Annotated in this window: 63 protein-coding genes and 1 pseudogene (2 of these 64 cut by a window edge); 22 read left to right on the plus strand and 42 right to left on the minus strand. The window is 61.4% G+C overall.

From position 1 onward, the window contains the following. On the plus strand, positions 1 to 282 hold the 3' end of the coding sequence (locus GTF44_RS14950; RefSeq protein WP_171560382.1) for a tetratricopeptide repeat protein. 1413 nt of this gene lie to the left of the window's left edge; the window shows 282 of its 1695 coding nt (coding positions 1414-1695); the start codon falls outside the window, past its left edge; its stop codon occupies positions 280 to 282. Then, positions 279 to 1112, plus strand: a complete 834-nt coding sequence (locus GTF44_RS14955) for a 4-(cytidine 5'-diphospho)-2-C-methyl-D-erythritol kinase (RefSeq protein WP_171560379.1) — start codon at positions 279 to 281, stop codon at positions 1110 to 1112. The genes GTF44_RS14950 and GTF44_RS14955 overlap by 4 nt, the downstream gene beginning before the upstream one ends. A gap of 38 nt (positions 1113 to 1150) precedes the next feature. On the opposite strand, the gene GTF44_RS22565 is transcribed toward GTF44_RS14955, so the two are convergent. The 3 genes and pseudogenes from GTF44_RS22565 to GTF44_RS14965 all read right to left on the minus strand — a co-directional run bounded on the left by GTF44_RS22565 (position 1151) and on the right by GTF44_RS14965 (position 3172). Continuing rightward, on the minus strand, positions 1151 to 1381 hold the full coding sequence (locus GTF44_RS22565) for a DUF6544 family protein (RefSeq protein ID WP_367383379.1): 231 nt from the start codon (positions 1379 to 1381) through the stop codon (positions 1151 to 1153). A 35-nt stretch (positions 1382 to 1416) separates the two neighbouring features. Further along, a pseudogene (locus GTF44_RS14960) lies at positions 1417 to 2010 on the minus strand (DUF6544 family protein); the annotation flags it as partial. Positions 2011 to 2170: 160 nt separating this feature from the next. Further along, the gene (locus tag GTF44_RS14965; protein ID WP_171560373.1) at positions 2171 to 3172 is read right to left on the minus strand and encodes a polyprenyl synthetase family protein; all 1002 of its coding nucleotides are present in this window, start codon (positions 3170 to 3172) and stop codon (positions 2171 to 2173) included. 53 nt (positions 3173 to 3225) lie between these two features. On the opposite strand from GTF44_RS14965, the gene GTF44_RS14970 reads away from it, so the two are divergent. The 3 genes from GTF44_RS14970 (at position 3226) to GTF44_RS14980 (ending at position 4477) form a co-directional block, all read left to right on the plus strand. Beyond that, the gene (locus GTF44_RS14970) at positions 3226 to 3441 is read left to right on the plus strand and encodes a DUF2007 domain-containing protein (RefSeq protein WP_145214737.1); all 216 of its coding nucleotides are present in this window, start codon (positions 3226 to 3228) and stop codon (positions 3439 to 3441) included. A gap of 1 nt (position 3442) precedes the next feature. Continuing rightward, complete coding sequence (locus tag GTF44_RS14975; RefSeq protein ID WP_171560369.1) at positions 3443 to 4225, plus strand: tRNA1(Val) (adenine(37)-N6)-methyltransferase; 783 nt, start codon at positions 3443 to 3445, stop codon at positions 4223 to 4225. An 87-nt stretch (positions 4226 to 4312) separates the two neighbouring features. Then, positions 4313 to 4477, plus strand: coding sequence for a YdcH family protein (locus GTF44_RS14980; RefSeq protein ID WP_145214733.1), 165 nt, complete (start codon positions 4313 to 4315; stop codon positions 4475 to 4477). A 40-nt stretch (positions 4478 to 4517) separates the two neighbouring features. Here the strand turns inward: GTF44_RS14980 and gcvA are convergent, their stop codons facing one another. Then, positions 4518 to 5468 (minus strand): transcriptional regulator GcvA, encoded by a 951-nt coding sequence (gene gcvA / locus GTF44_RS14985; protein WP_171560366.1) that lies wholly within the window; start codon positions 5466 to 5468, stop codon positions 4518 to 4520. Positions 5469 to 5578: 110 nt separating this feature from the next. On the opposite strand from gcvA, the gene GTF44_RS14990 reads away from it, so the two are divergent. Next, positions 5579 to 5728, plus strand: coding sequence for a hypothetical protein (locus tag GTF44_RS14990; RefSeq protein WP_171560363.1), 150 nt, complete (start codon positions 5579 to 5581; stop codon positions 5726 to 5728). Between the two features lie 17 nt (positions 5729 to 5745). Here GTF44_RS14990 and phbB read toward each other — a convergent pair whose 3' ends face one another. Both phbB and GTF44_RS15000 read right to left on the minus strand, forming a co-directional pair. Further along, positions 5746 to 6471, minus strand: a complete 726-nt coding sequence (gene phbB, locus GTF44_RS14995; RefSeq protein ID WP_145214729.1) for an acetoacetyl-CoA reductase — start codon at positions 6469 to 6471, stop codon at positions 5746 to 5748. Between the two features lie 88 nt (positions 6472 to 6559). Continuing rightward, positions 6560 to 7735: an acetyl-CoA C-acetyltransferase gene (locus tag GTF44_RS15000; protein ID WP_171560360.1), complete on the minus strand. Its 1176-nt coding sequence runs from the start codon at positions 7733 to 7735 to the stop codon at positions 6560 to 6562. 362 nt (positions 7736 to 8097) lie between these two features. On the opposite strand from GTF44_RS15000, the gene GTF44_RS15005 reads away from it, so the two are divergent. Then, entirely contained in the window at positions 8098 to 8679 is a 582-nt protein-coding gene (locus GTF44_RS15005; RefSeq protein WP_171560357.1) for a DNA-3-methyladenine glycosylase I, read from the plus strand. A 50-nt stretch (positions 8680 to 8729) separates the two neighbouring features. On the opposite strand, the gene GTF44_RS15010 is transcribed toward GTF44_RS15005, so the two are convergent. Next, positions 8730 to 9278: a TlpA disulfide reductase family protein gene (locus tag GTF44_RS15010; protein ID WP_171560355.1), complete on the minus strand. Its 549-nt coding sequence runs from the start codon at positions 9276 to 9278 to the stop codon at positions 8730 to 8732. Positions 9279 to 9309: 31 nt separating this feature from the next. Between GTF44_RS15010 and argH the strand changes: the two genes are divergently transcribed. The 4 genes from argH to GTF44_RS15030 all read left to right on the plus strand — a co-directional run bounded on the left by argH (position 9310) and on the right by GTF44_RS15030 (position 12471). After that, entirely contained in the window at positions 9310 to 10701 is a 1392-nt protein-coding gene (gene argH / locus GTF44_RS15015) for an argininosuccinate lyase (protein ID WP_171560352.1), read from the plus strand. Next, complete coding sequence (locus GTF44_RS15020) at positions 10698 to 10844, plus strand: argininosuccinate lyase (RefSeq protein ID WP_145214718.1); 147 nt, start codon at positions 10698 to 10700, stop codon at positions 10842 to 10844. The genes argH and GTF44_RS15020 overlap by 4 nt, the downstream gene beginning before the upstream one ends. A gap of 103 nt (positions 10845 to 10947) precedes the next feature. Continuing rightward, positions 10948 to 11418: a transcription elongation factor GreA gene (greA, locus tag GTF44_RS15025; RefSeq protein ID WP_171560350.1), complete on the plus strand. Its 471-nt coding sequence runs from the start codon at positions 10948 to 10950 to the stop codon at positions 11416 to 11418. A gap of 39 nt (positions 11419 to 11457) precedes the next feature. Next, the gene (locus tag GTF44_RS15030; protein WP_171560347.1) at positions 11458 to 12471 is read left to right on the plus strand and encodes a hypothetical protein; all 1014 of its coding nucleotides are present in this window, start codon (positions 11458 to 11460) and stop codon (positions 12469 to 12471) included. A gap of 2 nt (positions 12472 to 12473) precedes the next feature. Here the strand turns inward: GTF44_RS15030 and glp are convergent, their stop codons facing one another. From glp to GTF44_RS15055, 5 genes are read right to left on the minus strand one after another with little or no spacing between them, the layout of a single operon-like run. After that, positions 12474 to 13736, minus strand: coding sequence for a gephyrin-like molybdotransferase Glp (gene glp, locus GTF44_RS15035; RefSeq protein ID WP_171560344.1), 1263 nt, complete (start codon positions 13734 to 13736; stop codon positions 12474 to 12476). Next, positions 13724 to 14590 carry a molybdopterin guanine dinucleotide synthesis gene (locus GTF44_RS15040; RefSeq protein ID WP_171560342.1) on the minus strand — a complete coding sequence of 289 codons (867 nt, stop codon included), beginning with the start codon at positions 14588 to 14590 and terminating at the stop codon, positions 13724 to 13726. Before GTF44_RS15040 ends, glp begins: the two co-directional genes overlap by 13 nt. Beyond that, a complete protein-coding gene (gene mobB, locus GTF44_RS15045) occupies positions 14587 to 15078 on the minus strand; it encodes a molybdopterin-guanine dinucleotide biosynthesis protein B (protein WP_171560339.1) in 492 nt (163 codons plus the stop codon). The genes GTF44_RS15040 and mobB overlap by 4 nt, the downstream gene beginning before the upstream one ends. After that, positions 15075 to 15680: a molybdenum cofactor guanylyltransferase MobA gene (gene mobA / locus GTF44_RS15050; protein ID WP_171560336.1), complete on the minus strand. Its 606-nt coding sequence runs from the start codon at positions 15678 to 15680 to the stop codon at positions 15075 to 15077. The genes mobB and mobA overlap by 4 nt, the downstream gene beginning before the upstream one ends. Then, positions 15677 to 16570: a formate dehydrogenase accessory sulfurtransferase FdhD gene (locus GTF44_RS15055; protein ID WP_171560334.1), complete on the minus strand. Its 894-nt coding sequence runs from the start codon at positions 16568 to 16570 to the stop codon at positions 15677 to 15679. Before GTF44_RS15055 ends, mobA begins: the two co-directional genes overlap by 4 nt. Positions 16571 to 16621: 51 nt before the next feature. Between GTF44_RS15055 and GTF44_RS15060 the strand changes: the two genes are divergently transcribed. Further along, on the plus strand, positions 16622 to 17329 hold the full coding sequence (locus tag GTF44_RS15060; RefSeq protein WP_171560331.1) for an AzlC family ABC transporter permease: 708 nt from the start codon (positions 16622 to 16624) through the stop codon (positions 17327 to 17329). Next, on the plus strand, positions 17326 to 17655 hold the full coding sequence (locus tag GTF44_RS15065) for an AzlD domain-containing protein (protein WP_171560328.1): 330 nt from the start codon (positions 17326 to 17328) through the stop codon (positions 17653 to 17655). Before GTF44_RS15060 ends, GTF44_RS15065 begins: the two co-directional genes overlap by 4 nt. Here GTF44_RS15065 and GTF44_RS15070 read toward each other — a convergent pair. Next, complete coding sequence (locus GTF44_RS15070; RefSeq protein WP_171560324.1) at positions 17652 to 18113, minus strand: Lrp/AsnC family transcriptional regulator; 462 nt, start codon at positions 18111 to 18113, stop codon at positions 17652 to 17654. The two genes, GTF44_RS15065 and GTF44_RS15070, sit on opposite strands and share 4 nt — an antisense overlap. A 133-nt stretch (positions 18114 to 18246) precedes the next feature. On the opposite strand from GTF44_RS15070, the gene ald reads away from it, so the two are divergent. Together ald and GTF44_RS15080 are read left to right on the plus strand one after the other, a co-directional pair. Further along, positions 18247 to 19365, plus strand: coding sequence for an alanine dehydrogenase (ald, locus tag GTF44_RS15075; protein ID WP_171560323.1), 1119 nt, complete (start codon positions 18247 to 18249; stop codon positions 19363 to 19365). 71 nt (positions 19366 to 19436) lie between these two features. After that, positions 19437 to 20042 carry a sulfite oxidase heme-binding subunit YedZ gene (locus GTF44_RS15080; RefSeq protein ID WP_171560321.1) on the plus strand — a complete coding sequence of 202 codons (606 nt, stop codon included), beginning with the start codon at positions 19437 to 19439 and terminating at the stop codon, positions 20040 to 20042. Between the two features lie 4 nt (positions 20043 to 20046). On the opposite strand, the gene GTF44_RS15085 is transcribed toward GTF44_RS15080, so the two are convergent. Next, entirely contained in the window at positions 20047 to 20598 is a 552-nt protein-coding gene (locus tag GTF44_RS15085; protein WP_171560319.1) for a thioredoxin family protein, read from the minus strand. A gap of 107 nt (positions 20599 to 20705) precedes the next feature. Next, positions 20706 to 21143 (minus strand): large conductance mechanosensitive channel protein MscL, encoded by a 438-nt coding sequence (gene mscL / locus GTF44_RS15090; protein WP_171560317.1) that lies wholly within the window; start codon positions 21141 to 21143, stop codon positions 20706 to 20708. A gap of 167 nt (positions 21144 to 21310) precedes the next feature. On the opposite strand from mscL, the gene GTF44_RS15095 reads away from it, so the two are divergent. Together GTF44_RS15095 and GTF44_RS15100 are read left to right on the plus strand one after the other, a co-directional pair. Next, entirely contained in the window at positions 21311 to 22009 is a 699-nt protein-coding gene (locus GTF44_RS15095; RefSeq protein ID WP_171560314.1) for a glutathione S-transferase family protein, read from the plus strand. Between the two features lie 226 nt (positions 22010 to 22235). Next, entirely contained in the window at positions 22236 to 23006 is a 771-nt protein-coding gene (locus tag GTF44_RS15100) for an SDR family NAD(P)-dependent oxidoreductase (protein ID WP_171560312.1), read from the plus strand. A gap of 6 nt (positions 23007 to 23012) precedes the next feature. On the opposite strand, the gene GTF44_RS15105 is transcribed toward GTF44_RS15100, so the two are convergent. From GTF44_RS15105 to pyk, 11 genes are all read right to left on the minus strand, one after another. After that, positions 23013 to 24632: a GMC family oxidoreductase gene (locus GTF44_RS15105; RefSeq protein WP_171560309.1), complete on the minus strand. Its 1620-nt coding sequence runs from the start codon at positions 24630 to 24632 to the stop codon at positions 23013 to 23015. 48 nt (positions 24633 to 24680) lie between these two features. Continuing rightward, positions 24681 to 25130 carry a YtoQ family protein gene (locus tag GTF44_RS15110; protein WP_145214663.1) on the minus strand — a complete coding sequence of 150 codons (450 nt, stop codon included), beginning with the start codon at positions 25128 to 25130 and terminating at the stop codon, positions 24681 to 24683. A gap of 15 nt (positions 25131 to 25145) precedes the next feature. Continuing rightward, positions 25146 to 25583 carry a GNAT family N-acetyltransferase gene (locus GTF44_RS15115; protein WP_171560306.1) on the minus strand — a complete coding sequence of 146 codons (438 nt, stop codon included), beginning with the start codon at positions 25581 to 25583 and terminating at the stop codon, positions 25146 to 25148. 3 nt (positions 25584 to 25586) lie between these two features. Next, positions 25587 to 27995 carry a phenylalanine--tRNA ligase subunit beta gene (gene pheT, locus GTF44_RS15120; RefSeq protein ID WP_171560304.1) on the minus strand — a complete coding sequence of 803 codons (2409 nt, stop codon included), beginning with the start codon at positions 27993 to 27995 and terminating at the stop codon, positions 25587 to 25589. A gap of 84 nt (positions 27996 to 28079) precedes the next feature. Next, complete coding sequence (locus GTF44_RS15125; protein ID WP_145214654.1) at positions 28080 to 28586, minus strand: hypothetical protein; 507 nt, start codon at positions 28584 to 28586, stop codon at positions 28080 to 28082. 811 nt (positions 28587 to 29397) lie between these two features. Further along, positions 29398 to 29916, minus strand: coding sequence for a hypothetical protein (locus tag GTF44_RS15130; RefSeq protein WP_171560301.1), 519 nt, complete (start codon positions 29914 to 29916; stop codon positions 29398 to 29400). After that, positions 29916 to 30980 (minus strand): phenylalanine--tRNA ligase subunit alpha, encoded by a 1065-nt coding sequence (pheS, locus tag GTF44_RS15135; protein ID WP_171560578.1) that lies wholly within the window; start codon positions 30978 to 30980, stop codon positions 29916 to 29918. Before pheS ends, GTF44_RS15130 begins: the two co-directional genes overlap by 1 nt. Before the next feature lie 153 nt (positions 30981 to 31133). Continuing rightward, the gene (gene rplT, locus GTF44_RS15140; protein ID WP_145214648.1) at positions 31134 to 31493 is read right to left on the minus strand and encodes a 50S ribosomal protein L20; all 360 of its coding nucleotides are present in this window, start codon (positions 31491 to 31493) and stop codon (positions 31134 to 31136) included. Positions 31494 to 31506: 13 nt separating this feature from the next. Further along, complete coding sequence (gene rpmI / locus GTF44_RS15145) at positions 31507 to 31707, minus strand: 50S ribosomal protein L35 (protein ID WP_171560298.1); 201 nt, start codon at positions 31705 to 31707, stop codon at positions 31507 to 31509. 107 nt (positions 31708 to 31814) lie between these two features. Next, positions 31815 to 32045: a hypothetical protein gene (locus GTF44_RS15150; RefSeq protein WP_171560295.1), complete on the minus strand. Its 231-nt coding sequence runs from the start codon at positions 32043 to 32045 to the stop codon at positions 31815 to 31817. A gap of 7 nt (positions 32046 to 32052) precedes the next feature. After that, positions 32053 to 33504 (minus strand): pyruvate kinase, encoded by a 1452-nt coding sequence (pyk, locus tag GTF44_RS15155; protein WP_171560293.1) that lies wholly within the window; start codon positions 33502 to 33504, stop codon positions 32053 to 32055. A 304-nt stretch (positions 33505 to 33808) separates the two neighbouring features. Between pyk and pncB the strand changes: the two genes are divergently transcribed. Further along, entirely contained in the window at positions 33809 to 35101 is a 1293-nt protein-coding gene (gene pncB / locus GTF44_RS15160) for a nicotinate phosphoribosyltransferase (RefSeq protein WP_171560290.1), read from the plus strand. Between the two features lie 7 nt (positions 35102 to 35108). Here the strand turns inward: pncB and GTF44_RS15165 are convergent, their stop codons facing one another. From GTF44_RS15165 to dapA, 10 genes are all read right to left on the minus strand, one after another. Continuing rightward, positions 35109 to 36269 (minus strand): Fic family protein, encoded by a 1161-nt coding sequence (locus tag GTF44_RS15165; RefSeq protein ID WP_171560288.1) that lies wholly within the window; start codon positions 36267 to 36269, stop codon positions 35109 to 35111. Between the two features lie 293 nt (positions 36270 to 36562). After that, positions 36563 to 37489 carry an L-lactate dehydrogenase gene (locus GTF44_RS15170; RefSeq protein ID WP_171560287.1) on the minus strand — a complete coding sequence of 309 codons (927 nt, stop codon included), beginning with the start codon at positions 37487 to 37489 and terminating at the stop codon, positions 36563 to 36565. 91 nt (positions 37490 to 37580) lie between these two features. Further along, entirely contained in the window at positions 37581 to 38000 is a 420-nt protein-coding gene (gene arfB, locus GTF44_RS15175; RefSeq protein ID WP_171560285.1) for an alternative ribosome rescue aminoacyl-tRNA hydrolase ArfB, read from the minus strand. Positions 38001 to 38303: 303 nt separating this feature from the next. Further along, on the minus strand, positions 38304 to 38927 hold the full coding sequence (locus tag GTF44_RS15180) for a queuosine precursor transporter (protein WP_171560283.1): 624 nt from the start codon (positions 38925 to 38927) through the stop codon (positions 38304 to 38306). A 93-nt stretch (positions 38928 to 39020) separates the two neighbouring features. Beyond that, positions 39021 to 40205 (minus strand): amino acid aminotransferase, encoded by a 1185-nt coding sequence (locus GTF44_RS15185; protein WP_171560282.1) that lies wholly within the window; start codon positions 40203 to 40205, stop codon positions 39021 to 39023. A 10-nt stretch (positions 40206 to 40215) separates the two neighbouring features. Continuing rightward, on the minus strand, positions 40216 to 40776 hold the full coding sequence (locus GTF44_RS15190) for a GNAT family N-acetyltransferase (RefSeq protein WP_171560280.1): 561 nt from the start codon (positions 40774 to 40776) through the stop codon (positions 40216 to 40218). Continuing rightward, entirely contained in the window at positions 40773 to 41624 is an 852-nt protein-coding gene (gene sseA / locus GTF44_RS15195; protein ID WP_171560278.1) for a 3-mercaptopyruvate sulfurtransferase, read from the minus strand. The genes GTF44_RS15190 and sseA overlap by 4 nt, the downstream gene beginning before the upstream one ends. Positions 41625 to 41710: 86 nt before the next feature. Beyond that, positions 41711 to 42184, minus strand: coding sequence for an SsrA-binding protein SmpB (gene smpB / locus GTF44_RS15200; RefSeq protein ID WP_171560277.1), 474 nt, complete (start codon positions 42182 to 42184; stop codon positions 41711 to 41713). 19 nt (positions 42185 to 42203) lie between these two features. Beyond that, positions 42204 to 42686: a tRNA (N6-threonylcarbamoyladenosine(37)-N6)-methyltransferase TrmO gene (gene tsaA, locus GTF44_RS15205; protein WP_171560274.1), complete on the minus strand. Its 483-nt coding sequence runs from the start codon at positions 42684 to 42686 to the stop codon at positions 42204 to 42206. A gap of 1 nt (position 42687) precedes the next feature. Continuing rightward, entirely contained in the window at positions 42688 to 43560 is an 873-nt protein-coding gene (gene dapA / locus GTF44_RS15210) for a 4-hydroxy-tetrahydrodipicolinate synthase (RefSeq protein WP_171560273.1), read from the minus strand. 129 nt (positions 43561 to 43689) lie between these two features. Between dapA and GTF44_RS15215 the strand changes: the two genes are divergently transcribed. Further along, positions 43690 to 45639 (plus strand): lytic transglycosylase domain-containing protein, encoded by a 1950-nt coding sequence (locus GTF44_RS15215; RefSeq protein ID WP_171560271.1) that lies wholly within the window; start codon positions 43690 to 43692, stop codon positions 45637 to 45639. Here GTF44_RS15215 and GTF44_RS15220 read toward each other — a convergent pair. Together GTF44_RS15220 and mnmD are read right to left on the minus strand one after the other, a co-directional pair. Then, a complete protein-coding gene (locus tag GTF44_RS15220) occupies positions 45626 to 46495 on the minus strand; it encodes a DMT family transporter (protein ID WP_171560270.1) in 870 nt (289 codons plus the stop codon). The genes GTF44_RS15215 and GTF44_RS15220 overlap by 14 nt on opposite strands. Further along, complete coding sequence (mnmD, locus tag GTF44_RS15225; protein WP_171560268.1) at positions 46492 to 47163, minus strand: tRNA (5-methylaminomethyl-2-thiouridine)(34)-methyltransferase MnmD; 672 nt, start codon at positions 47161 to 47163, stop codon at positions 46492 to 46494. Before mnmD ends, GTF44_RS15220 begins: the two co-directional genes overlap by 4 nt. A gap of 60 nt (positions 47164 to 47223) precedes the next feature. Here mnmD and GTF44_RS15230 point away from each other — a divergent pair, with 60 nt between their 5' ends. Next, a complete protein-coding gene (locus GTF44_RS15230; RefSeq protein ID WP_171560266.1) occupies positions 47224 to 48264 on the plus strand; it encodes an FAD-binding oxidoreductase in 1041 nt (346 codons plus the stop codon). A gap of 69 nt (positions 48265 to 48333) precedes the next feature. Here the strand turns inward: GTF44_RS15230 and GTF44_RS15235 are convergent, their stop codons facing one another. Next, entirely contained in the window at positions 48334 to 48885 is a 552-nt protein-coding gene (locus GTF44_RS15235) for an NADPH-dependent FMN reductase (RefSeq protein WP_171560265.1), read from the minus strand. Positions 48886 to 48948: 63 nt separating this feature from the next. Continuing rightward, positions 48949 to 50331 carry a mechanosensitive ion channel family protein gene (locus GTF44_RS15240; protein WP_171560262.1) on the minus strand — a complete coding sequence of 461 codons (1383 nt, stop codon included), beginning with the start codon at positions 50329 to 50331 and terminating at the stop codon, positions 48949 to 48951. Between the two features lie 248 nt (positions 50332 to 50579). Here GTF44_RS15240 and leuC point away from each other — a divergent pair, with 248 nt between their 5' ends. Beyond that, entirely contained in the window at positions 50580 to 51989 is a 1410-nt protein-coding gene (gene leuC / locus GTF44_RS15245; RefSeq protein WP_171560259.1) for a 3-isopropylmalate dehydratase large subunit, read from the plus strand. Between the two features lie 48 nt (positions 51990 to 52037). On the opposite strand, the gene GTF44_RS15250 is transcribed toward leuC, so the two are convergent. Beyond that, a complete protein-coding gene (locus tag GTF44_RS15250; protein ID WP_171560257.1) occupies positions 52038 to 53246 on the minus strand; it encodes an MFS transporter in 1209 nt (402 codons plus the stop codon). Positions 53247 to 53355: 109 nt separating this feature from the next. Between GTF44_RS15250 and GTF44_RS15255 the strand changes: the two genes are divergently transcribed. After that, the gene (locus GTF44_RS15255) at positions 53356 to 53877 is read left to right on the plus strand and encodes an HdeD family acid-resistance protein (protein ID WP_171560255.1); all 522 of its coding nucleotides are present in this window, start codon (positions 53356 to 53358) and stop codon (positions 53875 to 53877) included. On the opposite strand, the gene GTF44_RS15260 is transcribed toward GTF44_RS15255, so the two are convergent. Continuing rightward, positions 53874 to 54531, minus strand: partial view of a HupE/UreJ family protein gene (locus GTF44_RS15260; protein ID WP_171560253.1) — the 3' portion only. Its footprint extends 491 nt past the window's final position; the window shows 658 of its 1149 coding nt (coding positions 492-1149); its start codon lies beyond the right edge, outside the window; its stop codon occupies positions 53874 to 53876. The genes GTF44_RS15255 and GTF44_RS15260 overlap by 4 nt on opposite strands.

The raw sequence follows: 54531 nt of genomic DNA on the forward strand, positions 1-54531 counted from the left end.
GTCGACAGCTTGGGATGGGTCCTCTACCGCCTTGAACGCTTCGATGAAGCAGTGGCGCCGATGGAGCGCGCGGTGGAGCTTCTGCCAAACGATCCGATCATCAATGACCATCTCGGCGATGTCTATTACATGGTCGGCCGGTTCCGCGAAGCCGAATTCCAATGGCATCGGGCGCTTTCCTTTGAACCCGAAGAGGAAGACGCCGTGCGCATACGCCTCAAGCTTGAGATCGGCTTGACCCGGGTTTTGGAGCAAGAGGCCGCCCAAGGCGAAACCCAGTGACATCGACCAGCGCGTTTGCGCCTGCGAAAATCAACCTTGCGCTGCATGTCACCGGGCGACGCGATGACGGCTATCACCTGCTCGACTCGCTGGTGGTCTTTGCGGATATCGGAGATCGGCTGCATTTCGATCTCGCCGATAGCGTGACCCTGAAAGTCATGGGCCCCCGCGCGGCTGGTGTGCCCGAAGGGCCGGACAACCTTGTGCTGCAAGCCGCTCGACTGTTTGGGCCGGACCTTGGGGCTGACATCGTGTTGGAGAAACATCTCCCAAATGCTGCGGGGATCGGCGGCGGGTCGGCAGATGCCGCCGCAACGCTTCTGGGTCTGGCCGCCCTCTGGGATCGCCCCTTGCCGAAAATGTCCGACATCGTCTCGCTTGGTGCGGATCTGCCGGTGTGTCTTGCCGGATGCCCGACTCGCATGGGTGGCATCGGTGACGAGTTGGAGGGCGTCCCACCGCTCCCCAGGCTCTGGCTTGTCCTGGTGAACCCTGGCGTCGCTGTGCCCACAGGGTCAGTTTTCCGCAGGTTGAAGACGGTTAACAACCCTGGCTTGTCCGATCCGAACTGGCATGATTTTCCAAGCTTTATCAGATGGCTCTGCGGCCAGCGCAACGATCTCGAAAGCCCGGCCCTAGCGTTGGCACCCGAGATCGGGACCGTTTTGGACAGGCTCAATGCCCGCCCCGGCTGCGCCCTCGCCCGGATGAGCGGATCAGGCGCCACGTGTTTCGGTCTTTTCGAAACGGAACCCGCCGCGCGTGAGGCCACCCATGCTATCGGCGCGGCCTATCCCGGCTGGTGGGTGCGCGCGGCCCCCGTCCTTTAGAACGCGCTGGTCGCGTCTGGAGAAAATCCACACGCCCGCTATCTCAACATCTCAAAAGACGTGATGCGCCCCCGAAAATACGGCGCATAGATTCCGTCATCGACATAACCGACTTCCCCGGCGCGCGGCACACTGCGCCCGCCGATCTCGCCATATTCCGAGAACACACCGCGCCACGCCCGAAGGACCGTTTGACCACTCGATACATCCGGGCGGCCCTCGGCGAAGACCTCCACAATGTCGCCCGCATCATCGAAACGAAACTGCACAACAGCCGGGGGGGGGACAGCGGCAAAGCGGCCTCAACCGTATTGGCGTCAATCGCCCGCCAGATGATGGATCGGTTCGACAAGATCGCATCCGGCGCCCAGGGGAGCTCGACCAGATACCGCATCGCCTCGCCGATATCGGCCTCCGGCCCATCGAACCGCGCCACCCTGATCGCCCCAAGCAGCCGCACTTCCAATAGACCTGCGCCATCGGTAAATCGGTCGATCACCCGCACCAAAGGAAGGGGCCAGCCCGCGCCGTCTGCCACCCAGACGAAGCCTGGTTCGGCGATGGCGATATGCTGTCGGGCGGTCATGGTTGACCAGTTTTCGCCCTGCAGCATCCGGGCCTCCTGCGTCAGGCGAACGGCGCGCGGCATACCACCCTGCCCGGCCAAACTCCGTTCCGCAAAACGCCGCATGAGCTCGGGGATTTCTTCCGGATCACGCGCCTCGGGCGTTAGGGCCGCACGGATCATCGCCTCCTGCCGCGCCACCTCTGCCGTGAAGCCCCGCGCCAAGATCAGCACAGCAAAGATGACGGTCGCCAAGAGGACAAAACAGATGATGATCGAGATCTTCATTGGAACCCTTCCGCCAAATGCAATGACACCCTGCCCTCCGCGCATCTGAGTGTCCTTAATCTATCGCAACGCCGCGATAGGCCGCCTAACCCGCCTGCAGAATCGTCGCAGATGACACTGAAATGGCACCTTCATCGCGGACACTCGAACAAACAGCGGAAAGGCATGTTAACTAATTGATAAAAATGAAAAAGCGGCGCAGGCCCTAGCTCACTCGCGCAACCACATAATCTGCCAAGTCGGCCAGCATGTCGCGCAACGGGTGGTCCGGCATCTCTGCCATCGCCTCTTTCGCCAAACCGGCATAGCGCAACGCCTCATCGCGGGTTTCTTCCAACACGCCATGGCGCTGCAGCAACGTCATCGCCTGCTCCAGATCGCCCTCTTCCTGGCGGCCTTTCTCGATCGTCCGGGTCCAGAAAGCCCGCTCGGTCTCATCCCCCCGCGCAACCGCGCGGATCACCGGCAAGGTGAGCTTTCGTTCGCGGAAATCATCGCCAACATTCTTGCCCATTGCGCCCGATGCCCCACCCCAATCAAGCAAATCATCGACAATCTGAAAGCTCATCCCCAACGCATCGCCATAGGTGGCCAGCGCCCGCACCTGCGCCTCTGGTGCACCGGAAATCACGCCACCAACCTCGGTCGCAGCCTCGAACAGAGCCGCCGTCTTCCCCCGGATCACCTGGGTATAAATCTCTTCGGTCGTGGCCAAGCTCTGCGCCGCCGTCATCTGCAAGACCTCGCCCTCAGCGATCACCGCCGCCGCATTGGACAGGATGTTGAGCACGGTGAGCGACTCGGTCTCCACCATCAATTGAAACGCCCGCGCAAAGAGGTAGTCGCCCACCAAGACGCTGCTTTTGTTGTCCCAAAGTAGGTTCGCCGTCGGTCGCCCGCGCCGCTGGCCGCTTTCGTCAACCACATCATCATGGAGCAGGGTCGCGGTATGGATGAACTCAACGGTCGCCGCCAATTTTTGATGCGCATCGCCGTCATAGCCACACATCCGCGCCGCCGCCAAAGTCATCATCGGGCGAATGCGTTTGCCGCCCGCCTCGACCAGATGCGCCGTGACTTCGGGGATACGCGGCGCATGGTCCGAAGCCATGCGCGCCCGGATCAACCCGTTCACCGCATCAAGATCATCCGCCAGATAGCTGCGCAACCGATCATGCGGCTTGGTGCTGGCTTCATCTAGGCTCATGGTCGATCATCCCCTCTCTCGACAAGCGCCACATGCATGCCTAAATGCCGATTATGCAAGAAATTCTGCGCAGCAATGACCCAACGATCATCGCCTTCGCCTCGGCGCTCCTATCTGGCGAGGATATAGAGGTGTTCGAGATGGACGTCCATATGAGCGTGCTCGAAGGCTCCATCGGCATTCTACCGCGCCGTTTGATGGTTCGGCGCGAAGATGCATTCACCGCCCGCGCCGTGTTGCGCGACAACGACATTCACGTGACGGATTGAGATGTTTGCCGAGGCAAACCTGACGCGCGACGCGTTTTTGGGCGAGCGGGTGCAGGCCTGGCAACCCAAATCCGGCTATCGCGCGGCGACCGACCCGGTGTTTTTGGCCGCTGCATGTGGCGCACAAGCTGGCGCGCGCGTGTTGGAGCTTGGATGTGGCGCGGGCGTGGCCAGCCTCTGTCTTGCCGCGCGGATGCCGGGCCTCCACCTCATCGGTGTCGAACGACAAGCGGATTACGCCGAGTTGGCCCGTCGAAACGCTGGCGATGCCGGGTTAGAAATGCAAGTGATCACGGCGGATCTGACCGCGCTGCCGCGCGCTCTTCGACAAGAAAGCTTCGACCATATCATCGCCAATCCCCCCTACTACGCCACAGGCGGCGGGACAGCCGCCGCCGACCAGGGGCGGGAGGCCGCGCTTCGCGAAGACACACCGCTTGCAGATTGGACGGACATCGCGGCGCGACGTCTGGCGCCCAAAGGCTGGCTCACCATGATCCAAGCGGCAGACCGCCTGCCCGACGTCCTCACCGCATTGGCCCCCAATTTCGGCACGACCCATGTGCTGCCCCTGGCGTCACGCTTTGGTCGACCCGCCCGCCGCGTCCTGCTCAAAGCGCAGAAATCTGGGCGCGGACCCTTTACCTTGCTGGCCCCAATGATCCTGCATGAGGGCGAAACGCATGAACGGGATGGCGATGACTATGCGCCAATCGCCAAGGCGATTCTGCGGGATGCGGCAGCGGTGGATTGGAGTTATCCACCGAAATCCCACCCGATTTGACGTATCCTATCGAAACTGCTGCGTGACACGACTCAAAACCTATGCTCCCATAGTCATCCAAATGTCATATTGAGAGGAGGACGACGGATGTCGCTAGGCGCCCATCTTCAGGAACTGCGGAAAAAGCATGAAAACCTCTCTGAACGAGTGGAAGAAGCGCAGCGCAGTCCCGGTGTGGACGAACTTGCTATTCGAGACCTCAAAAAGCAGAAACTGCGCCTAAAAGAAGAAATCAGCCGCCTCGACGGCTAAGCCGCGCAGACCTTCACGGGGCGTCAGCGAAAGCCCCGTTTCAATCGGCCACATCCGCCGCGGGGACGAACACCCGTCCCTCGCGGTAGGCATGGAGCGATTGTGCCTCAGCCTCTAACCAAGCTAGAAACGCTGCCACGTGGGGCCGCGTTTCCGCACCTTTGGGACAGACGAAGCGGTAATGCGCCTCGGTGGTCAGGGCGAGGGGAAACGGCATGACCAGCCGCCCCTCCATCAGATCCCTTTCCGTCAAAGACACCCGCCCCAACACAACGCCGCCGCCCGCCGCCGCGGCATCGATGGCATGATCCGCCTGATTGAAGCTCGCGGATATCTCCGGGGCCGTATCCAAGCCCGCCGCACGGAACCACGCGGGCCAGTCCAACGGCGGCTTCAAAAACCGCGTGTCCTCCTGATCCAGGAGGGGGGCGCGGGTTAAGCTGGCGAGGTCCGGATATCGCTCCGCCAAAGCGGGATGCATCATCGGCGTCACCCAGTCATTGATGATCGGCTTGGAGAAAAGCGCCGCACTCTCGCGGCCCCCCATGCCAAACCGGATCGCGACATCCACATCATCCCGGTCAAAATCCAAAATGCGAAACGTCGCGGCAAATCTCAATTCGATCTCTGGATACGCCTGCGCAAAATGAAACAATCGCGGTGCCAGCCATTTCGCCGTAAAGGCCGGGCCCGCCGTGACCGTTAACGTATTGCTCTCAAGCGCCCGAGTCACATTGCGCCAAGCATTGCGAAGCGTGTCGAAGCCGGGCTCCGTCCCGACCGCTAAAGTCTTCCCTGCCTCCGTCAGCTCGACAGCGCGATTGAGCCGCCGGAAGAGCGGTGCGCCCAAATGGTCTTCGAGGGATTTGATCTGAAAGCTCAACGCCGCAGGTGTGACATGGAGCTCATCCGCCGCTTTCGCAAAGCTCATATGGCGTGCGGCGGCGTCAAAGGCGCGGAGGGCGGTCAGTGGGGGCAGGCGATCAGGCATGCTCAGTTAAATACAGCTTAACTGAACCAAGGGAAAGTCTCGTTTGTGTGTTTTCATTCTAGGGCGCATGTTGAGGACAGTTCAGAGACACTTGCCCTCAGGAGGCCCCGATGTTCCAGATCACCGCAAACCCCACTGCCAAAGCCGCTTTTAACGAAGCCCATGCCGCACGCGGCGCAGCTCTGCGCCACTTGGTTCAACGGTTGTTCAGCCGGTCCGAAACGAAAACGGCCGGGCACATGATGCACCCGGCCGAATAAGTTTGGTTGAACAGCTCTTAGACGAAGAACTGAGCCCCGTTCGCTGAGATGGTCGATCCGTTGATGAACCCTGCATCGTCGGAGGCCAGGAAGGCAACGCAGCGCGCGATCTCTTCCGGCTCGCCCAAACGACCCGCCGGGATCTGCGGAATGATGACCTCGTTCAGCACTTTCTCCGGGATCGCGCGCACCATTTCCGTACCGATGTAGCCCGGGCAAACCGCGTTGGCCGTGATGCCAGCGCGGGCACCTTCTTGCGCCAGGGATTTCACAATCCCCAAGTCACCCGCCTTGGTCGCGGCATAGTTCACTTGGGCGAACTGGCCCTTTTGGCCATTGATCGAGGAAATGACGATCACGCGCCCGAACTTCCGTTCTCGCATGCCGGGCCAAACCGGATGGACGGTGTTGAAGACGCCGGTAAGATTGGTGTCGATCACCTGGGTCCACTGCTCCGGCGTCATCTTATGGAACGGGGCATCGCGGGTGATGCCTGCATTGGCGACGACCACCTCGATCGGGCCCAGATCGGCTTCGACCTGCGCGATACCGGCTGCAGAGGCCTCATAATCAGCAACATTCCACTTGTAGGTCTTGATGCCGGTTTCGGCGGTGAAGGCCGCGGCGGCTTCGTCATTGCCCGCATATGTTGCGGCAACATCGTACCCATCCGCCTTCAGTTTTTTCGAAATCGCTTCACCAATGCCGCGGCTGCCGCCGGTGACCAATGCAACACGTCCCATCGTTTGTCTCCTCCAGGATTTGGGTGCCCGATTTACCGGACGTTATGGGGTGAGTAGGCGGAGCGCAGTGGCCCCGCCATGATTTGGATCAGGGGCGCTCAAGGCACATGGCAACGCCCATGCCTCCGCCGATGCAAAGCGTGGCAAGGCCTTTCTTGGCGTCGCGGCGCTTCATTTCGAACAGAAGCGTGTTTAGAACCCGCGCGCCAGACGCCCCAATCGGGTGACCGATGGCAATCGCGCCGCCATTGACGTTCACAATCGCCGGGTCCCACCCCATGTCTTTGTTGACCGCACAGGCCTGCGCGGCGAAGGCCTCGTTGGCCTCGACTAGGTCCAGATCATCAACCTTCCAACCGGCTTTCTCCAGCGCTTTGCGCGAGGCATAGATCGGGCCGACGCCCATGATCGACGGGTCGAGCCCGGCCGTGGCATAGCTCGCGATCCGCGCCAGCGGCTCGATCCCGCGCTTCTCCGCCTCATCGGCCGACATCAACAGCGCACCTGCCGCGCCATCATTCAGGCCAGAGGCATTGGCCGCCGTCACGCTGCCATCCTTGGTGAAAGCGGGGCGCAGTTTCTGCATCGCCTCCATGGTCGCGCCGTGGCGGATATACTCATCCTTATCGACAACGATGTCCCCCTTCCGGGTGGAAATGGTGAAGGGCACGATCTCATCTTCGAATTTGCCCGCATTCTGCGCGGCTTCGGCTTTGTTTTGCGACCCGACTGCGAATTCATCCTGCATATCGCGCGAGATCTGCCATTTCTCGGCAACGTTTTCGGCGGTTTGCCCCATATGGTAGCCATTAAAGGCATCCCACAGCCCGTCGCGGATCATGGTGTCGATATACTTCATATCGCCCATTTTCTGACCCTGCCGCAGCGGGGCCGCATGGGGCGACATCGACATGTTTTCCTGCCCGCCCGCGGCAACAATGCTTGCATCGCCTAGCATGATATGCTGCGCACCAAGCGCCACGGCCCGCAATCCGGACCCGCAGACCTGGTTGATCCCCCAGGCAGCGCTCTCCTGCGGGAAACCCGCGTTGATATGGGCCTGACGCGCCGGGTTTTGCCCCTGGGCGGCGGTCAAGACCTGACCAAGGATCGTCTCGGAGACGTCGGATTTATCCACACCAGCCCGCGCCACCAGCTCTTCCAGCACTGCACGACCAAGATCATGGGCTGGCGTGTTGGCAAAGGAGCCAAGAAAACTTCCAACGGGTGTACGGGCGGCAGAGGCGATGACGACATTGGTCATGAGGCAAATCCCTTTCAAATTGGGCCGGTGCAGAGGCGAGCAGGCTTAAAGTGCCTCCGCGGAAACAGGCTGCGGTCGGGCCGGTCATAGGCACTCACCGGACTTCCCACAACTGACACGGTGTCTCAGTTGGCGATAGGCTTCAACCTTAAGATGTAGGGGCCGGTCGGAAAGTCGGTATCATGACAGTTCGCATCCACAAAATCGCGACACATCTTGCGCGCTACATCCAAAAGGCCACCGCTGCTCCGCTGACGCATCGCGGCTTTCGCAGCAAGCCTCTTGATATGCGGGGGCAGAACTTCCTAGGAAGGGATAGATATTCACATTTTGTTCTAATTCTTTGAAGGTGCGAGCGCGGAATGACGGAAAATGACGGTCGTTGTGGCTGGTGCGGGACGGACCCGATCTATGTCGCTTACCACGACAACGAATGGGGTGTGCCGGAATATGACAGCCGCGCCCTTTGGGAGAAGCTGATCCTTGATGGGTTTCAGGCCGGATTGAGCTGGATCACGATCCTGAAAAAACGGGACAATTTCCGTGCGGCGTTCAACGGCTTCGATCCAAACGAAATCGCGACCTGGGGCGAGGCGGAGGTGTCGCGCCTGCTACAGGACGAAGGGATCATCCGCCATCGCGGCAAGATCGAGGCGACGATTGGCAATGCGCGGGCATGGCAGGTCATTGAGCAAGCGCAGGGGTTCGACCGGTTTCTTTGGGATTATGTTGGCGGCAAGCCAATCCAGAATTGCTGGAGCAGCCTCGCTGACGTGCCCGGCCACACGCCGCTCAGCACGCAGATCTCCAAAGACTTAAAAAAGGCGGGGTTCCGATTTTGCGGGCCAACCATCGTCTATGCCGCGATGCAGGCCATGGGGCTCGTGAACGACCACCTTGTCACCTGCCCCGCCCATGAAAGGGTCAAAGCCTTGGCGCGATAGGCGCCCGATTTCTCGAGAAACCGGTCCGGAAAACGTGCGTTTTCCGGTGCCTAGCTCTCCGCAGCGATCAGCGCCCGCAAGAGCGCGATAGCTTCGGCGCTGGCCCAATCCGCATCCCCGCGCAGGCGGGCGATTTCTTGCCCCTCTGGGTTCAAGATCACCGTGATCGGCAGGCCGAAGACGCCCATCTCCCGCGCAATCGTCTGACCTGGATCGCGATACATCGGAAGGGCATCAATCCCAGTCTCCTCAAAAAACCGCCGAATCGCTGGCAGCGGGTTCCGCCCAGTGGCCAGGGTCACGACTTTGAAATCCTCGCCACCCAACTCATGCTGTAGCGTGTTGAGATAAGGCATCTCGTGGCGGCAAGGCGCACACCACGTTGCCCAGAAATTCAACAGAATGTAGCGCCCCTGCAAATCCGAAAGCTGATATTCGACATCATCCATATCGATAAACGGCGTCTCCGAGACCGGCACCGGCTCTGCATGGAACACCAAGCCGCGCATATCGCCGACGCGTAGCTCTTCGAGGTCTTGGGCGTTTGCACCAAGAGCCAAGGCCATGTAGAGCACGCTGAAAATCACGCCTCGGATCATCTTATCGGTCCTTTTCGCTCGGGGTCTCGACATGACGGACACAAAATCAAACGCAATGTGGGGCGGACGCTTTGCCGCCGGGCCGGACGCGATCATGGAGGCAATCAACGCCTCGATCGGCTTCGACAAACGGCTGGCCCGCCAAGATATCGACGGCTCTCGCGCCCATGCGGCGATGTTGGCCCAACAGGGTATCGTCAGTGATAAAGATGCCGAAGCGATCCGGGAAGGGCTGCTCACGGTCTTGTCAGAGATCGAGGGCGGAAATTTCGCCTTTTCGACGGCGCTCGAAGACATCCATATGAATGTCGAGGCGCGCCTGAAAGAAATCGTCGGCGAACCTGCCGGGCGGCTCCACACCGCGCGCAGCCGGAATGACCAGGTGGCGACCGATTTCAAACTCTGGGTCCGTGACCAGATGGACGCCGCGATAGACGGGCTGGAAGCGCTGATGCAAGCGCTCTTGGGGCAGGCGGAGGCGGGTGCCGATTGGGTGATGCCGGGTTTCACCCATCTTCAGACCGCGCAGCCCGTGACTTGGGGCCATCACATGCTGGCCTATGTCGAGATGTTTGGCCGCGATCTCAGCCGGTTCCGCGATGCGCGGGTGCGAATGAACGAATCCCCCCTCGGCGCGGCGGCTCTGGCGGGCACGAGTTTCCCGATCGACCGGGATATGACGGCCAAGGCCCTCGGCTTTGACCGGCCCGCCGCCAACTCGCTTGATGCGGTGAGCGACCGGGATTTCGCGCTCGAATTTCTCAGCAGCGCCACGATCTGCGCCATGCACCTGTCCCGCTTTGCCGAAGAACTGGTGATCTGGTCTTCGGCGCAGTTCCGTTTCGTGACCCTGTCTGACCGCTTCTCCACCGGTTCCTCGATCATGCCGCAGAAGAAGAACCCGGACGCCGCCGAGCTGATCCGGGCCAAGATCGGCCGGATTCTCGGGGCGAATGTGGCGCTTCTGACGGTGATGAAGGGCCTGCCGCTGACCTATTCCAAGGACATGCAGGAAGACAAAGAACAGGTCTTCGACGCTGCCGACAACCTGATGCTGGCGCTCGCCGCAATGACCGGCATGGTCGGCGACATGACCGCCAATCGCGAGAGCCTAGAGGCCGCCGCGTCCTCCGGCTTCTCCACCGCGACCGATCTGGCCGACTGGCTGGTCCGTACGCTGGACATGCCGTTCCGCGACGCCCATCATGTCACAGGCGCTTTGGTCAAACTGGCCGAAGATGCGGGATGCGACCTGCCCGATCTGAGCCTGGCGCAAATGCAAAGCGTCGAGGCGCGGATCACTGAGAGTGTCTATGACGTTCTCGGTGTGCATAATTCGGTCGCCTCGCGTGTCTCCTATGGCGGCACCGCGCCGACGCAAGTACGGGCCCAAATCGCCCGCTGGAAAGAGGTGTTGAAATGATCCGTCTGATCGCTCCGATCCTGATGCTTGGCCTTTTGGCGGCCTGCGGCGTGGATGGCGACCCCATTCCGCCGGAGCCGCCTGTCGAACCGGGCATCACCATCTCAGGCACGGTTGAGGCCGGCATCACCGGCGGCAGCTAAACACGCCGCAAAATCAACCAAAACCCGTTGAACAAGCCGCAGACAGGCCCTAACGTCTAGCTTTTGGGCCTCTCGCGCCCCTCTTAACGATGTGATCTGACACATGGACAAAATTCCGATGACCCCCAAGGGCTATGACGCCCTGGGTGACGAGCTGAAAAACCTGCGGACCGTCGAACGCCCCGCGATCATTCAGGCGATTGCCGAGGCGCGTGAGCATGGCGATTTGTCGGAGAATGCGGAGTATCATTCCGCCCGCGAGAAGCACTCGTTCATCGAGGGCCGGATCAAGGAGTTGGAAGGGACCATCGGCCTCGCGCAGGTGATCGACCCCGCAACGCTTTCCGGCGCGATCAAATTCGGCGCGACGGTCGAACTGGTCGATGAAGACACTGATGAAGAGAAAACCTACCAGATCGTCGGCGAGGCTGAGGCCGATATCGAGAAGGGCCTTCTGAACATCAAGTCGCCCCTGGCCCGTGCCTTGATCGGCAAGGATGAAGGTGACAGTGTCGAAGTGAACACACCGGGCGGCAGTAAGGCATATGAGATTATGAAAATCTCGTATATCTGACGCAGAGTCCCGATTGTCCGTGAGCAGGGCCGCCTAAAGATGTCTGACCCGAAACAGCCCGTCCCGATGGAGCTTAGCGTGTACGCGCAAGACCCCTCTGGCCCGCGTGTCACCGGGATTGAGGTGATTGCCCTGGCGCTGACAGTTTTGTGGCTCGGTGCCGTCGCGGTGTTTTTCCTAAGCATGGATGAAGGTCAAGGTGCGGCGGGCGGTGCCACACTCGCGATGACAATGCTGGCAATCTTGATGCCGGTGGCCCTGATCTGGGTCGCCGCATCGGCGGCACGCACAGCGCGGGTGATGCGCGAAGAGGCCGCCCGGCTGCAAAGCTCCATTGATGCGATGCGCGCGGCCTATATGGACAATCAGCAGCGCAGTGCCCTGGACATGAAGCCAGAGATGGTGCGCAAGCTCGAGGAAATCGCCGAGGCTCAGCGCTCGACGGATGTGAAACTCGCCACCTTCACATCAATGCGGGCGCAAGGCGTGGTCTCCGAGACCCGCGCCGCCGTCGCGCCCGCCGCCTTGGATGAGCATCAGGCAAGCCTCGGCCTTGGCACGCCAGCGGACGCCCTGAAAGAGCCAATCTCCGTCGCCGATTTTGTCAAAGCGTTGAACTTCCCGGAAAATGAGCATGACAAAGAGGGGTTTCGCACGCTCCGCCGCGCCCTTGAAGATCGCTCAACCGAGCGTCTGGTGCGTGCCAGCCAGGATGTGCTGACGCTGCTGTCGCAAGACGGGATTTATATGGACGATCTTCGGCCCGATCGCGCCCGGCCCGAGATTTGGCGGAAATTCGCGCAAGGTGACCGGGGTCGCGCCGTGGCCCCCCTGGGCGGCATCCACGATCGCTCGTCCTTGGCGCTGGCCGCAGGGCGAATGAAGCAGGACCCCGTGTTTCGCGACGCGGTGCATCATTTCCTGCGCCAATTCGATCATACGTTCCTGGAGTTCGAGAAACATGCCAGTGACGAGGAGGTTGCCCGCCTCGCGGAAACCCGCACCGCCCGCGCCTTCATGCTCCTGGGCCGGGTGACCGGAACCTTCGACTAACCCTAAAACCCGAACCCGGCATAGGGCAGATATGTCACCGGTGTGCCGGGCGCGATCTCCATCGCCTCGAAGGGCAGTTCTACCAGCCCCTCGGCCCAACTCAGCCCCGAGATCCGGCCCGACCCCTCCGATTTGAACACCTCAGCATGACCCTCCGGCGTCAGCCGGGCGCGGAGAAACTCGGCGCGCCCGTGTTTCTTCGATTTGGCAAACGCGGCAGGCACCGTCACGCGCAGCGGGTCTGCCCAACCGGCACCTGATAGCAGGCTAAGCGCGGGCCGCGCAAAGATCAGTGTGCAGATCAAGGCTGCCACCGGGTTGCCCGGCAGGCCAAAGACCGGCTTACCTCGCCACATGGCCAGGGCCAGCGGGCGGCCCGGCTTCAAGGCAATCCGCCAGCTCGTAAGCTGGCCCTCGGTGCTAAGAAGCTTCGAGATATGGTCTTCGTCACCTGCAGACGCCCCGCCCGAGGTTAGGATCGCATCCGCATCCGCCCCCGCATCAAGCGCCGCGCGAATTTGGGATGGATCATCGGGCTGGCGGCCCAAATCAATCACCTCATGGCCCCACGCCTCCAGAAGCGCCGCCAACATCGGTCGATTGGCGTCATAAATCTGCCCCAGGCCCGCCGCCTGCCCCGGCTCGCGCAACTCATCACCGGTCGAAATCACGGCAACCTTCAGGCGGCGAAACACGGGAACCTCTGCGTGGCCCGTCGCCGCAAGAAGCGCTAGATCGGGCGCGCGGAGCCGAGCGCCGGCAGACAGAACCTTCGCGCCTTCGGTGACGTCTTCTCCAGCTTTCCGCGCGTTTGCGCCCAGTTTGACCGGGCCTTGGAACGCAATCGCATCCGCGCCAATGGTGCAATCTTCCTCCAACACCACCGTGTCGACCCCTTCGGGTAAGGCGGCCCCGGTCAGGATGCGCAAGGCTTGGCCCGGCGGCAACACGCCGTCAAATGGCTGCCCCGCTGCGGCACGACCCTCGGCGAGCGGCAAGATCTGCGGGCCATCGCCTGTCGCCGCGCCAGCGAAACCATAACCATCGACCGCCGCGTTGGGTTGCGGCGGGTTCGATCTCAGCGCGAACAAATCAGCCGCCAGGACCCGCGCGTTTGCCTGCGCAAGTGGCGCGGTCTCGCGCCCCACGACCGGGTGCAACGCCGCCCGCAGACGCGCCAAGGCCTCGGGCACCGGCGTCCAATCCACCCCTGGCGGCAGCGCGAAACAATCGTTTTTCAACGGCGGTGGCGTTAACTCAGACATGGCGCACCTTTCAACTCTGCCTCGTGGTCCAGGCCGACAATCCAGCCCTCCTCCCGGTCGCCCTCCTGCAACATCGCCGTCAGTTTGGCGGCAGGAAGACGGTGGAATGCCTCGGCCAGCACGCGCACTTGCGCGGCATCCAATATCTCCCCCGCCCGGCGTTCGGCCGTGACCAGATCCGCCAGAAGGGAGGGGTATATCTCCGCCAAAACAATCGGTGTGTTGGGCGCTTGAAACGGGCTGACCGAGAGGGCCGAGCCAAACCGCATGCGCAGCTGATGCAGGCGCGGCAGGCCCAGCAACACCTGCGAGCCAACAGATCCGGTTGTGTAGAGCTTCCAGCAGGATTGGGCGCGCGGCAAGCGGCGCTCCACCGCGCGCCGATCCGGCAGGCCGTAGCCGTGACGCAAACTGCCCCGCTCCGGCAGATCGGGCGTGGCAGCAGCGGGTGGGCAGCCCCAAAACGGGCCCAGGCCCGGGAAAAAACGGTTCAGATCGCGCGCAACCGCGAAGCGATTATTCGCATTGTCAGGATGATCAGAAATCCGCGCGGCCAAATCGGCCCAAAGCGCGAAAGGATCATCACTGCCAGTCACGGCACGGGCGAACCCGGTGGGATAACCAAACGGGAAATCGAACCCGGCCAGCACCCGCCGCCCAAGACGCAGCTCCTCCTCCATCAACGCGATCAGAGCCTCTGTCGCGTCCTGTCGCGTGCGGTGATAGCGGATGTCGGGCGCACGCTCTGGCGCACGAGACACTGCGATGAAGATCGCATCTTTTGTGGGCTTGGCAGGCGACGGCGCCGAACGCGCCGACCAATCGACAATCGCAATGGTGTCGAAAGCGCTCACAATGACAGCTCCGCCGCGATGAAATCAGCAATCGCAGCGGTGTCATTCAGGTCAAAAACCGGCCGATCCAGATCATGAGCGCTGTCGCTGGCCACCGCGCGGATGGTCGGATCGCCGGGTGCCAACAGCTCACTCCGGGCCGCCGCGCGATGCGCTTCGATCTTCGGATGCGGCTCGCGCTTATAGCCTTCGACCAAGATCAAGTCGACCGGCGCAAGCTGTGCCAAAAGCGTGTCGAGCGACGGCTCCTCAGCGCCACGCAACTCGCTCATCAAAGCCCAGCGCGCACCCGAGGCCAAGAGCACCTGCTGCGCCCCCGCCACCCGATGCCGATGGCTGTCTTTGCCGGGCTGGTCCACATCGAAATTGTGATGCGCATGTTTCAACGTCGAAACGGACAGGCCCCGGCCCGTGAACTCAGAAACCAGTCGCTCCATGAGCCCGGTCTTGCCCGTATTCTTCCACCCCGTCACACCCCAGATTTTCACTGCAGCAACCCTTCCGCTTTCACCAAATCATCTGGTGTGTTGACGTTGAAAAATGGATCAAATGGCTGATCCGAGAACAACGCAGTCGCCGCGCCATGGCGATCGGTCCAGAGCACAACCTTGCGAAGCCCGCCCGCGAGGGCCTCGCGCAGATCGTCGCGAAGTGTAACCGGCCAAAGCCCGAATGTCGGATGGCGCAAGGTCTTGGTCTCGCCCGGCGTCGCCGCCAAGGCGATCTCGCAGCCCTCCGTTGCCGCCGCGTCGGTCAATCGCGAAACAAGATCGGTCGGGAAATACGGTGTGTCGGCGGCGGCTGTCACAATATGGCTCGCCCCCAATGCGGCCGCCCAATCCAACCCCGCCAAAACGCCCGCCAAAGGCCCGGGGAAATCCGCGATGCCATCAGCCAAAACCGGCAAGCCGAGATCGGCGAACCGTGCCGGGTCGCCATTGGCGTTTAGCGCCAGGGAGCTGACCTGCGGGCGCAGCCGATCCACCACTCGCTGGATCAGACTTTCGCCGCCCAGCATCAACCGCCCTTTGTCACCGCCGCCCATCCGGCGCGCAAGGCCACCAGCGAGGATCACTCCCGGAACGCTCATACCTCGGCCCCTTTGCGCCGATGTTTGCGCCCCTCCTCCGGCACCGCGCCAAGATCCGCATCGCGGATCAAGCGCTCCTCCCCCGCAAGACAGGTAAACCGTTTACCCTTCAGCCGCCCGATCACCGTCAAGCCAACCTCTTGCGCGATCTCCACGCCCCAAGCCGTGAAGCCAGAGCGCGACGCCAAGACGGGGATGCCCATCAAGGCGGTCTTGATCACCATTTCCGAGGTCAGCCGACCGGTTGTGTAGAGGATCTTATCCGCCGGGCTGACGCCTTCGGCCCGCATCCATCCGGCGATTTTGTCCACCGCGTTATGGCGACCCACATCTTCCATATAGACCAAGGGCCGGTCGCCTTGGCAGAGTACCGTGCCATGGATCGCGCCTGCCTCCAGATAGAGCGACGGTGTACGGTTGATCTTGTGGCTGAGCGCATACAGCCAGCTTGTCCTAAGCTCCGCCTGGGGCAGGTCCAACCCCTCCAGCCCGGCCATCATATCGCCGAACACCGTGCCGACCGCGCAGCCGCTGGTGCGGGTTTTCTTCTCCAACTTGGCCTCGTGGTCGGTCTCGATGGCCGTCCGGACAACCACAACCTCTAGCTCTTCGTCATAATCGACGCCGGTCACCTCATCCTCGGGCGCCAACATCCCTTGATTGGCCAGAAACCCAAGCGCCAGATATTCCGGGTAATCGCCAATCGTCATCGCGGTAACGATCTCGCGGGCGTTGAGATAAATCGTCAACGGTCGCTCTTCGACAACAGATATTTCGGTCGGCTGACCAGCTTCATCATGCCCCATAACCCGGCGCGACAAGCCCGCGCGCGACGGGTCGGGGGCGATCAGGTAATCTTGATAGCTCTCATCAAGAACGCTCAATTGCATCTCCTACAGACGGGCGATATTCGATTGGTGAGCTAACCCTAAAGGCCCCCCATGTTCTCTACCAGTTCCAAAAGCGCTTATTGGGAGGGCTTTCTCGCCAGCCTGCCATTTCTCTTGGTTGTCGCGCCATTTGGCGGCGTCTTCGGCGTGGTCGGGACGGAGGCGGGCTTGAACCTGGCCGAAGTCATGGGGTTCTCCATTTTGGTGATCGCCGGGGCCGCGCAATTCACCGCGCTGCAACTGATGACGGAGAATGCGCCAACGCTGGTGATCCTGGCCTCCGCGCTGGCGGTGAACCTGCGCATGGCGATGTATTCCGCCTCGCTGGTGCCGCACCTGAACGGCGCGCCGCTTTGGCAGCGGGCCTTGGTCTCCTACCTGGTCTTTGATCAGAATTACGCGCTGTCAGTGCAGGAGTATGAGACCCGGCCCGAGCGGCCCACCGCGGTCAAGATCGCGTTTTTCTTCGGCACGGCCACGGCGGTGGCCCCGGTCTGGATCTTGTCGACCTATCTGGGCGCGGTGATTGGCGCGCTGATCCCGCCAGCCTTTGCGCTCGATTTTGCGGTGCCGATCGCGTTTCTGGCCTTGATCGGCCCCGCCCTGCGAACGATTGCCCATGTCGCGGCGGCACTTAGCTCGGTGGCCTTATCAATCGCCTTTGCCCCGGTGCCTTACAATCTGGGCCTGATCCTGGCCGCTGCCATCGCGATGATGATCGGGGCGGAGATTGAACGCCGGATGGAAGCCCGATCATGACCATGGCAAGCTGGCATATCTGGCTGATCATCATCACGCTTGGCGTGGGAACCTTCCTGATCCGGTTTTCGTTCCTGGGCTTGCTTGGCAACCGTGCCCTGCCTCCGTGGGTCTTGCGCCATTTGCGCTACACCGCCGTGGCCGTCTTACCCGCTATTGCCACGCCATTGGTGCTGTGGCCCGCCGCGACCGAGGGGCAGACGGACCCTGCGCGCCTCGGCGCAGCCGTGCTGGCTCTGGCGGTTGGTTATGTCTTCAAGAACGCCATTTGGGCGATCGCTGCGGGCATGGGTGCGCTGTATCTTTTCCTGTATCTCGGCGGCTAGACGGGCAAGGCCGTGGTCTGCACCACGGTTTTCAACCCAAAGCTCGACTGCATCCGCGCGACACCCGGCAAGCTCGCCAGGTGCTGCCGGTGGATGCGGGCGAAATCCTCGCTGTCGCGCGCCACAACTTTCAGCAGATAGTCGGCGCTGCCCGCCATCAAATGGCATTCCAACACATCCGGAACCTGCGCCACAGCATGCTCGAATGCCCCCAGCAGTTCATCGGCCTGCCCGCTCAGCCCTATCTCGACAAACACCGTTGTCACCCGCCCCACCGCGCGGGCGTCGACCAAAGCCACGTAATCCCGGATCACCCCCGCCTGCTCCAACCGCTGCACCCGCCGGTGACAGGCCGAGGGCGACAGATGCACCTGCTCTGACAGTTCGGCATTGGTCATTCGCCCATCACGCTGCAACAACCGAAGAATACGCTTGTCCATATCGTCAAGCTCGATCATGGTGCAGCCTTTTCCTGTGATATGATAAAACTATCGAAAATTCTTGCGCAGAAGGCTTGGAAACGCAACCAGATTTCAAAACATTGCCATCCGAAACTGCCTAATAATTCGGCAGAAAAGGGAGGAGACATAGATGATCATCGGCTGCCCGAAAGAGATCAAGCCACAAGAATTTCGCGTCGGCATGACGCCAGTTGCCGCGCAAGAAGCCGTGGCCCACGGCCATAGCGTTTTGGTGGAAACTGGCGCAGGGATCGGCGCGGGCTTTCCCGATGCCGACTACATCGCAGCCGGGGCCGAGATCGCCCCCGATGCGGCCAGCGTCTTTGCCAAGGCGGAGATGATCGTGAAGGTCAAAGAGCCGCAAGCGGGCGAGCGCAAAATGCTGCGCGAGGGGCAACTGCTCTTCACCTATCTCCACCTGGCCCCCGATCCGGACCAAACCAATGACCTCCTCGCTTCGGGCTGCACCGCGATTGCGTATGAAACCGTGACGGATGCCGCTGGTGGCCTGCCGCTTCTCGCGCCGATGTCTGAGGTTGCGGGCAAACTCGCGCCGCAAGTGGGCGCCTGGACGTTGCAGAAAGCCAATGGCGGGCGCGGCGTGTTGATGGGTGGCGTGCCGGGTGTTGGCGCGGCCGAAGTCGTCGTCATCGGCGGCGGTGTCGTCGGCACCCATGCTGCGCGCGTGGCCGCGGGCATGGGCGCGAATGTCACCGTGCTTGATCGCTCCCTGCCCCGGATGCGCTATCTTGATGATGTCTTTGGCGGACAATTCCGGACCCGTTATGCCAGCGCAGGCAACACCGCCGAACTGGTGGCCCAGGCCGATATGGTGATCGGTGCCGTCCTGATCCCCGGCGCCGCCGCACCCAAACTGGTCAGCCGCGCGCAGCTCTCCACGATGAAACCGGGCGCTGCGATTGTGGATGTCGCCATCGACCAAGGCGGCTGTTTCGAGACCTCTCGCGCCACGACCCACCAAGATCCGATCTACGAGGTCGACGGCATCATGCATTACTGCGTTGCAAACATGCCGGGGGCCGTTGCCCGCACTTCCACCATCGCGCTTGGCAATGCCACGATGCCGTTTCTGATCGCGCTGGCCGATAAGGGATGGAAACAGGCCTGCGCCGATGATCCGCATCTTCTGGAAGGCTTGAACGTCCATGCGGGCAAGCTCACCAACTATCCGGTGGGCAAGGCGCTTGGCATCGATGTGCTGTCGGCATCGCTTGCGCTCAAAAGCTAAGACATCACCGACGGAAGGGAACCTGGCGAACGTGTAGATCAGACTGCCAGCGTTCAAAAGGTTCCCTTACAATGAAATCGTATCTGTCGCGCCTCCACCCCTATTGGCTGTGGGGACTCATGGCCCTTCCGGCAATGGGCTTCATCTATCAGGCCATGACCTCGGAAGAGGCGCGTATCTTCCAAAACCTGCTCCACCCGACCGGCGAATTTGCCGCGCGATTTTTGATCATCACCCTACTGGCGACGCCGCTGATGTATCTGTTCAAAGGCTGGCGTGGGCCGCGCTGGCTGCGCCGAAACCGGCGGTATTTTGGCGTCGCCGCTTTCGGCTATGCCCTGCTTCATCTGGTGTTTTATGTCCTGCACACCGGAACGCTGAACCGGATGCTTGCCGATCTATCCGAGCTTCACATCTGGGCTGGCTGGCTCGCCTTCGCCATCTTCATCCCGCTGGCTGCAACCTCGTCTGACTATGCCGTTCGCCGAATGGGTCCACGCTGGAAGGCGTTGCAAAAATGGACCTATGCCGCCGCGGTTCTAATCTTGCTGCATTGGGCGTTGATCGATGAGGGAGAAGGTCTGGTGCCTGCGCTTGTGCATTTCACGCCCCTGGCCGCGCTCACCCTCTATCGGCTTTGGTATATGTATCTCCGGCCACGCCCGGCCCGCGCATAACCACTCACGCGGCCCATTTGATCGAACACCCCATGGAGGGGATTTGATCGGACGGGCCGCGCCCGGTTTCGGCAACCAACCTCATCGCCTCAAAGAGATCGCGGCGCAGGTCGGACGGTCCGGCCTGCGCCCGGCTGGCATCCAGTCGCCCGCGATACTGCAACTGACCTTCCGCGTTCAGCCCGAAGAAATCCGGTGTGCAAGCCGCGTCATAGGCTCGCGCCACCGACTGATCCGCGTCATGAAGATAGGGAAACGGAAAGTCGTGTTTCGCGGCCATCGCGACCATGCCGTCAAACCCATCCGCCGGGTACTGCGTGGCGTCATTCGAGCAGATCGCCGCAAACCCGATGCCTAACGGCGCCAGATCCCGCGCATCACGCACGATTCGATCCATAACGGCCAAGACATACGGGCAGTGGTTGCAGATAAACGCGATCACCGTGCCATTTGGCCCCATCACGTCTTGCAGCGTATAGCGCCGCCCATCTGTCGCGGGCAGATCGAAGGCGGGCGCGGCCCAGCCAAAATCGCAGACGGGTGGGGTGGCGGCCATACTCATGTCTCCTTGGGCGATGTCTCTCCGCAAAACCTAAGGGCAGATGGCCAAATATGCAAAGGCCCGCCACGTCGGGCGGGCCTCTCAGTTATGTAGCGTGGCGGCTATCCGCGCGCTTTCAACGCATCGCGGATTTCCATCAGCAATTCTTCCTGCGTCGGGCCCTTGGGCTCCTCGGGCGCGGGCTCTTCCGCCGGTTGCTCTGCCGCCGCTTTCACCTTGTTGACATAGCGCACCAGCATGAACACCACGAAAGCGATGATCAGGAAGTTGATGATCGCCATAATGAACGCCCCATAGGCGAAGACCGACGCCCCCGCCTCTCGCGCCGCCTCAAGCGAGGCCCCCGCCGGCACGTCTCCGCCGAGAACCGCATAGTTATTGGTAAAATCGAGGCCGCCAGTGAACAGCCCGATGATCGGATTGATCAGATCGGCCACCAACGATGAGACAATCGCCGTAAACGCGGCGCCGATGATGATGCCCACGGCCATGTCCATGACATTGCCCTTGGCGATAAAATCCTTGAATTCACTTAGCATTGGCTTTGTCCTATCTCCTGTTGTCCCTCCACACGCAGAAGCTTCGGGCACGCCCCTTTTGGTGCCTCCGCGCACAGTCGCCCGCGCATAATGATATAAAATAGGCTCTGGCCCAATGGGAAAGGCTGCATAGATGTCACCCCTAACGCGCAACAAAAGGGCATCTCATGGCCGATCTCTCCGCTTTTCCGATCACATCCCGCTGGCCCGCCGCCAATCCGGACGTCATTCAACTTTATTCCTTTCCCACGCCAAATGGCGTGAAAGTCTCCATCGCGCTTGAAGAAATGGGGCTGCCCTATGAGGCGCATAAAGTCACGCTTTCCGATACCGATGTGAAAAGCGACGCCTTCTTGTCGCTGAACCCAAACAACAAAATCCCCGCGCTCGTCGATCCGAACGGGCCAGATGGCGCGCCGATCGGCCTGTTCGAGTCGGGTGCCATCCTGATCTATCTGGCAGAGAAATCCGGCAAACTCATCGGCGACACACCTGCCGAGAAATACAAAGCGATCCAGTGGGTGATGTTCCAAATGGGTGGGATCGGCCCGATGTTCGGGCAGCTTGGCTATTTCTCCAAATTTGCCGGTGCCGAAATCGAAGACCCCCGTCCGCGCCAACGCTATGTGGATGAAGCCAAACGCCTTCTTGCGGTGCTCGACAAAGAATTGGCCGACAAAGACTGGATTATCAGCAGCTACTCCATTGCCGATATCGCCATCGCCCCCTGGCTGCGCGGGCTCGACTTCTATGGTGTGAAAGAGGCCGTGGGTTGGGACAGCTTCCCGAATGTGGTCGCGTATCTCGACCGGTTCCTTGCCCGCCCGGCAGTTCAGACGGGCCTTGTCACCCCGCCGCGCAACTAACGAAACAACTGCGAGCGCGGGGCGCATATGTCTGCCCCGCCTCGCACCCTGCCTTCCCCGCGAGAAGAGACCGCGTCCAATCGTCTCTGCCTTCTGCAACTCCCTAAAAAACAGTGCCGCCAATCCACATGTTTTGATGTGAGGGAATGGCCCTGCTCCGCCGCCTTGCGCGACATGCCGAACGGTGCCTTCCCTGGCAACAAGCACAAGGGAAAGGGAGACCTGCATGGCACGACTAAGCGGGAAGATCGCCTTAATCACCGGCGGTGCCGCCGGGATCGGGTTGCAAACGGCACATCTGTTTCTGAAAGAGGGCGCCAAACTGGCTCTTGTCGATCTTGATCAGGCTGACTTGAACCGAGCGGCAGAAGATTTGGGGCAGCCCGAAGATGTGCTCACAATCGCGGCAGACGTCGCATCTGCCGACGCAACAAAAGCCTATGTGGATCAAACTGTTGAACGGTTTGGCCGGATTGACATCTTCTTCAACAACGCCGGGATCGAGGGCAAAGTCGCGCCGCTGCCGGATCAGAAGATCGAAGATTTCGACAAGGTCATCGCGGTCAATGTGCGCGGCGCTTTTCTGGGCTTGCAGCATGTCTTGCCGGTTATGACCGGGCAAGGTGGTGGCAGTATCATCAACATGTCCTCCATCGCGGGCCTGAAAGGCAGCCCGAACCTCGCGCCCTACATCACGTCGAAACACGCCGTGGTCGGTATGACCCGGGCAGCGGCGATTGAGGCCGCACCGGCCAATGTGCGGGTCAACTCCGTTCATCCATCGCCGATCAACACGCGGATGATGCGCTCGCTCGAAGATGGGTTCAGCCCTGGCCATGGCAGCGAGGTAAAGGCGCAACTCGAACAGTCGATCCCGCTCGGCCGCTATGGCGAGGCGACGGATGTCGCCAATCTGGTCCTGTTTCTGGCCTCTGACGAGTCGCGCTTCATCACCGGCGCACAATACCCGGTCGATGGCGGCATGGCCGCGGGCTGATCTTGCTCAGGACGGCATTGGTCTGAGGCCCGGTTGGATCAGGTCGGCGACCTTCTCAGCCATCATCATGGTGGGGGCATTTGTGTTCCCACCAATAAGTTTCGGCATGATCGAGGCATCGACCACGCGCAACCCATCGACGCCTCTGACTCGGGCCTCGATGTCCACAACAGAAGCAGGATCCGCGCCCATCCGGCAGGTGCCAACCGGGTGATAGATCGTATCGGCGCGGGCCCGGATATCCGCCTCAAGCGCCGCATCGCTGCCGTCATGAGCATAGAGTTGCGCACCGCGCCAAGGGGTGAGCACATCCGCCTCCATAATCTGCTCCATGATCCGCGCGCCGCGCATCAACGCCTCCAAATCGCGCCTGTCGCTCAGGAAGGCCGGATCAATCCGTGGCGGCGCGGCAGGGTTGGCACTTTGGAGGCCCACATGGCCTTTTGACTCCGGTCGCAACACGCAGATATGGCAGGAATACCCGTCACTTAGATGCAGCTTCCGCATATGCTCATCAACAATCCCGATCACGAAATGGATTTGCAGGTCGGGCCGGTCCAACCCCGGATCAGAGCGCAAAAACGCCCCGCCTTCCGCCATCGGTGAGGCAAAGAGCCCCTGCCCGGTCTTCCGCCAGCGAAGGCCCGCCTTGCCCAAACGGGCCAAGCCGCGCGGGTTCAATCCAACCACATCCCGCCGACGTGAGCGATAAGACAGCACATAATCCAGATGGTCTTGCAGGTTCTGCCCAACCCCGGGCACGTCATGAAGCACCGGAATACCCTGCGTGGTCAGCTCCGCCGCCGGTCCAATCCCCGACAGCATCAAGAGCTGCGGCGACCCAAAGGCACCCGCACTCAGGATCACCTCGCGCCGTGCCGTCAGACCCTGACGCCGCCCGCGCCGCTTGATTTGAACGCCCGTGGCGCGCCCATCTTCTAAAAGAACTTTCTCGGTCAGCGCACGGGTCAGCACCGTCAAATTGGGTCGCTGCATCGCCGGAAACAGATAGGCCGCCGCCGCTGAACAGCGCTCGCCCTTCTGCGGCCCGTCCTGAAACTGCGTCACATGGTAGAACCCGGCCCCCTCCTGCCGATCGCCATTGAAATCGTCGGTCTTGCGAATTTGGAGGCTCTCGCAAGCCTCTAAGAAAGCGTGGGAGATTTTGCGCGGCGCGCTCTGCGGCCCGACCTGTAGCGGCCCGGCGTCGCCATGAAGCGCATCGGCCCCGCCCGCAAACCGCTCTGAGCGACGGAAATAGGGCAACACACTGGCCCAATCCCAGCCATCGCAGCCCAACGCCGCCCATTCGTCATAATCCGCCTTATGCCCCCGGACATAAAGCATTGCATTGATCGCCGATGAGCCGCCAAGCGTTTTGCCGCGCGGTTGAAACCCACGCCGCCCGTTCAATTCTGGCTGCGGTTCGGTCTGAAACGCCCAATTGTTGATCTTCGGGCGGCCCGATACCATCGTCGCCACAAGCGCAGGCGCACGGATAAAGATATCTCGCCCGCCGCCCCCGGCCTCAACCAGGCAAACCGACGTGTTCGGGTCCTCCGACAGGCGCGCGGCCAGCACACATCCCGCCGAACCGCCGCCCACGATCACATAGTCAAATTCCATATGCCCCACGCTACGCCCCTCAGCACCTGAGCAAAGCGAAACGTCGCGTTACCCCGGCAGTGCGCCCGTTAGGACATAGCGCAAAATCTCGACCACCTGACGCGGCTCTTCGGTCACGGCCAGCGCCGCACCATGCACCTCTTTCAACGGATGCTGGTGCTCCGGTCGGCTCAGCACAATCAGCGATTTGCCGAGGGCGGCGGCCATACCCGCATCAAATGCCGCGTTCCACTGCTTATATTGCTCGCCAAACCGCACCACGACCACATCGGCTTGCTCAATCCCCATCCGCGTGCGGATCGCATTCACCTTCGCGCCCTTGTGGTCGTGCCAGAACTTGTTCGGCTCCGCGCCCAGGATCGCAACGCCGCAATCATCGCTGGCCGCATGATCGGTGACCGGGCCGCTAAACGTGACATCCAGCCCTTCGGCCCCTGCCACGATCTGCTCCCGCCAATCGGTGTGAATTTCCCCCGACAGATAAACTTTCAACGCCATATCCCGCCCTTTCTTTTACCTGAGTCTCTTCATCATATAGATCTTGTCGCCATCGCGCTCTGTGACGCCGTATCCAAACCGCTCATAAAGCGTGACATTTTCCGGCATCAAGCGATGCGTGACGAGCCGCATCTCGGCCAAACCCAGCTCTCGCGCAGCCGCCTCTCCTGCGTCGATCAAGGCTCGGCCCAGGCCCTGCCCACCAAAACGCGGGTCTACCGCCAGATTGGCCAGCTTGGCATGATCCCCCGCGATCACGAGAACCGCGCCGCCGACCACATCCCCCTCCTGAGCCGCCACTAAGACCAGATGGTCGCGGATATCCTCCGCAAGCCCCTCGATCACTGGCGGCAACGCAACGCCCCGCGCGAGAGCGGGCGCATAAGCTGCCGCAACCGCCACCGTCAATGCGTCGACATCGGCAGCCGTCGCGGCCCGGATGGTCCAGGCCATGCTCTAGCCTCGCAGCACCCCACCCGTGGCTTTGGTGACCTTCTCGACGATCTTCGCGCCCACGGCTTCGATCTCATCCTCGGTCAGGGTCTTGTCACGCGGTTGCATCCGCACGGTGAGCGCGATGGACTTTCGCCCCTCGCCCAAGGATCCGCCGATGAACTCGTCGAACACCCGCACCTCTTCGATCAAGGCTTTGTCGGCACCCGCGGCCGCATTGACCAGGTTCAGCGCCTCCATATCCGCATCCACCACAAAGGCGAAATCGCGCTCCACGGCTTGCAGATCGCTGATCGCCAATGCGCCCCGGCTGGCCCCCGACGCGCGCGGCATCGGCACTTCGCCGGGCCAGAGCGTGAAGGCCATCGCCGGGCCCTTCACATCCATCGCGGCCAGGATTTTCGGGTGCAATTCGCCAAACACGCCCAAGACCTTCTTCGGCCCGAGGCAGATCATCCCATGCCGCCCGGGGTGCCACCACTCCCGCGCGCCGCGCAAAATCTGCACCTTGGCGGGCGCGCCAATCGCCGACAGCACCGCCTCTGCATCGGCCTTCACATCGTAAAGATCGACCGACCGCCGTGCACCATGCGGATCACGCGGACCGGTCTGACCGATCAGAAGGCCCGTTGCCTGCAGGTTCTGTTCCCCCGGTTCGCCGCCATGAAACGCCGCGCCAACTTCGAAGAGAGCGAGGTCCATCATCCCGCGCGCTTGGTTCCGCGCCGCCGCCTGCAGCAAGCCGGGCAGAAGCGCGGGCCGCATATGGCTCATCTCCGACGAAATCGGGTTCTCCAGCATCGTCGCATCATCGCCACCGCCGAAAAGCTCAGCACTCGCCCGATCGATGAAGCTATAGGTCACGCATTCATTGTAGCCGAGCGCGGCTATGGTCCGCCGTGCCGTACCCTCGCGCCGCTGCATCGGCGTCAGCACAGGCTTCGGCACACCCGGCTTTGGCCGCCGCATCGGCTGCGGCTCCAGCTTGGTCAGCGACGCCATCCGCGCCACTTCTTCCACAAGATCGGCCTCGCCCTGAATGTCCCGCCGCCAGCTTGGCACCCAAACCTCCAGCACATCACCTTTGCCCGTGGCCGAGAAGCCAAGCGCGGTCAAATAGCGGATTTGATCCTCCTTCGGGATTTCCATCCCAACCAGGCTGATCACCCGCGCGGTGTTCAGATGATAGCTCCGCGCAGTCTGCAACGGCGCACCGGCCTCCACCACATGCGACGGCTCCCCGCCGCAGAGGTCCAGCACCATCTGCGTCGCCGCTTCCAACCCCGGCAACGTGAACTCCGGGTCCACACCACGCTCAAAGCGATAGCGGGCGTCGGAATTGATCTTCAGCGCCCGCCCCGTATGGGCAATCTCAATCTCATCCCAAAAGGCGCTTTCGACAAAGACGTTCACCGTCTCTTCGGTGCAGCCGGTTTCGGCCCCGCCCATCACACCGGCAATGCTTTCCGGGCCCTTGTCATCGCCAATGACCATCTGCCCCTCAAGGAAGCTGTATTCCTTGTCATCCAGCGCCATGATCGTCTCACCACCCGACGCGCGAGACACCCTCAGATCGCCCGCCACCTTATCGGCATCGAACACATGCAAGGGCCGGTTCAGATCGTAAGTGTAGAAATTGGTGATATCGACCAGCGCCGAAATCGGCCGCAACCCAATCGCGCGCAGCCGATCTTGCAGCCACTCCGGCGACGGCCCGTTTTTGACACCCCGGATCACCCGCCCGGTGAAATGCGGACAGCCCGGCAGCGTATCGTCCTCAATCGTCACACCAATGGGGCTGTCGAAGACGCCCGGCACCGGCGCGATCTCTTGCGGCTTCAGCACACCCAAACCGCGCGCCGCCAAATCCCGCGCAATCCCACGCACGCCCAGAGCATCCTGCCGGTTTGGCGTGATCGCGATCTCGATCACCGGATCGACCTTGGCCGGGTCATGCTCGGCCAGCCAATCGATGAACCGCGCGCCGACCTCACCACTTGGCAATTCAATGATGCCGTCATGCTCTTCGGACAGTTCCATTTCGCGTTCGGAAGCCATCATGCCGAAGCTCTCGATCCCGCGGATCTTGCCCACGCCAATCGTCGTATCGATCCCCGGCACATAAACACCCGGCTTCGCGACCACGACGGTGATCCCTTCCCGTGCGTTCGGCGCACCGCAGATGATCTGCTTCACACCCTCATCCGTCTCGACCTGACAGACCCGCAGCCGGTCCGCATCCGGGTGCTTCTCCGCACTCACCACCTTGCCGATGGTGAAATCCTTGAGCCGCGCGGCGCGATCCTCCACGCCTTCGACCTCGAGACCCAGATCGGTCAGGGTTTCTGCGATCTCGTCAACGGTGGCCTCGGTCTCCAGATGGTCTTTCAGCCAGGACAGGGTGAATTTCATAGGTCCGCTCTCATCTCACTTCTCGGCAGAGCGATAGCCTATGTGTGAAGGGATGAAAACCCGCGCGCCGGAGCCGCGAAAGGCTCACATCATCGCATCAATCCCAACGATCATCGACATGACGAAAAACAAGACGCAGGTGATCACGGTCAGCACGATCACCCGGTTGAAATAGCGCACCTGTTTGATCGCCTCGATCTGCAGATGGAAATCGGCGGCCACCTGGCTCATCTCGAACACATGGCGCAGGCGCGGCGATGGCTCATAGATCAAGCAGCGGAGCAGGAAGAGGATCGAGATCGAAATGCTGACGATCTGCCCGAACATCAAGAGCAGGGTCAGCCATCGCTGATCGAGCGAGAAGATAAAGGCCGATGTGGCGAGGATAATCGCAAGCACGGCCAAAAGCGCGGAGGATTTCGCGTCGATCTCCGCCATGATCTGCCGCGCTTCCTCCTGATCCATATCCATCGTGCCGACATCCGCCTCGATATCGAGACAGACCGGCGTCAGCACCAGATGCGACGCGTCGGGCATCAAGGTGCGGTCCATGATCTGAACCATGTGTTGGAGCGAGAGGGCGGATTTCATGCGCGGCGATCCTTTGCGGCTACATCCCTTGTGGAGACGATAGGGGGCAAAGGCGGCGACAATGGATGGACCATGGCATATCTCTCCTGCGGGTCGAGGGAGAAGGTAGAGGAGACGCGGATCGACGCAAGTATTCTAGATTTGGGGCACAACGCCAGTTGGGTAACGAGCATCTGACGGCGTTGAAGCGGCGGTCATCCAATCGGGAGTCGAGGAGCTTGGTTGAAAAATGAATAGGAAAACGTGCAGACTGCAAGAGGATAGCCCAATAGGCGGTTGTATTACTGATGCGCGTCCTGAAGATGATTAATGATTGGTTAACGGTAACGAGGATCCCATGACACGATTAGGTTTTGCATTCGCCTTTGCAGTCTCCAGCCTCTTTGCGGGTGGAGCGGCACCTGTCCACTCGGCGGCAATGATCGAGATCAGCAATGGCATCAGCATCATGGAACATGGCGGCGGCTGTCGGCGCAGCTCTCCGCCAGGGCAGTGTTGTCACATGGATAACAGCGTCGGGCGCGTACACTGCCACTGACGAGGCTGCTATCGAAAACGTCGGGACTTCCCGGGCACTGATTTGAGCGCAAGCCGGGCGCGCGCCTGCCCGTGGGATGGCGCTGCTACGTCGGTCCGGAGCGCTTTATGCCCGCCAAGTACATCCTCGACAAATAGGAGCATCAACCCCGCAAAAGCGCCAGCCCGCCGGAACGGGCAGGCGCTCGCCCGGCGCTTTCAGCGCTATTGGGGCAGTGCTGTCACGACGCTTGCGAAAGGCTGAATGGCAATTTGAGTTCCGATCTAAAACCAGTCATCCGACCAGAAGTGCGGCTATCAACGTTCCGATTAACACGACGGTCAAAACGTACAGAACCGGGATACAGAACCTAAGCAAACGATCTCTAAAAAGTGCTTCATCGAAAAGTGCAAAAACCAGCTCCCTTGATCGATCAACGCCCTGCCCCGGCACTTTGCTATGATCTATCGCGTCGATATCTAGCGCGGCGCGCCGACCAATTCGTAGCTGACAGCGAATGCAAAGTAAGGCGAGTATCAAGTATCCTACAAGCTCAATCGCGAGGACCGTTCTAAGCAGGCCCTGAGAGTTAAATGCCCAAATGACTCCGGTAACCGCAATCATTATCGAGATATGGGAAAGTAGCGTTCCTGCCTGCGATTCCGTTTCATTCATAGTCTTAAGCGCATAGTCGCGTTCGATGGGCTGGTAACGCGTGTCCGAAAAACTCGCGAGCAGTCGAAAGGTGTCCCTTTCGGCTTTTGTCGCAACATAGCCGCGAAACATACCTCGAAAACTACGCCAGATAAGCATCACACCCCACTATGAACCGCAGGCACCTCCAGCGCCGCAAACCCATAGTGCCGCAGCCAGCGCAGATCGCTATCAAAAAACGCCCGCAGATCCGGTATCCCGTATTTCAGCATCGCGATCCGATCGATGCCCATGCCAAAGGCAAAGCCTTGCCATTCCTCTGGGTCGATCCCGCCCGCGCGCATCACGTTGGGATGCACCATGCCGGAGCCGAGCACTTCCAGCCAGTCGTCGCCCTCGCCGACCTTCACCGTGCCACCTTCCCAGGAGCATTGGATATCCACTTCCGCCGAGGGTTCGGTGAAGGGGAAATGCGAAGCGCGGAACCGGGTCGTGACCTTGGTGCCGAAATAGGCGGAGAAGAACTCCTCCAGCACCCATTTCAGGTTCGCCATGGAGATATCGCGGTCAATCGCCAAGCCTTCGACCTGATGGAACATCGGCGTATGGGTCTGGTCGTAATCGGCGCGATAGACCCGGCCCGGGCAGATCACCCGGCAAGGCGCGCCATGGGCCTCCATATGCCGGATTTGCACCGGCGAGGTATGGGTGCGCAGCACATGCGGGGGGCGATTATCGCCCTCGCGGCGATGGGTGTAGAACGTGTCCATCTCGGCCCGCGCGGGGTGGTGGCCGGGGATGTTCAACGCGTCGAAGTTGTACCAATCGGTCTCGATCTGCGGCCCCTCGGCCACGGCGAAGCCCATATCGGCGAAAATCGCGGTGACCTCTTCGGTGACCTGGCTGACCGGATGGATCGTGCCCTGCCGCCGGTGCCGCGACGGCAAGGTCACATCGAGCCACTCGCCTTTCAGCCGCTCGTCCAAAGCCGCATCGCCCAGCGCCGCCTTTTTCGCAGCCAAGGCGCTGTTCACCTCGTCTTTCAGCGCGTTCAGCGCCGGGCCAGCCACTTGCCGCTCCTCGGGTGTCATCTTACCCAATTCGCGCATCTTCAGGCTGATCTCGCCCTTCTTGCCCAGCGCGGCCACCCGCATCTCTTCAAGGGCCGCCTCATCCGCCGCCCCCGCAATGCGCTCAAGCCAACCGCCACGCAGCGTGTCCAACCCGTCCATCTCAGGTCTCCATATCCGTTCGGGTGTCAGCTATCACAGCACCCTTCGATTGCAAGCCGGGCACCAAGGCCCGAAAATGAAAAGGCCCCGCTGCCGGATCAACCGGCGACGGGGCCCAAAGCTCTGTTAAGGCGAACGCGCAGGTTAGAGCGCGGCCTTGGCCTGGGCCACAATGGCCCCAAACGCCTCGGGTTCATGCACGGCCAGATCGGCCAGAACCTTACGGTCCACTTCGATCCCGGCCAGCGACAGGCCGTTGATGAAGCGCGAATAGGTCAGCGCCTCGTCATGGGCACGCACAGCGGCGTTGATCCGCTGAATCCACAGCGCGCGGAACTGCCGCTTGCGGTTCTTCCGGTCGCGGGTCGCGTATTGGTTGGCCTTGTCGACGGCCTGGGTCGCGGTTTTGAAGTTCGTCGACCGGCGGCCATAATAGCCTTTGGCCTGATCCACGATCTTCTTGTGACGGCGATGGGTGACGGTTCCACCTTTGGTGCGGGACATATCTCAGGCCTCCTTAGCGCGCGTAGGGCATGTAGGATTTGACGATCTTCGCGTCGGGAGCGGACAAGGTCGTCGTCCCCCGCGCATTACGGATGAACTTGTTCGTCCGCTTGATCATCATGTGGCGTTTGCCCGCCTGAGCAGCCTTCACCTTACCAGAGGCCGTCATCTTGAAGCGCTTCTTGGCGCTCGACTTCGTCTTCATCTTCGGCATTTCCGTCTCCTATTCGGGTCGGTTCAGGCGCGACTCGGCATGCCAATTGGCCGGCCGCACCGATAAGAAAGCGCGATGTAGCGCCGATTGCGCGCCCGCGCAAGGGGTCAGTTCAGGATACGCGCCGCAACCGAGACAAAGGCATCCGGCACAGAGACCAGCGTCAGCCCCTCGGCCGTCTGCAGATGCACAAATGCGAAGAGGCCCAAGGCGATCACCAAGCTGATGATCGAACGCACCGGCCATATCTTGTCCGCCCAAGCCGAGAAAATCGACGCAAGCGCCAATCCCGTAACCAATGTGGCGATCACAAGCAGAATATCGTGAGGAACTGTCAAATGGGCGTCAATCCGGCTCGGTTGCGTAAATCAGCCTCTCGGCCACAGGCGCGACCCTGATGATATTCGTTGTGCCCTGAACATTAAAGGGCACACCGGCGGTAACAACGATTTGCTCCTCTTCTGAGGCAAATCCCCCCTCGCGCGCGGCCCGCGCCGCGGAGACCACGGCCAGTTTGAACCGGCTCACTTCACCGGCCGTGATGAAGCAATTGGTGCCCCATGTCAGACAGAGCCGCCGCGCCACATGGGTCAGCGGGGTCAGCGCCAAAATCGGCACCGAGGGCCGCTCGCGCGCCACCAAACTCGCGGTATTACCTGATTGGGTGAAGCAACAAATCGCTTTGATATCCGTGGTCTCCGCGATCTCCCGCGCCGAGGCCACGATGCCATCGGCCACCGACGAACGTTTCACATGGCGCGAGGCGCGCATGATCTCGTGATAGGTCGGGTCGGCCTCGACCTCGATAGCGACGTTGTTCATCGTATTCACGGCTTCGATCGGATAGCCGCCTGCCGCAGATTCGGCGCTCAACATCACAGCATCCGCACCTTCATAGATCGCGGTCGCTACATCCGAGACCTCGGCGCGGGTCGGCACCGGGCTTTCGATCATGCTTTCCAACATCTGCGTCGCCACGATCACCGGCTTGGCCGCCGCGCGGCACTTCCGCACCAGACGTTTCTGAATCGGCGGCACATTCTGCACCGGCAATTCCACGCCCAAATCTCCGCGCGCCACCATAATCCCATCCGAGGCCACCAGGATCTCGTCGAACGCCTTCTCCGCCGCCGGCTTCTCGATCTTCGATAAGATCGCCGCGCGGCCCTTGGCCAGATCGCGTGCTTCCTCCACATCCTCTTTGCGCTGCACAAAGCTCAGCGCCAGCCAATCCACGCCCAATTCGCAGACAAACTCCAAATCGCGCCGGTCTTTATCTGACAAGGCCGCCAGCGGCAGCACCACATCGGGCACATTCACACCCTTTCGGTTGGAGATCGGCCCGCCCGCCACAACCACGCACTCCGCAAAATCCGCCCCGCAGGTCTCGACCCTCAGCTTCACCTTGCCGTCATTGACCAAGAGATGCGCGCCGGGCGCCAAGGCCGCGAAAATCTCCGGATGCGGAAGCTGCACCCGCGTCGTGTCGCCCGGCGTTTCGTCCAGATCGAACCGAAACGCCGCGCCATCCTCCATGTCAAAGCCATGATCATTCGCAAACACACCACAGCGCAGCTTTGGCCCCTGCAAATCGGCCAGGATGGCAATCGGGCTGTCCAACTCCTGTTCGATCTGCCGAATGATCTCATGTCGTTTGCGGATCTCGTCATGATCGCCATGGCTCATATTGAGGCGAAACACATCCGCCCCCGCCTCAAACAGCGCTCGGATCATTTCGTAGTCGTTGGACGCAGGGCCCAAGGTGGCGACAATTTTCACGTTGCGCAGGCGTCTCATGAAATAGCAAAGTCCCTTTTTCCGGTCGGATGGTAGCGCTCACATCGGCGTTTGGTCAGCTATGGCCGAAAACCCGGGCCAGGACAACTGAGCGTCCAGCCAAGGTCCGGCCTCTGTGGCCATTGGGTCCGGTCGCAGATCCGTTCGTCGAACTCACACCATAGCCCTATCAGACCCACATGACCGAATTGTTTCGTGATCACCACCCCAGACGCCGCCACATCTCCGCGGAAATGGGCCAAGGTTTCCTACCTCGACACCGCCCGCCCCTTGCGCTCTAACTCACACGCAGGAGGACAGGCCCATGGTCGACATCGCCACCCGCGTCTACAATCACAAATGGAAGATCGACCCGATCGTCCGTTCGCTGATCGACACGGATTTCTACAAGCTCCTGATGTGCCAGTCGGTGTTCCGCAACCGCCCCGACACGCAGGTCACCTTCTCGCTGATCAACCGCACCAAACGCATCCCGCTCGCCCGCCTGATCGACGAGGGCGAGTTGCGCGAACAGCTTGACCATATCCGCACCCTGCGCCTCCGCCGTGGCGAAAGCACCTGGATGCGGGGCAACACCTTCTACGGCAAACGGCAGATGTTCACGCCCGAATTCATGGATTGGTTCGAGGCGCTGCAACTTCCCCCTTACCACCTGGAGCGCGTCGGCGACCAATATGAGCTGACGTTTGAGGGCACTTGGCCCGAGGTGATGCTCTGGGAAATCCCCGCGCTCGCCGTGCTGATGGAACTCCGCTCCCGCGCCGTCCTGCGCGACATGGGTAAGTTTGAGTTGCAGGTCCTCTATGCCCGCGCCATGACCAAACTCTGGGAAAAGGTCGCGCGCCTGAAAGCCATCGATGGCCTCCGCGTCGCCGATTTCGGCACAAGACGCCGCCACTCCTTCCTCTGGCAAGACTGGTGCGTGCAGGCGATGCAAGAGGGTCTCGGTGACGCCTTCGCCGGCACGTCCAACTGCCTGATCGCCAAAAACCGCGATCTCGAGGCCATCGGCACCAACGCCCATGAACTGCCCATGGTCTATGCCGCGCTGGCCGAGACCGACGCCGCGCTGGCGGCCGCGCCCTATGACGTGCTCTCCGACTGGCACGACGAACATGACGGCAACCTGCGCATCATCCTGCCCGACACCTTCGGCACCCGCGGCTTCCTGGCACACGCGCCCGATTGGCTCACCAAGTGGACCGGCATGCGCATCGACAGCGGCGATCCGGCCAAAGGCGCCGAAACCGCGATCGCCTGGTGGAAGGCCCGCGGCGAAGACCCGCGCGAGAAGCTGGTGATCTTCTCCGACGGGCTGGATGTCGGCAAAATCGAGGAGCTCCACGCCCAATTCGCCGGCCGCGTCCGGGTCAGCTTCGGTTGGGGCACCCTCCTGACCAACGACTTCCGAGGCCTCGTCCCCGACGACGCCCTGGCGCCGTTTTCGCTGGTCTGTAAGGCGGTCGCGGCGAATGGTCGAGCGACCGTGAAACTGTCGGATAACCCGGAGAAGGCGATGGGCCCGGAGGCCGAGATCGCACGATATAAGCGGGTGTTTGGGGTGGGGGAGCAGGAACGGGTGGAGGTGGTGGTTTAGGCAAGCATCACTCTCGATCGGCGACTTTCATAATTTCGGGCGCAATGAAAACGGTTGGGTGTAATCGGCTAACTTCGACGAGAACACCTTGCTCTATTAGCTTGTCAATTGTGTTTCTAGCAGCCCTATAAGTCACCCCAAATGCATCCTGAACGTCCCGAACACGGACAATTGGAGAATCGAAGAGCATGTCCACCAATGCGACGGCGTTGGCCGCCTTTGTGGCGAGAGTAACTCTTTCTCGATAGGAAGCTTGCAGAGAAATTAGGCGGTCTACGACTTGGATGGAACTACGTGCGCTATCTTCCACAATGTCGAGAAAGAAAGAAATCCAATCGTTCCACGCACCATTGGTAGATACAGCCAGCATCAGATCAATGTACTCGTCCTTTCGCCCTTCCAACTCCGGACTGACATACAGGAGAGGGGTTTCAAACAATCCTCTTTCGACAGCCATCAACGATATCAGCATTCTCCCGACTCTCCCGTTGCCATCCGAGAATGGGTGAATCGCTTCAAGTTGGTAGTGGGCGAGTGCCATATCTATGAGGGGTGGCGTTTCATCGCGATTTGGCCTGTTAATGTAGGCCTCCAACTGATCCATGCATTTTTCCGTCTCAGTCGGCGGAGGCGGGACGAAACGTGCATGTTCAATACCCCTTCGGACTCCTCCGATAGCGTTTTGCTCAGTTTTGTAAGATCCGCGGTTTCGGTTGGCTCCGCGATGACTTCCAACACCTGATAGCAGAATGTCATGTGCGGTCCTTATGACCTTGTGGCAAATGGGTAGACCATCTTCTTGCAGCATTCTCAATGATTCACTGAGGGCTCTTAGATAGTTTCTTACTTCGATCGAAGCTTGGTCGCTTGCTTCGTCCATGCCTGCGTCTGCTATAAGTAGATCGTCGTCCGTTGTGAAAGTACCTTCCATCGCCGATGATGTGAGGGCTTCGCGCCGTTGCAATGGTCTTACTAGGATGTATGGGTTTCCTAGCCGACGGCTTGCACCTCTTAGTTCTGCTATGGCGTCGCGTGCGTTCTGAAGTGGTACTATGAGGCTGGCTAGGTCCAACTCTGGCGGTAAGGCGTTCGGAACAAACGCTTTTACGTTATTTGGTGTGTCAACAAGGTGTCCCGTGCTTTTTGAGCCGAATAGTGACGTGTCCATGTCGTTCCTCAAGTACAACGTTCTACGTCAAGTTATACTCTTGGTGGCCTAGAGTACAACTTGACTGCTTAAGTTGTACTTTCCAGCATTACATGACTGCTAGATATTGTGTGGTGAGATCCGACTACCACAACCGTCAAGGAACTGTTCTGGCTAACTTGGCCCATCTTCTTCATTCCCTATCAGGTGCCATCCAAGCGATGCGTCGTGCCGTTTGACGTTCCTTCGTCCGACTCGCACCCCCGCGTATGCACAGGTTGTGTGCAGCCCTTGCACGGGGCCGTGCACCCAACCTACCCCACCTCCTCCACCCACCCCTTCAGCATCGCCGCACTCGCCCGCAGCCCCTCTGTCTCTTCCGGCGACAAATCCGGCATCAGCTCCGCCACCACGCCATCCCGCCCCACGACCCGCGGTAGGGAGCAGGCGACCTGTTCCACACCCAGCACATCCGACACGCAGCTGACCGACAAGACCGCCTGTTCATCGGCGATCACGGCGTTCACGATCCGCGCCAGGCCTGCGCCAATCCCGTACCAGGTCGCGCCTTTGCCCTCGATGATCGTATAGGCCGCGCGGCGCACGCCGGTGTCGATCCGCGCCCGCACATCCGCCGTCAGCGCCGCGCCCACCTGCGCCGCGAAGGAGGTCAGCTCGACGGAGCCGACCCGCGCATTCGACCAGGCCAACACCTCCGAATCCCCATGTTCGCCAAGGACATAGGCATGGACCGAGCGCGGCGCGATCCCCAGATGTCGCCCCAAGAGCCAACGGAACCGGGCGGTATCCAAGATCGTGCCAGAGCCAATCACGCGGCCCGGGGCCAGCCCCGAAATCCGCTGCGTGATCTGCCCCATGATGTCCACCGGGTTCGACGCCACCAAGAGGATCGCCTCGGGCGCCACCGCCATCACCTGGCCCACCACGGCCTCAAACACTGCCGCGTTGCGGGACAGAAGCTGAATCCGCGTCTCCCCCGGTTTCTGGCTCACACCCGCCGCCAGAATGACCACCGCCGCGCCCGCCAAATCCTCGTAACCGCCCGCCTCAACCATCACTGGATGCGCAAAGGGCACCGCATGGGCGATGTCCTCCGCCTCCGCCTGCGCGCGTTTCTCGTCGAGATCGACCAACACGATCCGCGAGCCGATCCCCCGCATCACCATGGCGAAGGCCGCTGCCGATCCGACCATACCTGCGCCAACGATTCCGATTTTCATGAGAGGCCTCCTGCGATGTTTTCCACAACGTAAGGGGGAGTGGCGCAGAAAGAAGACGGCGAGTCGTCGCTGCGCCGAGACTTGCCGTCACTCACTCCGTCTCGGTTCTTCCTCGCAACGCTTTCACGTCGCCGCGCGCCTTTTTCGCCTTCAGCCGCCGTTCGACCGAGCCACGGGTCGGTTTGGTCGGCCGCCGCCGTTTCGGCACCACCGTCGCCCGGCGCACCAGCTCCGCCAACCGCTCTCGCGCGATCTCCCGGTTCCGCGCTTGGTGCCGGGTTTCTTGCACGAAGATCACCACCGCCCCGTCTTTGGTCCAGCGCGATCCGGCCAGCCGCCGCAGCCGCCGCTTCACTGCGTCGGGCAGGTTGGGCGAGCGCTCCGCTTCAAACCGCAGTTCAACCGCCGTCGAGACCTTGTTCACATTCTGCCCACCCGGGCCCGAGGCGCGGGTAAAGCTCTCGGTCAGTTCCCAGTCTTCAAGGCTGATCTGGTCGGTGATGCGCAGCATAGGCCGCCCTCATTCGCGTCTGTATCATTTCCATACGGGATCCATACCAAATCCATACGGCAATTTCGGCACCAAAAAGGGCCGCACCAATGGCACGACCCTTTTCGAGAAATCAGGAGGTGGGCGCGGTCAGGACCGCTGGTCCACCTGGGATGGGGTTCGCCCCCTAGGGTTGCCTAGCGGCGATCCTCCCAAGCTGTCCCGACGCCATTCTCCAATACCTCTCTAGACACTGGATCACCTCCTTTCATTTGGTTGCTGTTGAGGTGAGCCTGCCACAGATTTTGTGTTTGTCAAAAGAAATTATGCGACATGTGCCAATAATCGGCGGGTGAGGATGCGGAACGGAATCAGCGCCAGGATCGCCAGCGACAGTTTCACCAGCCAATCCGCGAAGGCCAGCGAGACCCAAAGCGGCGCCACCGGCCCGGCTCCAAGCATCGGCAACATCTCTCCGGCCCAGGACACGTCATTGCCCGGCTCAAGGAAGGTCAGACTGGCCGAGAAGGCGATGGTGAAGAAGAGCGCCGTATCCACCGAAGACCCAATGATCGTTGAGAAAACCGGCGCTTTCCACCAAACGCCGTCGCGCATCCGGTCAAAGATGGCGACGTCCAAAAGCTGCGCCGTCAGGAAGGCCAGACCGGAGCCCATCGCGATGCGGAGCGTGACCAGCGGGCCGAACTCGCCCATGATCTGCGTTCCAATCAGCGAGCAAGCAACGCCGACCAAAAACCCAACGAAAACAACGCGCCGGGCGGCGGCCACGCCATAGACGCGGTTCATGACATCGGTGACCAGGAAGGCCAGCGGATAGGTAAACGCCCCCCAGGTCAGCCATTGGCCGAAAAGGAATTGGACGAGGATGTTGGAGGCGACGACAATCGACGCCATGGCCAAAATGCCAGGCAAATACGTGCGGTTCATGTTGTTTTCCGTTTTGACAAGGTGGTCGGAGACTTGGCCCATAATCGGGCGATGGCGCGCAATACGCCCCTTCCGCCCGTCTGACAAGGGTCTTTAGCCCATCACCTTTGCCACCGCGCGTGCCACATAAGGGATGCTGTCGGGTGTCAGGCCAGCAATGTTCATCCGCCCGTCGCCCACCACATAAATCGCATGGTCGTCGCGCAGGGCTTCCACCTGCTCGGGCGTGGCGCCGATCAGCGAGAACATGCCGCGATTGCTGGCCAGAAAGCCGAACCGGTCCGAGCCCGTCTCGGCCCGCAAAGCCTCGGCGATCGATTGCCGCGTGGCACTCATCCCCTCGCGCATCTCTCTGAGCTCCGTTCGCCAGGTCTCGGTAAGGGCCGGATCGGTGAGGATCGTCTCCACCACCCGCGCGCCGTGATCCGGCGGGAAGGAATAATTCTGTCGGTTGAGGAACGCCAACGTCGCCTGTGCTTTGGCTTGGGTTTTGTCATCCGCCGTGATCGCAAAGGCGATCCCGACGCGGTCACGATAAAGCCCGAAATTCTTTGAGCAGCTGGCGGCGATCAACACTTCCGGCAGCATACCCGCCAAGATCCGCGTGCCCGCCGCGTCCTCCTCAAGACCTTCACCAAAACCCTGATAAGCGATGTCGACAAACGGTATCGCACCCGTGCGTTGCAGCAGCGCGCCCACATCCCGCCAATCTTGCAACGACAGCTCAACACCTGACGGGTTGTGACAACAACCATGCAGCAGCACCACATCGCCCGTTTTCGCCTCGGCCAAATCCCCCATCATCCCGTCGCGATCCAACCCGCCGGTTTCAGGGTCATAATAGCGATAAAGCCGCAGGTTCAGGCCAAGATACCCGGCGATTGAGCGGTGATTGGGCCAGGATGGGTCGCTGATCCAGACGGTCGCATCCGGCGTGAGGTTGCGGGTCAACTCGAGAATCTGCCGCACGGCCCCGGTGCCGCCCGGCGTGGCCAGAGCAGCCACCCGCGATGCCGGCACCGCATCGTCCAGGATCAAGTCGCGCATCACCGCATGAAACCCTGGATCACCCGCCAGGCCCAGATAACTCTTTGTTTCCTGGCTTTGCCAAATCCGCTCTTCGGCCTGCTTGACCGCGGCCATAACCGGTGTCCGCCCATCCGCGGTGCGATACACGCCAACGCCCAGATCGACCTTTTGCGGGCGCTCATCGGCGGCATAAAGCGTCATGATGCGCAGAATTTGATCGGTCTCGGGCGGGGTCAGTGTCTCAAACATGGTGTGGCCTTCAGGCAGGAAAAAGCGACGGATCACGGTCGCGAGTCAGAATGCAGGTTTTGTCTTCGGTGCGGATCGGACGGAACCCGACCCTCTGATAAAGGTCCAGGGCCCGTGGGTGGTCAAGCGTGCAGGTGTTGACCGTCATCCGCCGAACGCCCTCGCCCGCCCAGCCTTTCGCAAGCGCCGTGCGCAGCAATTTGCCACCCAAACCTTGGCCAACCGCCTCGGGCACCATCCCGAAATAGGCAAGATCGCAGGTGCCAGCTTGGCGGAAATCAAGTTGGAAAAAGCCTTGCGGCCATCCCTGAGCGCTGGCCACCCAAAGCTCGACCGCCGGGTCCTGCACAAAGGCGCGTACCACCTCTGGGTCTTCACGATGCTTGTCCTGCCACTCATAAGCGCGGCCCACAGCGTCATAAAGCGCCAGGAAAAACCATGCGGGCGGACGGACCGCATGGTCCAGCCGCACGCCTTCGGGCAGCAGCGGGGCCGGATCATTCGGGCCGTCCAACATCTCAAGATAGGTGATCCGATAGGGCAGCTCCGTGCCCGCTTTGATCAAACTCATCCGGTCGCCACTTTCAACTGCTCGAACTGACCCCATTCCGCCCAGGAGCCGTCGTAAAGCGCCACATCGCGATGGCCGAGCCGGTCTAGTGCCAGCATCAAAATCGCTGCGGTCACGCCCGATCCGCAGGTGGTGATCACTCGTTTGTCCAAATCCACACCCGCGCTTTCAAACGCCGCACGCAAAGCGTCGCCCGCTTTCATCGTACCGTCGGCATTGAGCAGGCTCGCGTAATGCACATTCATTGAGCCGGGAATACGCCCCGCGCGCAAACCGGGCCGGGCCTCAGGCTCTTCGCCCTTGAAGCGGCTTGGAGAGCGGGCATCGACAATCTGCCAATCCCCGAGCTTCGAGGCCGAGGCCACTTGCGTCACATCTTTCACCAGATGCGCCTGCCGCTGCACGGTAATATGCCGGTCGCGCAGCACTGGCGGCATATCTTCCACCGGTCGCCCTTCGGCCTGCCATTTTGGGAAGCCGCCATCCAGAACCGCGATGTCGGTCTTGCCCATCAGCCGGAACAGCCACCATATCCGCGCGGCCGAGAACAGCCCGGCGCCGTCATAGGCCACGACCTGATGGCCATCACCCACGCCCATGGCGCGCATCCGGCTGATGAATTTTTCGACCGGCGGCGCCATATGCGGCAGCTCGCTGCGGTGATCGCTGATTTCATCAATATCGAAAAACCGCGCGCCGGGGATATGGCTGGCCTCATACTCCGCCCGCGCATCGCGGCCCATCCCGGATAGGTAATAGGACGCGTCGATCACCCTAAGGTCGGGGTCGGTTAGATGCGCCGCCAACCAGTCGGTGGAGACCAGGGTTTTCGGATCATCGGCGGACATATCTCGGCCTTTCTGGACTGTCTTCGATCTGCCGAATAGCCCTACGCATAAGGCTTGACGCTGGCAAGGGGCGCGCAGCCGCAGGCTTATCCCTCGCGGAGCAGCCGTGCTTTCTGACGCTGCCAATCACGTTTGGCTTCCGTCGCGCGTTTGTCGTGGTTTTTCTTGCCCTTTGCGATGCCGATTTTCAGCTTCACCAGCCCCCGGTGGTTGAAATACATCACCAGCGGGACAAGGGTCATCCCCTCGCGCTGCGTCGCGTTCCACAGCTTCGACAGCTCCTTGCGGCTGACCAGGAGTTTCCGCCGCCGCCGCTCTTCATGGGCAAAGGTCTTGGCCTGCAGATAGGGCGCGATATAGCTGTTCACCAACCACAGCTCGCCATTCTCCACCGCAGCATAGCTCTCGGCAATGTTTGAGCCACCGGCGCGCAGCGATTTGACCTCGGAGCCTTCCAGGATGATCCCAACCTCAAGATCATCCTCGATGGCATAATCATACCGCGCCCGCCGGTTCTCGGCGATCACCTTGTAATTTGGGTTGTCGGGTTTCTTAGCCATGGGGGCGGGATATAGGCGCTTACGTCTCCAGGTGCCAGCCCGGCGCGACATCGACGGTTTCGATCCAGGGCTTGATATCGAGCAGTGGCGTGCCGTCAAACGCATCAATCGCGTCGATTTCGACCACAGCGCCGTCGATCCCGGTGATCAGCACCGTGGCCAGCGCAATCGGGTTTGGCCGGACGGGGGAGCGGAGCGCAAAGGTGCCGCGCGGACCATCGGCATGGGCCGGTGTCTGCACGATCAGGTCGCGTTCCCCGCGGTCGACCCAATAGAGCAATTGCACCGCTTGCCCGACTTTCAGCCCGGTCAAAGCAGGCGCATAGGCCGGATCAAGCTCGATCCGCGCCGCTTCTCCGGTCTCCCGTGCTTGGCGGATGTTCTTCGGCGCATTGCCTTTGGACCATGGCGAGCGAATACGCCCGATAAAGGTCAGCCCCGCGTCGACCCGGTCCCCCGGATCGAAGCCAAGCGCGACCTCGCCTGGGCGCGCGCCGCTCATCTCAGTTGATCAATCCGGCATGCCGCATACCGCTTTCAATCGCGGCTTTGGTGCTGTCTTCGACGCCGGTCAGCGGCAAACGCACCTCGTCAGAGCAACGCCCGAGCACCGAAAGGCCATATTTGGCCCCCGCCAAACCGGGCTCCATGAAAATCGCCTCATGCAGCGGCATCAGACGGTCCTGATAGTCCAGCGCCTTGGCATAGTCGCCGGCCAGCGTCGCCGCCTGCATCTCAGCGCAAAGCTTCGGCGCGACATTGGCGGTGACGCTGATACAGCCATGCCCGCCTTGCGCGTTGAACCCAACCGCTGTTGCGTCTTCGCCCGAAAGCTGGATGAACTCCGTGCCGCAGGTGATCCGCTGCTGCGGCACGCGGGAGAGATCCGCGGTTGCGTCTTTCACACCGACGATATTGGGCAGCTTGGCCAGTTCGCCCATTGTCGCCGGCGCCATGTCGATCACCGAGCGCGGCGGAATGTTGTAGATGATGATCGGGATACCGACCTCATTCAGGGCCGCAAAATGCGCGATCAACCCGCGCTGCGTCGGCTTGTTGTAATAGGGGGTCACCACCAGAGCGGCCGCCGCGCCAACGGCTTTTGCATGTTCCACAAAGCGGATCGCCTCGACGGTGTTGTTCGACCCCGCACCGGCGATCACCGGCACCCGGCCAGCCGCCGTTTCCACCACGGCGGCGATCACCTGCTCATGCTCGTCATGGGACAGAGTCGGGCTTTCGCCGGTCGTCCCCACAGGCACCAACCCGGTGCTGCCTTCCGCAATTTGCCACTCCACCAGTTTCTTCAGCGCGTCAAAATCCACTGCGCCGTTCGCAAACGGCGTGACCAATGCGGGCATTGAGCCTTTAAACATCACACGCTTCCTTATCAGTGGGTAAAGCCGGGATCGGCGAAATCGCGCGGACACTATCCCCAGATGCGGGAATTGCCAAGTTCGTGTGTTGCAAGCGGGCGCGGCCCTCTTATCCTAAGAGGGACACCCATGCCGGAGCCCCACATGCGCGCCTATCTTCTTGCCGTTTTCGCCGCCCTGATGCCTTTGCCTGTGGCCGCGAATCCCGACGCAATCGGTGTGGCCTTGGCCGCCATCGGCGCACAAGATTTTGATCTGGCCGCCGAGGCGACGCGGCAGATTGATGACGAAGCGGGCCGCGATGTGGTCACCTGGGCCCGGCTTCGGGCGCGCCAAGGCCGGTTTGAGGAATATGTTGATTTCTTGGACCGCAATGCGGATTGGCCAGGCCTGCCGCTTCTGCGGGCGCGCGGCGAGCGGAACATCCCGCAGAGCGCTAACCCCGCCACGGTCATCGCCTATTTCGGGCCGCAACCACCCGAAACCGGCACCGGCAGCTTGCGCCTGGCCGAAGCGCTGATCGCAACCGGCGAGAGAGATGCCGCCCATGCCGAAATCATCCGCGCCTGGACAACGATGACTCTGACCACGGCACAGTTCGACACGATCCTGTCGGAATACGGTTCGATCTTGGCCGACCATCATATCGCCCGGCTCGACAACCTGCTTTGGGAGGGGGAAGAGGACCGGGCGCAGCAGATGGAGAATATGGTCCCTGCGGGCTGGCGCGCGCTTTCGGAGGCTCGGATCGCACTGCGCGAGCGCCGCACCGGAGTGGATAGTTTGATCGAGGCGGTGCCGGAGGCTTTGCAATCCGACCCCGGCCTGGCCTTCGAACGGTTCCTCTGGCGGATGCGCGCCGATCTTTGGGATCGGGCCGCAGATTTGCTTCTGGCCAGGAGCACGTCAGTCGAGACGCTCGGCCGCCCCACAGAATGGGGCAACCGCCGCGCCACCTTGGCCCGCGATGTCGCCCGAGAGGGCGATTTCGACCGCGCCTATCAGATTGCCGCGTCGCATTTCATCGACCCGAGCGCCGATTATCTTCGTTACGCCGATCTGGAATGGATCGCCGGATATGCCGCGCTTCGTCTTGGTAATGCCGACCAAGCCGTGACCCATTTCAGCAATTTCCGCGAGGTGGTGTTCAGCCCGATCAGTGTTGGGCGCGCAGGTTATTGGTTGGGCCGAGCGCATGAAGCGGCGGGCAATGCGGAGGCTGCTGCTGAAGCCTACGCCCTTGGCGCAGCGTATCAGTCAAGCTTCTACGGTCAGCTTGCCGCCGAACGGGGCAATCTGCCAACCGACCCGGCGTTTTTGGCTGATGAAACCTATGGCAATTGGCGCAATGCCGGCTTCATGGGCTCCTCTGTGCTGCGCGCCGCTCTGGTTCTTTACGAGGGTGGGGAGATTGATCTGGCCGAACGCTTCATGACACATCTGACCGAGAGCCTCTCACGCGAAGAGGCCGGGCAGCTTGGCGATCTCGCCTTCGACCTGGGTAACCCGCATATCGCGCTGATGATTGCCAAACGGGCCGCACAGCAAGGCCATGAGATCATGCGCGCCTATTACCCGGTGACCGAACTGGCCGAGGCCGATTTGGCGGCCCCGCCGAGCCTCAACCTCTCGATTGCCCGCCGCGAATCCGAGTTCGACCCGGGCGTGATCAGTTCTGCCGGGGCGATTGGCCTGATGCAGGTCATGCCGGGCACCGGACGGGGGCAAGCCAACCGCCTGGGGCTGGAGTTCAGTGAGGCGCGCCTCTTGAGCGACCCGGCATATAACGCGGTTCTGGGCGCCGGATATCTGGCCTATCTGACCGAAGAGTTTGGGACCAACCCGGTGCTTCTCGCCGCCGCCTACAATGCGGGTCCAAGCCGCGCCCGCGCTTGGGTCGAGCGGTTTGGTGACCCGCGCGACCCATCGGTGGATGTGATCGACTGGATCGAGGCGATCCCGTTCAACGAGACCCGGAACTACATCATGCGGGTGACCGAGAGCCTGGCGATCTATGAGGCACAACTGACCGGTGAGCTGGCCCCGCCGACGCTGACCGACCGTCTTACGATGCCTTAGCCCGCGCCCGCCAAAGGGTGAAAAGCCCGGCCGCCACGACCAGCCCGCCGCCGATGACCACATTCGTTCGCAGCGTCTCGCCAAACACCAACAGGCCCAAGGCTGAGGCGAAGACCAGTTGCAGATAGGCAAAGGGTTGCACAGCGCTCGCCTCCGCCACCTCATAGACCTTGATGAGCAGCCAATGGCCCGCGACGCCGGTAACACAGAGCGCAGCCATCCAGACCCAATCCGGCCCGCTCATCGGTTCCCAGAACCAAACCCCGATGACCGTCATCACCACTGCACCAACAGTCCCGGTCCAGAAGAAACTCGTCGCCGCGTCATCCTTGCGTGCCGCATATCGGGTCAAAAGCCCGTAAAGCGCGAACATGAGCGCCGCCGCGAGCGGCACCAGCGCCTCAATCTCGAACACGCGCACACCGGGCTGCAAAATGATCAAGACCCCGACAAAGCCGACCGCGATAGCCGCCCATCTGCGCCAGCCGACCTTCTCCCCCAGAATCGGTCCTGACAAAGCCGCTATCAATAGCGGGTAGCAGGCAAAAACCGCGTGGCTCTCTACCAGGCCAAGCAGCACAAAGGCCCCCACCATCACGCAGATTTCCAGCGACAGAAGCATGCCCCGAAACGCCTGCAGCACCGGCTGATTGGTCGCCGCCGCTGCCCGCACACCGCCAGCCTGACGGGCCGCGATGGCGATCACAAAAGCCGCGAAAAACCAATAGCGGATCATCACCACCATCAGCACATTGTATTCCCCTGCCAGATGCCGGCTGATCCCGTCCTGGATGGCGAAGACGAAGGTCGTGGCGACCATCAGCCAGATCCCGAGCCGCGTGTTCTGCACCGTCATCTGAGCCGCCCCACCGACATATGCCGCTTGCGGCCAAACCCAGGGACGCGGGTCACATCGAAGCCCGCCGCGTCCAACGCGCGGCGCACATCACCCGCCGCCGTGTAGGTCGCGAAGGTCCCGCCAGGGGCCGTATGCCGGGCGACCTCAGCCATCAGGGCGGCCTCCCAAAGCTCCGGATTTTTGGCAGGTGAAAACCCATCCAGAAACCAAGCATCGGCTTGCCCGTCCCAAGCTGGTAAAGTTTGACGCGCGTCGCCCTGGATCACCTGAAGCTCATAATCGGCGCCGGCCAACTTCAGTGGCACGCAGGCCGTTTGATCACTGAGAAGCACATCGCCCGGCAGGTCCGGAAACTGCGCCAGCGCCTTCGACATCTCGACCATCGGCATCGGAAACGCTTCGAAGCTGGTGAAATGCAGCTTGCCACTCACACCGGCGGCGCGAAACGCGGCCAGCGCCGTCAGAAAACTCAACCCTGTTCCAAAACCCAATTCGGCGATCCGAAACCCTGGCACGAACCGCGCGGGCAGGTCATTGCCCGCCAAAAACACATGCCGCGTTTCGGCGAGGCCATTCTCCAGCGAATAATACGGGTCGTCAAACAGCGTCGAGACCGGCACGTCGCCGTCTCGCCAGTCCACCTGCTCTCTCTGGCGCTCCGCCATGGCCTGCCCTAAACCCTTGGAAATCGCGGGTGACTTTGGGCAAGCGGCGAAGGATTGGCAATGACAGATGTGACGGTGCATGGGGCAGGGGTTTTCGGGCTCTCGGTGGCCTGGGCCTGCGCGTGCCGTGGGGCGACCGTCCGCGTCATCGATCCCAACGGGGTGGGGCAGTGGGCCAGCAACGGGCTGGTCGGCGCCTTGGCCCCGCATGTGCCGGAAAACTGGAACGATAAGAAACAAATGCAATTCGACAGCCTGGTGATGGCCGAAACGATGTGGGCCGAGGTTGCCGAACTCTCTGGCGAAGACCCTGGCTATGCCCGTCTTGGCCGGTTGCAGCCGATCCTTGATGAGGCGGCGCTGGCCCTTGCGGAGGCGCGCGTGGAAAGTGCCAAGCCGCTCTGGCAGGGCAGATTCACTTGGCAGATCGTCCCGCAAGACACCTATGCGCCCTACGCCACCTCGCCGACCGGCTTCTTGATCCATGATACGCTCAGCGCCCGCGCACATCCCCGCCGGTGCACCGCTGCCCTCGCCAAAGCGCTGACGGCGATCGGGGTCGAGATCACCACGGACGGCGCCGCCGTAGGAAAACAGGTCTGGGCAACTGGTGTCGCGGGTCTAGTGGAGCTGTCTGACGCCCTTGGCACCACTGTGGGCAATGGGGTCAAAGGCCAGGCCGCGCTGCTCGATTTCTCCGCGCCTGAGATGCCGCAACTCTTCGCCGACAGCTTGCACATCATCCCGCATACCGACGGGACCACGGCCATCGGCTCAACTTCCGAACGCGACTATACCGATCCGGGAAGCACCGACGCGCAGCTTGACGCGCTCATCGCCAAAGCCCGCACCCTCTGCCCGCCGCTGGCGGAGGCCAAAATCCTCACCCAGTGGGCCGGCCTGCGCCCCCGCGCCCGGTCTCGCGCCCCGATGTTGGGGCATCACCCAACCAAACCGGGCCAGTTCATTGCCAATGGCGGGTTCAAAATCGGCTTCGGCATGGCCCCGATCATCGGCGAGATCATGGCCGAACTGATCCTCGACAACCATGATCGTATCCCCGAGAGCTTTCGCCCCGAGGCAAGCCTGCGCAAAAGCTAATCGCCCTTGCTTCTCTGCTTCAAAAATATCCCCGCCGGAGGCTCCCGTGGGGACCACTGACCCCGACGCTCAGGGGCTCTCCAACCCGGCCGCAACACGCAATTCCGACATTAACTCGTTGAGCGAAGCGAGATTCCGGTCATTCGTCAGACGACCATCCGCATCAAACTGCCCGCTGGCCTCGCCAACCAGAACCTCAGGCCCCGATATCAGCCGTGGTCGAAATGGCCGCATCGCCAGAACCAGGCTCGATTGCGTCCGCTCGCCGCCTGCACGCCCCGCCGTGGCTGACAGAATTGCCACCGGCTTCTCGCGCCAGGGGCCACCTTTCGTCCGGCTCACCCAGTCCAGGGCATTCTTCAACACGCCTGACAACGCCTTGTTGTATTCCGGCCCCGCGATCACCACCGCATCCGCGGCTGCGATCTGATCGGCCAAGGTCTGCACGACGGCCGGAATGCCTTCGGCGTCCTCCAAATCGCCATCATAAAGCGGCAACCGCAAATCACCCTCGACGAACTCCGCTGGCTCAAACACCCGCGCCGCCTCGTGCATCAATTTGCGATTAAATGATCCTGCCCGCAGCGACCCGCAGATCCCCAGCAACTTGCCCGATGCCATCCTTGCCTCATTTGAAAATTTCCAGTCCGTCAGACATATCGCGCACAGCCGGCTTGGCAACGCCTAGTCGGTCCGGCCTGTCTCAAGCGTCGACCCTTCCAAAACCTTCACCTCCCGCTGCGGGAAGGGGATCGAAATGCCATGCTCCTGGAACGCGTCCCAAAGCGCCAGATAGACATTTCCGCGGATATTGGTCAGCCCGCCGGTCGGGTCGGTGATCCAAAATCGCAGGATGTAATCGACACTCGAGTCGCCGAACCCCACGATATGGCAAACCGGCGGGCGGAAACTCAGCACCCGGTCCACGCCCTGCGCCGCCTCAATTGCGATCTTGCGCACCATGTGCGGATCGTCGTGATACGCGGTGCCAAAATAGATATCGAGCCGGACAAATTCGTTGGAGTGGGACCAGTTCACCACCTGGTTGGTGATAAGGTCTTCGTTCGGGATCAGGTATTCCTTGCCGTCCCGTGTGACAACGCTGGCATAGCGGGCACCAAGCGTGTTGATCCACCCGAAGGTCTCGCCCAGGGAGATCACGTCGCCGGGTTTGATCGACTTGTCGAGCAGGATGATCACGCCCGAGACCAGGTTCGACACGACTTTTTGCAAGCCGAACCCGAGGCCGACACCAATGGCGCCTGACAAAAAGGCCAGCCCGGTCAGATCGACGCCAACCGCCCGCAAGCCGATGAAAAACGCCGCGCCATAGAGCAGAACCTGCACCGCCTTGACGACCAGGACTCGCATCGAGGGTGAGATATCTTCATTGGCCTGGACCCGCGCCGCCGTGGTGCCGGAGATAAACCGCGCGCCGGTAATCAACGCCGCAAGGATCACGACACCCTGCACCACAATCAGCAGCGACAGGCGCATATCGCCCAGATTGAACCCGATCCCATCCAGAAGCGCCGCCGCCTCGCTTTGCAGGTTGAGGATCGCCAAAGTGACGTAGATCCAGGCGCCATAGCGCACCAGGCTGCGCATCACTGGCGAGCGGATCAGCCGGGTGACAAACACAACGAAAAGCCATGCCGTCGCCAGTTCCGCAATGATCCCAAGTAGATAGCTCCGGCTTGGCCACGTCATCTCGCGCATGATCCACACCGCGATCCAGATCAGGATCACAAAGAAGATCGGCATCAAGCGGCGATGGATCACCACCAGCACCCGCATCCGCCATTTCGGCCAGCCCTCGCGCGAGGCCATCCAGGCGCGAATCCGTGGGCCAAGCAAATGGCGGAGCAAAATGGCGGTCAAAAGCAGACCTACGGCGATGCAGATTTGGTAGAAATTCCAAGGCCTCAGCAGGCTTTCGAGAAACACACTGCCTTGCGCGATCAGATCCTGACCCAAATCCAAAGCCTGATCCAGGGTCTCGTCCACACCCAACTCCGGCGCTGTCTCCGCGCCGCCATTCGGGCTGCTCTCGGCCTCAGGCTCCATCCCGGTCCTTTCGTCAGGGTTGGGGCATAGTCTATCGCCTTGACCCAATCGGGCAAGGCGCAACCCTTGCGAGCGCCCGCGCCCGAGTGTATCTGCCCTCATATGACACGGGTTTTCGACATGGATGACCGCGCGCGCCTGCCATGGCGCTTCTTTGGCCAGCGCGGCTCGATACGGGCGCGACTAATACGCGCCTGATCCCGAGACGACGCCTTTTTTCCGATTTCCCTCAGCCGAGGACCGCAGATATGACCTCCGCCAAAACACTCTATGATAAAATCTGGGATGCCCATCTGGCCCATGAAGCCGACGACGGCACCTGCCTGCTTTATATCGATCGCCACCTGGTCCATGAAGTGACCAGCCCGCAAGCCTTCGAAGGGTTGCGCATGGCGGGCCGGGGCGTCCACGCGCCGGACAAAACCATTGCGGTGCCGGACCATAACGTGCCGACCACACCTGGTCGGGACAATCCCGAGAACATGACCGAAGACAGCCGCATTCAGGTGGCCGCGCTGGACAAAAACGCCAAGGAGTTCGGCATCCACTACTACCCGGTGTCCGATATCCGGCAGGGCATCGTGCATATCGTTGGCCCCGAGCAAGGCTGGACCCTGCCTGGCATGACGGTGGTCTGCGGTGACAGTCACACGGCGACGCACGGCGCGTTTGGTGCGCTGGCGCATGGTATCGGCACATCCGAGGTGGAGCATGTGCTGGCCACGCAGACGCTGATCCAGAAGAAGTCCAAGAACATGAAGGTTGAGATCACCGGCAAGCTGCGCCCCGGTGTGACCGCCAAAGACATCACGCTGTCGGTGATTGGTGAGACCGGCACCGCCGGTGGCACCGGCTATGTGATCGAATACTGCGGCGAAGCCATTCGCGATCTGTCGATGGAAGGCCGCATGACCGTCTGCAATATGGCGATTGAAGGCGGTGCCCGCGCGGGTCTGATCGCGCCGGATGAGACGACATTCGAGTATGTCATGGGCCGCCCGCATGCCCCGAAAGGCGCGCAATGGGAGGCCGCGCTCGCCTGGTGGAAGACACTCTATTCTGACGATGACGCCCATTGGGACAAGGTCGTGACCATCCGTGGCGAAGATATCGCTCCCGTAGTCACCTGGGGCACCTCGCCCGAGGATGTGTTGCCAATTACGGCGGCTGTGCCTGCACCAGAGAGTTTCGAAGGCGGCAAAGTTGGCGCGGCGGAACGCTCGCTTGACTACATGGGCCTGACCCCTGGCACACCGCTGTCAGAAATCGAAATCGACACCGTCTTTATCGGCTCTTGCACCAATGGCCGGATCGAAGACTTGCGCGCCGCAGCCGCGATCCTGAAAGGCAAAAAGATCAAGGACGGGCTCCGCGCGATGGTGGTCCCCGGTTCTGGCCTGGTGCGGGCGCAAGCGGAAGAAGAGGGTCTTGCCGATATCTTCAAAGAGGCCGGATTTGAATGGCGCTTGGCAGGGTGCTCCATGTGCCTAGCGATGAATCCCGACCAACTCGCACCCGGCGAACGTTGCGCGGCAACCTCGAACCGGAACTTCGAGGGGCGCCAGGGCCGCGGCGGGCGCACCCATCTGATGTCGCCTGCGATGGCGGCGGCGGCGGCGGTCACCGGACGGCTCACCGATGTCCGCGAGATGATGTAGGACCCGGAATTTTGGAAAATTCCGGCCCGATTTCTTGCAAGAAATCGGCTACGAAACTGATCTGAGGCGATGGGCGACGATACCCATCGCCACGGCCAGCACGAGGCACCAGATCCCCATCGCCAAACCTTGATCAGGAAACGGCACGCCCCAATCGATCAGCGCGCCGGTGATCCCCGGCCCAATCGCCGTCGAGAGGACCATGATGGCAATCACCATGGATCGGATCGCGCCGAGATGGTTCGTGCCATAGATGGCGGGCAAAAACGCTCCCCAAAACGTGCCGACCATGCCTTGCGACACCGCCAAGATCGACAGGACCAGCACCCAATGCAGCGGAGTCTCTGCCGGGCCGATCAGGAACATGGACAGGCCCATAGGGATCAGTAGAAGCGGCAACAAGCGTTCCGGCCCGAACCGGTCCGCCGCCCATCCGGCGGCCAAAGCTGCGGCCACGGTCACGCTCGCATAAGCCGGATAGGCCACCGCCATCTCGGCCAAGCGCCAACCTTTAACCTCCGCCACATGGACTTGATGGAAGAACACGACCGTTCCGATGAACCCTGGGGTTAGCATGAGTGGCAAAAGCGCGGGGAAGAGCCAATGTCGGAGGGCGTCCGAGCGCACCCAATGGCGTCCGCCAAGTCCAGGGCTGCCTGTCACCTCCGCCTGGCCGGTGGGCACACGGTCCTGCGCCAACAGCCAGACCAAAAGCGGCAAAATGATCAGCGCGATGACGGCGGCTGTGACCCCCCAAGTCTCGCGCCAGCCGATCCAGCCAATCAGTGCGACGAAGAGGAACGGCAAGATCATCTCCCCAAGCGGATAGCCCAGCCCTTTGATCGCCACCGCACGACCGCGCGTCGCAACGAACCAACGTCCCATGGCGGTGGCGCCAATATGGCTGAACATACCCTGTCCGCAGAATCGCAGCAGAAACACCGCGACGCCGAGCACCCAGACCGATTGCCCAAAGGCCATCGCCAAGGCCGCCATCGCGAAAACCGCCGCGACAAGAGGCGCAAGGCGAGAGAACGGCACGGTGTCAGCCCATGATCCACGACCGAGCAGCAAGGCCGCCGAGCAGAGTGTCGCCAGCGTATAGAGCAGGCCCCAATCGCCATCGCTCAACCCATATTCAGCGCGAATCTCCCCGGCAAAGAGCGAGATGAACCACGTTTGCCCAAAGGAAGAGCCGAAGGCGAGCAACACGCCGACGCTCAGCCAACGCCGGTTCTGAAGAAGGAAACTCAACATATCTCGCCTCTACGCCTGTTGACCGGCCTTTGGAAGGCGTGGCTTGCCGACCCGGGCTTGGCTCCTGTACTCTGTGCCCACCATCCACCTGTCATTTTGCGAGCCCGTCATGAAACCCTGGCTTATCTGGCTGATCCTTGGGATCATCTCCGTCCTGTTCGGCGTTATCGCACTCGGCAACGCCTTTGCGGCGTCTGTCGCGGTGACCCTGCTGACCGGTTCGCTTTTCCTGATCTCTGGTGTGTTTCAGATCGCCGCCGGGTTTCGGGAACAGAAACGCGCCAACAAGCTCTTCGCGGTTCTCGTGGGGCTGTTGGGTCTCTTTGTCGGGATATCTCTGCTCTTGCACCCGCTTGAGGGGATGATTTCGCTGACCTTGCTCGTGGCGCTTCTCTTGGCGGCGGCGGGCGTCGCACGGTTGGTCTTCGCCTACCGTATGCGCGAGACGTCGTTCTTCTGGCCGATGCTGATCTCAGGCGCGCTTGCGGTGCTCTTGGCGGGTTATATCTTTGCCAATTTCGGCGTAGCGACGATGAGCCTTTTGGGCCTGCTGGTTGGTGTCGAGTTGCTGCTGAATGGCGGCGGGCTGATCGTGTGGGCCTTCTATCTGCGGATGGCGTCGAGAGGTTAGAGGAACACCCGTTCAATCGTCCACCACGCGCCGACAAGGGCGATCGCCAACGAGGCGGGCACCGCGATCCAGGGCCGATAGAAATCCCGTTTCCCGAACCAAAGCCCAACCGCCAGAAACGCACCCGCGATCACTGCAAGCTGTCCAACCTCGACCCCGATATTGAACCCGACCAGGGCCCAGCCAAACCGCTCGCTGGCGATGCCGAAATCGCCCAAGACGCTGGCAAAGCCAAGCCCGTGCAGCAGACCAAAGGCAAAAACCAAAGCCGTTCGTGCCCGGACATTGCCCCAGCCCAACACATTCTCCACACCGACATAGACAATCGAGGCCGCGATCAACGGCTCCACGATGCTGGCCGGAAGGCTAATGATCTCAAGACTGGCCAGCGCCAGGGTGATTGTATGCGCCACGGTGAAGGCCGTGACCTGAAACAGCAGCGGGCGCAGCTTTAGCGAAAAGAAAAACAGGCCCAGAACGAACAGGATATGATCGATTCCAAGCGGAATGATGTGTTCAAACCCCGCAACGACATAACGCACGAAGACGGACCCCGCGCCCTCGGTCAGGATCTCCGCCCGTGGCAAAGGCTCCGACAGGGCACCACCGGTCAAAAAGCCCTCATAGGCCTCTTCGCCGCCACCGACCTGGCGC

Source organism: Roseobacter sp. HKCCD6576-2 (assembly GCF_013179285.1).
GTDB lineage: Bacteria > Pseudomonadota > Alphaproteobacteria > Rhodobacterales > Rhodobacteraceae > Rhodophyticola > Rhodophyticola oceani.

Coding starts and splice junctions, on each gene's coding strand:
- GTF44_RS14965 (WP_171560373.1), bottom strand. CDS start 3,172: ATGAGCCTAGATGAAGCCAGCACCAAGCCGCATGATCGGTTGCGCAGC.
- GTF44_RS14970 (WP_145214737.1), top strand. CDS start 3,226: ATGCAAGAAATTCTGCGCAGCAATGACCCAACGATCATCGCCTTCGCC.
- GTF44_RS14975 (WP_171560369.1), top strand. CDS start 3,443: ATGTTTGCCGAGGCAAACCTGACGCGCGACGCGTTTTTGGGCGAGCGG.
- GTF44_RS14980 (WP_145214733.1), top strand. CDS start 4,313: ATGTCGCTAGGCGCCCATCTTCAGGAACTGCGGAAAAAGCATGAAAAC.
- gcvA (WP_171560366.1), bottom strand. CDS start 5,468: ATGCCTGATCGCCTGCCCCCACTGACCGCCCTCCGCGCCTTTGACGCC.
- GTF44_RS14990 (WP_171560363.1), top strand. CDS start 5,579: ATGTTCCAGATCACCGCAAACCCCACTGCCAAAGCCGCTTTTAACGAA.
- phbB (WP_145214729.1), bottom strand. CDS start 6,471: ATGGGACGTGTTGCATTGGTCACCGGCGGCAGCCGCGGCATTGGTGAA.
- GTF44_RS15000 (WP_171560360.1), bottom strand. CDS start 7,735: ATGACCAATGTCGTCATCGCCTCTGCCGCCCGTACACCCGTTGGAAGT.
- GTF44_RS15005 (WP_171560357.1), top strand. CDS start 8,098: ATGACGGAAAATGACGGTCGTTGTGGCTGGTGCGGGACGGACCCGATC.
- GTF44_RS15010 (WP_171560355.1), bottom strand. CDS start 9,278: ATGATCCGAGGCGTGATTTTCAGCGTGCTCTACATGGCCTTGGCTCTT.
- argH (WP_171560352.1), top strand. CDS start 9,310: ATGACGGACACAAAATCAAACGCAATGTGGGGCGGACGCTTTGCCGCC.
- GTF44_RS15020 (WP_145214718.1), top strand. CDS start 10,698: ATGATCCGTCTGATCGCTCCGATCCTGATGCTTGGCCTTTTGGCGGCC.
- greA (WP_171560350.1), top strand. CDS start 10,948: ATGGACAAAATTCCGATGACCCCCAAGGGCTATGACGCCCTGGGTGAC.
- GTF44_RS15030 (WP_171560347.1), top strand. CDS start 11,458: ATGTCTGACCCGAAACAGCCCGTCCCGATGGAGCTTAGCGTGTACGCG.
- glp (WP_171560344.1), bottom strand. CDS start 13,736: ATGTCTGAGTTAACGCCACCGCCGTTGAAAAACGATTGTTTCGCGCTG.
- mobA (WP_171560336.1), bottom strand. CDS start 15,680: ATGAGCGTTCCGGGAGTGATCCTCGCTGGTGGCCTTGCGCGCCGGATG.
- GTF44_RS15055 (WP_171560334.1), bottom strand. CDS start 16,570: ATGCAATTGAGCGTTCTTGATGAGAGCTATCAAGATTACCTGATCGCC.
- GTF44_RS15060 (WP_171560331.1), top strand. CDS start 16,622: ATGTTCTCTACCAGTTCCAAAAGCGCTTATTGGGAGGGCTTTCTCGCC.
- GTF44_RS15065 (WP_171560328.1), top strand. CDS start 17,326: ATGACCATGGCAAGCTGGCATATCTGGCTGATCATCATCACGCTTGGC.
- GTF44_RS15070 (WP_171560324.1), bottom strand. CDS start 18,113: ATGATCGAGCTTGACGATATGGACAAGCGTATTCTTCGGTTGTTGCAG.
- ald (WP_171560323.1), top strand. CDS start 18,247: ATGATCATCGGCTGCCCGAAAGAGATCAAGCCACAAGAATTTCGCGTC.
- GTF44_RS15080 (WP_171560321.1), top strand. CDS start 19,437: ATGAAATCGTATCTGTCGCGCCTCCACCCCTATTGGCTGTGGGGACTC.
- GTF44_RS15085 (WP_171560319.1), bottom strand. CDS start 20,598: ATGGCCGCCACCCCACCCGTCTGCGATTTTGGCTGGGCCGCGCCCGCC.
- mscL (WP_171560317.1), bottom strand. CDS start 21,143: ATGCTAAGTGAATTCAAGGATTTTATCGCCAAGGGCAATGTCATGGAC.
- GTF44_RS15095 (WP_171560314.1), top strand. CDS start 21,311: ATGGCCGATCTCTCCGCTTTTCCGATCACATCCCGCTGGCCCGCCGCC.
- GTF44_RS15100 (WP_171560312.1), top strand. CDS start 22,236: ATGGCACGACTAAGCGGGAAGATCGCCTTAATCACCGGCGGTGCCGCC.
- GTF44_RS15105 (WP_171560309.1), bottom strand. CDS start 24,632: ATGGAATTTGACTATGTGATCGTGGGCGGCGGTTCGGCGGGATGTGTG.
- GTF44_RS15110 (WP_145214663.1), bottom strand. CDS start 25,130: ATGGCGTTGAAAGTTTATCTGTCGGGGGAAATTCACACCGATTGGCGG.
- GTF44_RS15115 (WP_171560306.1), bottom strand. CDS start 25,583: ATGGCCTGGACCATCCGGGCCGCGACGGCTGCCGATGTCGACGCATTG.
- pheT (WP_171560304.1), bottom strand. CDS start 27,995: ATGAAATTCACCCTGTCCTGGCTGAAAGACCATCTGGAGACCGAGGCC.
- GTF44_RS15125 (WP_145214654.1), bottom strand. CDS start 28,586: ATGAAATCCGCCCTCTCGCTCCAACACATGGTTCAGATCATGGACCGC.
- GTF44_RS15130 (WP_171560301.1), bottom strand. CDS start 29,916: ATGCTTATCTGGCGTAGTTTTCGAGGTATGTTTCGCGGCTATGTTGCG.
- rplT (WP_145214648.1), bottom strand. CDS start 31,493: ATGTCCCGCACCAAAGGTGGAACCGTCACCCATCGCCGTCACAAGAAG.
- rpmI (WP_171560298.1), bottom strand. CDS start 31,707: ATGCCGAAGATGAAGACGAAGTCGAGCGCCAAGAAGCGCTTCAAGATG.
- pyk (WP_171560293.1), bottom strand. CDS start 33,504: ATGAGACGCCTGCGCAACGTGAAAATTGTCGCCACCTTGGGCCCTGCG.
- pncB (WP_171560290.1), top strand. CDS start 33,809: ATGGTCGACATCGCCACCCGCGTCTACAATCACAAATGGAAGATCGAC.
- GTF44_RS15165 (WP_171560288.1), bottom strand. CDS start 36,269: ATGGACACGTCACTATTCGGCTCAAAAAGCACGGGACACCTTGTTGAC.
- GTF44_RS15170 (WP_171560287.1), bottom strand. CDS start 37,489: ATGAAAATCGGAATCGTTGGCGCAGGTATGGTCGGATCGGCAGCGGCC.
- arfB (WP_171560285.1), bottom strand. CDS start 38,000: ATGCTGCGCATCACCGACCAGATCAGCCTTGAAGACTGGGAACTGACC.
- GTF44_RS15180 (WP_171560283.1), bottom strand. CDS start 38,927: ATGAACCGCACGTATTTGCCTGGCATTTTGGCCATGGCGTCGATTGTC.
- GTF44_RS15185 (WP_171560282.1), bottom strand. CDS start 40,205: ATGTTTGAGACACTGACCCCGCCCGAGACCGATCAAATTCTGCGCATC.
- GTF44_RS15190 (WP_171560280.1), bottom strand. CDS start 40,776: ATGAGTTTGATCAAAGCGGGCACGGAGCTGCCCTATCGGATCACCTAT.
- sseA (WP_171560278.1), bottom strand. CDS start 41,624: ATGTCCGCCGATGATCCGAAAACCCTGGTCTCCACCGACTGGTTGGCG.
- smpB (WP_171560277.1), bottom strand. CDS start 42,184: ATGGCTAAGAAACCCGACAACCCAAATTACAAGGTGATCGCCGAGAAC.
- tsaA (WP_171560274.1), bottom strand. CDS start 42,686: ATGAGCGGCGCGCGCCCAGGCGAGGTCGCGCTTGGCTTCGATCCGGGG.
- dapA (WP_171560273.1), bottom strand. CDS start 43,560: ATGTTTAAAGGCTCAATGCCCGCATTGGTCACGCCGTTTGCGAACGGC.
- GTF44_RS15215 (WP_171560271.1), top strand. CDS start 43,690: ATGCCGGAGCCCCACATGCGCGCCTATCTTCTTGCCGTTTTCGCCGCC.
- GTF44_RS15220 (WP_171560270.1), bottom strand. CDS start 46,495: ATGACGGTGCAGAACACGCGGCTCGGGATCTGGCTGATGGTCGCCACG.
- mnmD (WP_171560268.1), bottom strand. CDS start 47,163: ATGGCGGAGCGCCAGAGAGAGCAGGTGGACTGGCGAGACGGCGACGTG.
- GTF44_RS15230 (WP_171560266.1), top strand. CDS start 47,224: ATGACAGATGTGACGGTGCATGGGGCAGGGGTTTTCGGGCTCTCGGTG.
- GTF44_RS15235 (WP_171560265.1), bottom strand. CDS start 48,885: ATGGCATCGGGCAAGTTGCTGGGGATCTGCGGGTCGCTGCGGGCAGGA.
- GTF44_RS15240 (WP_171560262.1), bottom strand. CDS start 50,331: ATGGAGCCTGAGGCCGAGAGCAGCCCGAATGGCGGCGCGGAGACAGCG.
- leuC (WP_171560259.1), top strand. CDS start 50,580: ATGACCTCCGCCAAAACACTCTATGATAAAATCTGGGATGCCCATCTG.
- GTF44_RS15250 (WP_171560257.1), bottom strand. CDS start 53,246: ATGTTGAGTTTCCTTCTTCAGAACCGGCGTTGGCTGAGCGTCGGCGTG.
- GTF44_RS15255 (WP_171560255.1), top strand. CDS start 53,356: ATGAAACCCTGGCTTATCTGGCTGATCCTTGGGATCATCTCCGTCCTG.